Origin of the sequence: Bradyrhizobium guangdongense (assembly GCF_004114975.1) — a bacterium.
In the GTDB taxonomy this organism is placed as follows: Bacteria; Pseudomonadota; Alphaproteobacteria; order Rhizobiales; family Xanthobacteraceae; genus Bradyrhizobium; species Bradyrhizobium guangdongense.
On sequence record NZ_CP030052.1, the window covers coordinates 575,364 to 631,733 of the forward strand.

Here is a 56,370-nt window from a genome sequence, read left to right on the forward strand (position 1 = left end):
GCTACGACATCACCCGCAAGACTTCGGGCCATGTCGGCTTCGGCTCCGGCATTCACATGTGCGTTGGCCAGTTGGTAGCGCGGCTCGAAGGTGAGGTGGTGCTGTCCGCGATCGCGCGAAGGGTTGCATCGATCGAAATCTCCGGTCCCGTCGAGCGCCGCTACAACAACACGCTGCGCGGGCTAGAGAGCCTGCCGATATCCATCACCCCGGCCTGACGAGGACCTTTGATGCCAGCCATTACTTTCGTTCATTCCAACGGCAATAGCGATCACCTCGACGCCAGCGACGGGGAGAGTGCGATGCAGGCGGCAACCCGCTACGGCCTCGACGGCATCCTCGCCGAGTGCGGCGGCAACGCCATGTGCGCGACCTGCCATGTCTATGTCGACGACGCCCTGGCTGGCGCGATTGCCGGCCGTCCGCGACGACGAGGACGCGCTGCTCGATGGCACCGCCGCGGAGCGGCGGCCGACGAGCCGGCTGTCCTGCCAGATCAGGATCACGTCTGAGCTCGACGGTCTCGTGCTGCGTCTGCCGGAGCGGCAGGTCTAGGTTCCAGTTTTCGGCAACGACCGACTCGCGGGAGTGAGGGAGGACAAAGAATGAAGCACCTGGGGTGGACCATTGCGCTTGCCGCAAGCTTTTGGGTCGGCGCCGCGAACGCGGAGATTTCGGATGGCGTCGTGCGTATCGGCGTGCTCAACGACATCTCCGGCATATTCCAAGACACCAACGGCATGGGCTCGGTCGAAGCCGCACGCATGGCGGCGGAAGATTTCGCCGGCGGCGGCAAGGACGTCAAGGTTGAAATCGTCTACGCCGATCATCAGAACAAGGCGGACGTCGGCTCGGCCATTGCGCGAAAATGGCTCGATGTTGAAGGTGTCGATGCCATCGTCGACGTGCCGAACTCGGCGGTGGGCCTTTCCATCAACAATGTGCTACGCGACAGCCGGATGACGTTCCTGGCGTCCTCCACCGCGAGCGCCGACCTAACCGGCAAGGCCTGCTCGCCCAACACCATCCAATGGGTCAACGACACCTGGGCGACCGGCAACACCACGGCGGCGGCAATGATGTCGCACGGCGGCAAGGAGTGGTACTTCCTCACCGTCGATTACGCGCTCGGTAAAGGCATCGAGGCGGAAGCGCAGAAATATATCGAGGCGCATGGCGGCAAGGTGATCGGCTCCTCCAAGCATCCACTCGGCACTTCTGACTTCGCCTCCTTCCTGCTTCAGGCGCAGGGCTCGAAAGCCCAGGTGATCGGGCTTGCCAATGCAGGCGGCGACACCATCAACGCGGTGAAGCAGGCGGCTGAGTTCGGTATCCAGCAGAGCGGACAGAAGCTCGTTGCCTTCCTCCTCTTCATCAACGACGTCCACGGAATGGGATTGAAGGTCGCTCAAGGACTGCAACTCATGGAGGCTTTTTACTGGGACATGAACGACGACACCCGTGCCTTCGCCAAACGCTTTGCGGCACGCCCCGGCATGAACGGCAAAATGCCGAGCGGCAATCAAGCCGGCGTCTACGCCTCCACGCTCGCCTACCTCAACGCGGTCGCCGCTACTGGCAGCGACAACGCCAAGGACGTCGTGCCGCAGATGAAGACGTTCAAAGGCCACGATAGGCTTTTCGGCGATACCGCGATCCGTCAGGATGGCCGCGTCGTGCATCCGATGTACCTGTTCGAGGTCAAGAAGCCGGAGGAGACGAAATATCCGTACGATTATTACAAGCTTGTTTCGACGATCCCGGCAGACCAGGCGTTCCGGCCAATGGTGGAGGGCGGCTGTGCGTTGGTGAAGTAGGGAGCGCTGCCGAGTAACCAGGACATTGGCACGCTTCACGTTTTGGTGCGGCGTTTCCAGCCTGCAGGAAGTACCTGCGAACTGGCTGGTTGGTAGCGGCCGGGGTTGCGATTTCGCTGTCCGGGCTGCGCCGCGAGCCATGATCTCAAGAGCGCATATCCGTGACTCCGCCCGGTGTCCTTATCTCAAGAGTTCACCTGGCTCTGCGGTTGTTCTGGCGTGAAGACGCCGCAGCAAGCTTTAACAGAGGCAGAAACGCGCTCAATTGGCGCAGCGCGCTTCCAGCGCGTCGACAAAGGAACGGTCCCAGCGGCCCTCGCGAATGGCCTGCATCGTCGCCTCCTCCTTCTGATGTTGAGCCATCGCCTTCTCGATCACGCTTGCGGCAAGACCGGGCGGGAAGGCGAGAAGTCCATCTTGGTCCCCGACGATCACGTCTCCCGGATTGACCACCATACCGCCGACCGTGATCGGCACGTTGATCTCCCCTGGACCGTCCTTGTAGGGGCCGCGGTGGTTCACGCCGCGGGCATAAACGGGAAAAGCTCGTGCGCCGATTTCGGCCGCGTCCCGAATGGCGCCATCGAGCACCATGCCGGCGAGACCCAGCGAAGCGGCGGCGAAGGTCATGATGCCACCGACCAGAGCGTTGGTAGTGTCTCCGCCGGCATCGACCACCATGACGTCTCCGGGCCGGCAGAAATCATAGGCGCGCAGAATGGCGAGGTTGTCCCCGCCACGCGTCTTCACGGTCACCGCCGTGCCGGCCATGGGGGCGGGCGAATGGTAGGCGCGAAGACCGATGCTGCCGCAGTTGCGGTGCAGTTGATCGCTCAGCAGCGCCACCGCGATGCTCCGCAGCTTGGCGACGGTGGACGGGTCGACCTGGGGAGCGGAGGGGTTTCTGACGATTCCGGGATTGGTCATGGAGGATGCTTTCGATCAATTTCAGGTTAGTGCAGCTCGGCAACTGCACGGGCGATGCGATCCGTGCCTTCGTCGAGCGCCGCTTGCGATGTCGCGATCGAGGCACGGAAGAATGGCGACAGACCGTAGGCGGTGCCCTGGACGACGGCCACGCCGGCCGCCTCCAACAAGTACATCACGACGTCACTGTCGCTCTCGAGGCGAGTCCCGGCCGGCGTTGTCCGGCCGATCAGGCCTGCACAATTGACGTAGAGATAAAACGCTCCGTCGGGCGGCCGGCAACTCAGCCCGGGGATCGCGTTGATACGCGCGAGCGTGCGATCGCGACGCGCCCGATAAGTCGCAACGGTCTCGCCAACGAAGCTCTGGTCGCCGGTGAGCGCCGCGACCGCCGCCGCCTGGCTGATCGAGCAGGCATTGCCCGAGGCCTGCGACAGCAGCGTATTCAGCGCGCCGACGAGGTCCGCGGGGCCGGCGATCCAGCCGATGCGCCAGCCGGTCATCGCATAGGTCTTGGATACGCCGTTGATGGCGAGGACGCGCTCACGCAGCTCGGGTGCTGCGTTGAGCAGATGCGGCGTACTCTCGCCGTCGAAACGGATGTGTTCGTAGATGTCGTCGGTCATGACCAGCACATGCGGATGGCGGGCGAGAACCTCGGCAATCCCGCGATATTCCGCTGCGGAATAGCTTGCGCCGGTCGGGTTCGATGGCGAGTTGATCAACAGCCAGCGCGTCTTCTCCGAGATCGCCGCCTCCAGCTGGGCCGGCGAGATCTTGAAGCTCTGGCTTTCCGGACAGGCCACGATCTTAGGTATTCCTTCGCAGGCGAGCACCATGTCCGGATAGGACACCCAATAGGGCGCTGGGATGATCACCTCGTCGCCGGCCTCGAGGGTCGCTTCGAGCGCGCTGTAAATGGCGCTCTTGGCGCCGTTGGTGACGACGATCTCCGCGGGATCGTAGACGAGGCCGTTTTCGCGCTTCAGCTTGGCGACGATCGCCTGGCGCAGCTCCAGCGTGCCGGCAAGCACCGTGTACCGCGTCTCTCCCTTCTCCATCGCCCAGACGGCGGCAGTGCGAATATGCGCGGGCGTGTCGAAATCCGGCTCGCCGACCACAAGGCTGACGATGCTCTTGCCCTCGCGCTTGAGCGCGCTCGCCCGATCCGCAGCCGCCGTGCTGGGCGAAGGCTTGATGCGTCTGACGCGCGCGGAAATACGAGAACGGTTCATGGCAATTGACCCCGGTCTGGAGAGGTGCGACGCTAAAGACAGCCGCCGGCGCTGACCAACACGAGTTCAATCTGGCCTGATAGGCATATCTTATGGTTGGATTCCTCCTCGGCGCCCCGTTGAATGCCGCGCAGCCGGGAAGGCCGCTGCGCCGATCGATCCGAGGGACAAGGTGAATCTGAGGCGTCTTCAGTATTTCGTGAAGATCGTCGACGTCGGCAGCCTGACGCAGGCCGCCGATGTGCTCCATGTCGCGCAGCCGGCGCTCAGCCAGCAGCTCGCGACCTTGGAGGGCGAGGTCCGCCAGCAGCTCCTGGTGCGCACCAAAAGCGGCGTCGTGCCCACGGAAGCGGGCAAGGTGCTGTATCGCCACGCGCAGCTCATCTTGCGTCAATGCGAGCAGGCGCGCGCCGATATGAGCGCGGCGGCCAAGAGCATCTCCGGTGCGGTCGCCGTCGGACTTGCGCCTGGAACGGCCGCGGCCGGACTCGCGCTGCCGCTGCTGCGGACCGTGCGCGCCCGCCACCCTGGCATCCTGCTCTACCTCAACGAGACCTACGGAACGACGCTCTCGGAGCTCGTCATGAACGGCCGGATGGATCTCGCCGTGCTCTACGGCGGCAAGACGGCCGTTCATGGCCTCTCGTTCGTGCCGCTGCTGCGCGAACAGCTCTACGTGGTCGGCCCCGCCAGCATGATGGCCCCGCCGGGCGAGATCAGCGTGCCAGCGCTGGCCGACATGGATCTCTATCTCGCCCGTCCCTACAACGTCGTGCGCAAGATGGTGAACGAAGCCTTTGCGGCGATCGGTCAGGCGCCGAAGGTCGTCGCGGAAATCGAATCGGCGAGCACATTGACGGCGGTGATCGCCGACGGGCTCGGCGCGACGATCCTGCCGGAATCGATGGCCCGACAGGTGGCGGGCTCCTGCGGCGGCTGGCAGTCCCGCATCGTCGATCCGATCATCGAGGCGCCGTTGGCATTGTGCCAGTCCGATCATTTGCCGCTATCGGAGCCGGCCCAGGCCATCAAGGAAATCCTGCTCGAGCTCGTTGCTGGGCTGCCTGGCAATCTCGTCGTCGCCGAGGAGCGGGCGCAGAAAGCGTCATAGCGCTCTCTTATATGGGCAAAGCCAAACCGTCTTGGTCGGGGAAGACCGCCAGCGGTAGCGTTCGTCGGTAGGTAGCGACGCCGCGGGCGCCGACCTCGACGAACGGCCGGAGCATGGATCTCGATCGTATCAAGTCACTGATTGACGCCATGGCGGCTTCCGATCTGGCCGAGATGGAGTTCAGCCAGGGCGGCATGTCATTGCGGCTGGTGCGCCGACCGCAGCCGACCGAATCGCGGCCGGCGGTGCCAGTGGTCGCCGCCACGGCGCGCCCCCCGAGCCGTCCCGAGCCTGCGCAACCGGCACCGGTCAACGCCGCGGCGGATGGCGTCGTCGCGCCGCTGTTTGGCGTTGCCTATCTGCAGCCCGATCCTGACGCGCCGCCCTTCGTCACGGTGGCCCAGGCGATCACCGCCGGCACGACATTGTGCGTCATCGAAGCCATGAAGATGTTTCACGAGGTCCGTGCCGATCGGGACGGCGCCGTGATCGCAATTCTCGTCTCCACCGGGCAGGAGGTCGAGGCCGGGCAAGAACTGATGCGGATCAGGTAGGCACATGTTCGGCTCGGTCCTCATAGCCAACCGGGGCGAGATCGCGCTGCGCATCCAGCGTGGTTGCCGGCGGCTCGGGCTGCGCACCATCGTCGTCCATTCGGAGGCCGATCGCGATGCGCCCTACGTGCATCATGCCGACGAGGCCATCTGCATCGGGCCGGCCGCGGCAGCGCAGAGCTATCTCAACCAGACGGCGTTGCTGTTCGCCGCCGAGGTCAGCGGAGCGGAGGCGATCCATCCGGGCTACGGGTTCCTGTCCGAGAACCCTGGCTTCGCCGAGCAGGTCGAAGCTGCCGGCCTGACCTTCATCGGCCCGACGGCCGCGGTGATGCGCGTCATGGGCGACAAGGTCGCGGCCAAGCGGGCGATGCGCGCCGCCGGCGTTCCCTGCGTACCCGGTCCGGATGCGGCGCTCGGCGACGACCTCGATCTCGCGCGCGCAACCGCGCGGCAGATCGGCTACCCCGTGATCCTGAAAGCGGCGGGCGGCGGCGGTGGACGCGGCATGCGCATGGTGGAGAGCGAGGCTGGCCTCATCGATGCGATCGCCGTGACGCGGGAAGAGGCGCGGCGCGGCTTCGCCAACAGCGCGATCTACATCGAGAAATTCCTGCGCCGGCCGCGACATGTCGAGATCCAGGTGATTGCCGATACCCATGGCAATGCCGTCTGGCTCGGCAGCCGCGATTGCTCGCTGCAGCGACGGCACCAGAAGGTGCTGGAGGAGGCGCCGGCACCGGGACTGGACCAGGACGTGCTGGCGCAGATCGGCGAGCGCTGCGCGGAGGCCTGCCGGCAGCTCGAATACCGCGGCGTCGGCACGTTCGAGTTCCTCGTCGAGGATGACGCGTTCTACTTCATCGAGATGAATACGCGCCTGCAGGTCGAACACCCCGTCACCGAGATGACCGCTGGGATCGATATCGTCGAGGCGCAGATTCGTGTGGCTCAGGGCGAGGCGCTGCCGTTCGCGCAAGCCGACATCGTCTGCCGCGGTCATGCCTTCGAATGCCGGATCAACGCCGAAGATCCCGACACGTTCGTGCCGTCCCCCGGTGTGATCACCGCCTGGGAGCTCCCCGGCGGCCCCGGCGTGCGCATCGATAGCCATGCCAGCAGCGGATATCGCGTGCCGCCATATTACGACTCGCTGATCGGCAAGCTCGTCGTGCACGGCGCGAATCGCGCCGAGGCCCTGGACCGGCTGCGCATCGCCCTCGACGAAATGCGCGTGGAAGGAATCGCGACCAACCTGCCGCTGCACCGGCGGCTCGTCAGGGATGCCGCGTTCATCAGGGGCGGCGTCAGCATTCACCATCTCGAGCAGCAGTTGTGCGGGAGCGGCAAGGCATGACGACGGACCTGCCACAACTCAGCCTGCTGGGAACGACCGCGCTGCTGTTCGAAGCTCCGGGCGAGACCTCGCTGACGACGCAGTGCCGCATCTGGGCCCTGGCGCTGGAGGCGGGCCGTCTGCCCGGCGTTCGGGAGGCCGTGCCGGGCATGAACAACCTCATGATCGCTTTCGCCGAGCCGCCGCGGCACCGGGGACAAATCGAGCACAGACTGATCGAGCTGTGGCACGCCCTCGAGCCGCTTCCTGTCGCCGGGCGCTGCCTTGATCTGCCGGTGGTCTATGGCGGCGACGGCGGCCCGCACATGGCCGATGTCGTGGCCCACACCGGATTGAGCGTCGACGATATCGTCGCGATCCACAGCGCACCGACTTACACCGTCTACGCCCTCGGCAGCCATCCCGGGTACTGCTATCTCGGTGGCATGGACCAGCGCATCGCGACGCCGCGGCGCAAGGTGCCGGTGCTGCGCATCCCACGCGGCGCCGTCTCCATCGGCGGCAGTCAGACCGGCGTCTCTGCCTCCGATGGGCCGAGCGGCTGGAATACGATCGGCAGCACCGAGGTCGCATTCTTCGATGTCGAGCGCACGCCGCCAGCGCTGCTGCAGCCCGGTGACTGCATCCGCTTCAAAACCATCCGGGTGCTGCGATGATCGAGGTGCTGTCGGCCGGCGCGCTCGCCACGGTGCAAGATCTCGGCCGCACCGGCGCGCTCAACCTCGGCGTCGGGACATCGGGTGCGATGGACCCGTTGGCGCTCGCCGCTGGAAACATCCTGCTGCGCAACGAGGAGAATGCGGCAGCCCTCGAGATACCGCTGTTCCCGTTCCGCGTCCGCTTCACCCATTCGACGGTGTTCGCCGTGACCGGCGCGGATTGCGCGCCGCGGCTCGACGAGGCGCCAGTGCTACCATGGTGGGCGCACCGCGCCGATGCCGGCCAGGTCCTCTCGCTCGCCGTTCCCTCAACTGCGACCTGGCGCGCCAGCCGCGTCTACCTGTGCATCGCGGGCGGGATCGATGTTCCCTCGGTGCTCGGCTCACGCAGTACCCAGCTGCGCGGCGCCTTCGGCGGGTTAGAGGGCCGTCCGCTGCGCGACGGCGATCGGTTGCCAATTGCCGAGCCCCCCGGTCGCGCCAAGACAGGCTTCGGCATCACGCCGCCCGGCCTCGCCTTGCCATTGGAGGTGGACGGGTTGACCGCCGTGCGGGTGCTGCCGGCTGCCGAATACGATAGCTTCACGCCGTCTTCCCACGAGGCGCTATGGTCCGAGCCTTGGAAGATTACGTCACAGAGCGACCGCTACGGCTATCGTCTCGCCGGCCCCGAACTCAGGCCGCAGCGACCCATGGAGCTGCGCTCCCACGGCATTGTCCCAGGCGTGATCCAGGTCCCCCACGGCGGCCAGCCGATCATCCAGATGCGCGATGCGCAGCCATCGGGCGGCTATCCCAAGATCGGCACCGTCATCGACGCCGACCTCTGGCGCCTCGGCCAGGCTCCCATCGGCAGCCGGATTCGTTTCGTGCTGTGCAGCTGGGACGAGGCGCTGGACGCGTCGGCGGCGACCCGGCGCTGGCTGAGCAACGCCCGCCGATTGGTCGAGCTCTACTGCAACCAGGGAGCGGTGCGATGACCAACCCGCTCGACCATGTCGACCAGCTCTGCGCCTTCCTCGCGGCGACCGACATCGGCCTGCTCGAGCTGAAAGGCCCAGCCGGGGTGCTGCGCCTGCGGCATGACGGCGCCCGAGTCGAAGTCGAAATGATCGAGGCTGCGACGGCGGCGCTGTCTTCTTCCCCCACGCAGATCATTCGGGCACCGGTGCCGGGTCTCTACCTCGACCGCCATCCATTGCGCTCGCAACCATCGGTCGCCGTCGGCGACGAAGTTGCGGCCGGCACGCCGCTCGCCTTTCTCCAGATCGGACCGCTCTTGCTTCCGGTCCCGGCCCCGGAGGACGGCATGGTGGTCGAGACGTTCGCCGAGCATGGCGCGACGGTGGGATACGGCGCGCCGCTGATCGGATTGCAGCCGCACGGGAGTGACGCCGAATGAAGATCGATCTCAATGCGGATCTGGGCGAGGGCTACGGTCCCTGGTCCATGGGCGACGACGACGCTCTGCTCGGCCTCGTCTCGTCGGCCAACATCGCCTGCGGCTTTCACGCGGGCGACCCGCTGATCATGCAGCGCACCGTGGAATCGGCAAAGGCGCGGGGTGTCGATGTCGGCGCCCATGTCGGCTTCCCGGATCGCCAGGGCTTCGGCCGCCGGGCGATGCACATCGATCCTACCGAGCTCGCGGCGATGGTCACCTATCAGCTCGGCGCGCTTGCAGGGATCGTCCGCGCAGCCGGTTACCGCATGACCCACATGAGTTTCCACGGCGCCTTGGGCAACATGGTGGCCGCCAACGCCAAACTCGCCGAACCGCTGGTCCGCGCTGTCGCCGCCTTCGATCGAGAGCTCCTCATCGTATCGTCGACCAGCCGCGCCATCGAGGGGGCGGCGGCGGCCTGCGGCCTGCGCGTCGCCACCACTTTCCTCGCGGATCGCGCCTACGACGATGACGGACTGCTCGTGCCACGGGGCACGGCCGGCGCGGTCATTCACGACCCGGCGCTCGTGCTCGAACGGGTGCAGCGCCTGCTCTGCGACGGCGTCGTCATCACCGCGACCGGCCGGGCGCTGCCGATGCAGGCCACATCGATCCTGCTGCATGGCGACACCCCGGGCGCGGTCGAGTTCGCCCGGACGATCCGTGCGGCGATCGAGACCGCCGGTGGCGAGATCGCGCCGGTGTCGCACCTGATCGCCGGCGGCCCCGGGCGTGGCCCATCATAAGCGCCCCTTATCCCGCCAAAGTGATTCCATCTTGGCGGCGGAACTGCTCCGTCGGTAGCCTCTGGAGAACAGCGAGGACTCAGATGCCATTTTCCGACTACAGGACGGCTCTCGTCACCGGCGCCTCGTCAGGCATCGGCCTCGCCGTCGTCGAGCGCCTGGCGCGCGAGGGACTGCAGGTGCACGCGTTGGCGCGTAGCGCCGATCCACTGAAGGCGCTGGCAGATCGCACCGGCTGCATTCCCCATGCCGTCGACGTTCGCGATCTGCCTGCGCTTACCAAGCTCGCCGGCAGCGTCGAATTCGACGTTCTCGTCAACTGCGCCGGCGTCGACCGGCCCAAGAAATTCCTGCAGGCGGATGCCGAGGATATCGAGCTACTGCTCGGCGTGAATCTGGGGGCCGTCCTGCATCTGTGCCGCCTCGTCGTGCCCGGCATGGTGGCGCGCGACCGCGGTCACGTCGTGAACATCACTTCAATCGCCGGCGCCTATAATTTCGGCGGCAACTCGACCTACCACGCCACCAAGGCGGCGGTCAGCATGCTGTCCCGTCAGCTCCGGATCGATGCCTTCGGCAAGCGTGTTCGCATCACCGAGATCTGCCCGGGGCGGGTCGAGACCGATATCTTCGCTCACGTCCACGGCGACTCCGCCGCGACCCGCGCTGCCTTCATCGACGGATTCGAGCTGCCCAAACCGGAGGACATCGCCGACACGATCGCTTTCGCCATTGCCGCGCCAGTGGCGGTAAACATCGGCCATATCGAGATCACACCGACCCTGCAGGTGCCGGGCGGACTGTCGACGGTCCGTCCCGAGCACCCCGCCAGCCCTCCAGCCGTCACCTAGAGCGGAGGGTGCGATGAAGGGCTTCGACCTCATGGCGATCCTGCTGAACCCCGAGTTCAGCCGCATGCTCGTCCACGGGGTGAAGATGACCTTCATCATCTTCGCAGGCTCCTGGCTGCTCGCCATGAGCCTCGGTATCACCCTCCTTGCAATTCGAATGCTGCCGGGCCGGATCGCCGACGCCCTGGTCGAGGCCTACGTTGCCTATCACCGCAACGTGCCGACACTGGTGCAGCTGATGCTCTGGTATTTCGGTGTCTCCAGCCTGCTGCCCGAGCGGCTCCAGGTCTGGCTGTCCGATCAGAACGGCGAGGCAATCTTCGCGGTGATCGCGCTCGGACTGTGTCAGGCCGCATATTTCAGCGAAGACCATCGGTCGGGCTTGCGCGCCGTGCCCAAGGGCCAGTGGGAGGCCGCTCGCGCGCTGGGTCACAGCTATCTCGGCGCGATGACTTACATCCTGCTGCCGCAGGCGGTCCGAAATGCGATGCCGGCGCTGGTGAACCACACGGTGTCGCTGTTCAAGAACAGCAGTCTTGCCATGGCGATCGGCGTCACCGAGCTCACGCATGCGGTGAAGGAGGTCGAAAACCAGAGCTTCCGCGCTTTCGAGACCTACCTGATCGCGACCGTCTTCTACCTCGTGTGCTCGCTGCTCCTGATGTGGCTTGGCTATTATTTCGAGCGGCGCAGCCGCATGGCGGGAGCGCTCTGACATGACGCTCCTGTTCAACATGATAGGCATCGTCAGCGACAACTGGCTGCTGCTGCTGGTCGGCCAGTTTCCGAACGGCCCGCTCGGCGGGATCGCCGCGACCCTGATCCTGTCGATTCTTGGAATTGCGCTGGCATTCCCGCTCAGCGTGGCGATGGCGCTCGCGCGTCTATCGCCTTGGCCCGTGCTGCGCTGGCCGGCGACGGCGCTGGTCTATGTCGTGCGCGGCGTTCCGCTGCTGCTGATCATCCTCTGGGTCTATTTCCTGCTGCCGCTCCTGATCGGCGAGAGCGTTCCCGGCTTCGTGACCATGCTCGCCACCTTGGTCATCTACGAGGGGGCCTTTCTCAGTGAGATCGTGCGAGCCGGAATCACGGCATTGCCGCGAGGGCAGATGGACGCGGCGCGGGCGCTCGGCCACAGCCACCTCGGCGCGATGCGCTACGTGATCCTGCCGCAGGCGCTGTTCAACATGATCCCGAGCATCATCAGCCAGTTCGTCTCCACCATCAAAGAGACGACGTTGGGCTACATCATCAACGTGCCAGAGCTGACCTTCGCGGCGGGACAGATCAACAACCGGCTTCTGACCAAGCCGTTCGAAGTCTACTTCATACTCGCCATCATCTATTTCGTCGTCTGCTGGACTCTCACTAAGCTGGCCAGCACGCTCGAACGTCGGATTGCCGTTCGGCGCGCCAGGTCGATGGATGGTGCTGCAGCGCCGGCTTTGGCAGCCGCATCGAGGACATGATCATGTCAAACCAGGCCTCGAACAGTACGGCAACTCCGATGATTGAATTCATTGGCATCAACAAGTTCTACGGTTCGCTGCCCGCCCTCGTCGACATCAACGCGGAGGTGAAAAAGGGCGAGGTGGTCGTGGTATGTGGCCCCTCGGGCTCTGGCAAGTCGACGCTCATCCGCACCGTCAACCGGCTTGAGGAGATCCAATCCGGAGTGCTGCGCTTCGACGGACAGAATGTTCATGCGAAGATTAGCAGCTTGGCAATGAACCACCTGCGCAGCCGTATCGGCTTCGTTTTCCAGAGTTTCAATCTGTTTCCACACCTCAGCGTGCTGGACAATGTGATGCTGTCGCCTGTGAAGGTGAACGGCATCAAACGGAGCAAGGCAAGGGAGATCGCGCTTCAGTTGCTCGACCGGGTAGGCCTTTCCAGCAAGGCGCAGAACTATCCGGCGCAGCTGTCCGGCGGCCAGCAGCAGCGTGTCGCGATCGCGCGAGCGCTGGCCATGGAGCCGCCGGCGATGCTGTTCGATGAGCCGACCAGCGCGCTCGACCCGGAGATGGTCGGCGAAGTTCTGGCGGTGATGCGGGGACTTGCTCGCGATGGCATGACCATGATGTGCGTCACCCATGAGATGAATTTCGCACGCGATGTCGCTGATCGTGTCTGGTTCATGGATGCCGGGCGCCTGCTGGAATCGGCGTCGCCGAGCGCGTTCTTCGGCTCGCCGCAGCATCCGCGTGCGCAGCGCTTTTTGTCGGATCTGCGGGCACGATGACAACGCCTGCCATCATTGCAAAACAGGGAGTTCGAAATGTCGATCGGGATCGGGACTAAGACTGGAAAATGCGTGCTCCGCGCCGCCATCGTTGCCACGGGCCTGAGTTGCTTTGCCAGCGTGGCCATGGCTGATCAGCTGGCCGATATCATGCAGCGCAAAGAGCTGCGCTGCGGCACCTTCGCCGACGTACCCCCGTTTGCCGCGCCCGATCCGAAAACGCGGGAGATGGTTGGCTTTGATGTCGACCTCTGCAGAGCCATTGCCAAGCGCTGGGGCGTCGAGGCGAAGATCAGCCCGCTCTCGGTCGAGGCGCGGGTGCCCGAGGTCAAGCTCGGCCGCGTCGACATCACAGTCGCCAATCTCGCCTATACGCTGGGCCGCGCCGAGCAGATCCAGTTCTCCGACCCCTATTATCTCGCCAAGGAGATGTTGGCGGTGAAGGCTTCGGATCCAGGAACCAAGAAGGCCGACTTCAAAGGTAAACGTCTGGCTTCGACCAAGGGCTCGACCTCCGAGCTCGCGATCAAGCTGAATGAGTCGGATCCCCTCACTTTCGTCGACACCGGCTCGGCTTTCATGGCCGTCCAGCAGAACAAGGCGGTCGGAATGGTGGCCAATACCATGACCATCACCAAGCTCGTCAACGAATCGAAGTCCGCTGGCCAACCGCTGAAGATGATCGATGAGCCCATGGTCTTGCAACCGATCGGCATCGGCATGAAGAAGGACGAGCCGGCGCTGCTCGCCAAGATCAACGAGACACTGCTCGCACTCGACCAGGCAGGTGAGATCAACCAGCTCTGGGACAAGTGGCTCGGCCCGAACACCGAGTTCAAGATGACCCGCACCGACAAAGTCGTGCCGCTCGGCCAACTTAAGTTCACGCCGTTGCCGTAACCGGTGCACCGGGGCACACCTCCAAGAACCGGCCCGGACAGACTTGGTGGTTGAAACGGCGTCGGCTCCTGGACGCGGTGGGTCAATGCCTGGTCGACGTGCAATAAAACATTGGAAGAAGTCGAGAAAAAAGCGCGATGGGTTGAATCGTCATGGCGCTTTAGCTCTTTGTTTGAGCATGAGTTTTGGGAAAACCGCTTCACACTTTTCCGGATCTTGCTTTAGCGCCCGCCGAGTTCAGGTAGGTACGGCAAATAATTCGACCCTTCAGAGCCAAGAAAATCGAACATAGCCTGCGCCGGCGGCAGCAGGACCTTGTCACTGCGGCGGATCACGTACCATTGCCGCACGATTGGTAGGCCCGCGACGTCGAGCACGACGAGGCGGCCCTCGCCGAGCTCGTGCGCGACGGTGTGCGCCGAGATGAAGGCGATGCCGAGCCCGGCGATAACAGCCTGCTTGATGGTCTCGTTGCTGCTCATCTCCATGCCGATGATTGGCTCGAGATCCGATTTCTGGAACATGCCCTCCATTAGTGTTCGCGTGCCCGAGCCCGGCTCGCGAGTGAGAAAGGTCTCGTGCACAAGGTCGGTCAGACTGAGTCCTCGGTCCTTTTCCAGCCAATGTCCCCTGCGGGCGACGATGATGTGCGGATTGCGGCCGAGCTGGCGCACGTCGACGTGGACGTCGGCGGGTGGCCGGCCCATCACCGCGAAGTCGAGATCATAACCGTGCATGGCTGCGCGGATCTCATCGCGATTGCCAATCGTCAGCTTGATCTCGATCTTGGGGTAGCGCTTGGAGAACGCCGCGATCGCATGCGGCACGAAATATTTAGCGGTCGAGACCGCACCGAGATGCACCGCGCCGCCGCTCCGTCCGGCGAGCAGGTCGAGCGCGCCCTGGCAGTCCGCGATCGCGGCCTCGACCCGCTCGGCCAGCGCCAACACTTCCTTGCCCGCCGCGGTCAGCTGCATGCCGTCGCCGGTCCGCTGCACCAAGGGCAGGCCGGCGAGGTCCTGAAGTTGCCGCAGCTGCTGGGTCACGGCCGGCTGGGTCAGCCCAAGATGGCCGGAGGCCGCCGTCACGCTGCCCTTGGCCGACAGCGCCGCGAGCGAGCGCAGCTGCCTGATCGTCAGATGCCGGAGCTGTGCAGCCGCCTGTCCGGGTCAATTATAAGAAAATTCTTTGGTGCTCATTACGAATAGAAATTTTCCTTATTAATCTGTCCCTGTCAATCTCCTGGTGCTGGGACTGACCGCGACCGACCTTCAGAGGGGAGGGCATGGCTGCGGCGCCGGCCAAGGGGATGGACGCAGATGACTGGGCAACTCAGGCTGGACGATCACCTTCAACGGTATTCCGAGACCGCGCCGCATGCGCTGGCCGTGGCGGCCGCAGTCGATGCCATCGCGGCGGCGGCCATCGAAATCGCCGACCTCATCGCGTCAGGTGATCTCGCTGACGCCTCTGGCCTGACCACGGAGCGCAACAGCGACGGCGACATCCAGCGCGACCTCGATGTCCAGGCCGATGCGATCCTGCGCCGCTGCCTCAGCAAGCTGCCGATCGCGGCGCTGGCGTCGGAGGAGATGCGCGAACCCCAGATCGGCGACCGCGAGGGCCGCGTCTGCATCGCGATCGATCCGCTCGACGGATCCTCCAACATCGACATCAACATGACGGTGGGGACGATCTTCTCGATCCTGCCGGCACCCGACGACCTCTCGCTCGCCTTTCACCAGCGCGGATCAGTGCAGCTTGCGGCGGGCTTCGTCACCTACGGGCCGCAGACCTCGCTGGTGTTGACGCTCGGCGAAGGCGTCGACATCTTCACGCTCGATCACAAGGCCGGCTGCTTCCGTCTCGCCCGCAGCGGCGTGCAGATCTCCGAGGCCTGCGAGGAGTTCGCGATCAACGCCTCGAACCGTCGGCACTGGGATCCGCCGGTGCGCGCCTTCATCGACGAATGCCTCGCAGGCGTCGAAGGCCCCGCCAACCATGATTTCAACATGCGGTGGGTCGGCTCGCTGGTTGCCGAGGCCTACCGAATCCTCACCCGCGGCGGCGTCTTCCTCTACCCTTCGGACGCGCGCCCCGGCTACGGCGAGGGCCGCCTGCGCCTGACTTACGAGGCGCATCCGATGGCCATGATCATCGAGCAGGCCGGCGGCTCCGCCTCCACGGGACGCGAGCGCATCCTCGACCTCTCCGCGCAGAGCCTGCATCAGCGCGTGCCCCTGATCATGGGCTCGAGCAACGAGGTGCGGCGCGTCGAGGAGCTTCATTGCGATCCAGTGCTGGTCGCCAGCGTCTCTGCGCCGCTGTTCGCGCGGCGCGGATTCTTCCGGCTCTGAGCGAGGTGTCCCATGTCCAGGAAGCATCCGATCATCTCCATCACCGGCTCCTCCGGCGCCGGCACCACCTCGGTCAAGAAGACTTTCGAGCAGATTTTTTTCCGCGAGAAGGTCAATGCCGCCTACATCGAAGGCGACGCCTTCCACCGCTACGACCGCGCCGAGATGCGCGCGCAGATGGCGAAAGAGGCCGAGCGCGGCAACAAGCATTTCAGCCATTTCAGTCCCGAGACCAACCTGTTCGAGGAGCTGGAGCGCGCGTTCCGCGACTACGGCGAGACCGGTACGGCGGTGACGCGGCACTATGTCCACGACGCCGAGGAATCCGCGCTGCATGGCACGGCGCCCGGTACTTTCACCGACTGGAAGCAGCTGCCGGAGAACTCCGACCTGTTGTTCTACGAGGGCCTGCACGGCGCCGTCGTCACCGACAAGGTCAATGTCGCGCGCTATGCCGATCTCAAGATCGGCGTCGTGCCCGTCATCAACCTCGAATGGATTCAGAAGCTGCACCGCGACCGCAGCGCGCGCGGTTATTCGACCGAGGCGGTCACCGACACCATCCTGCGGCGGATGCCCGACTATATCCACTACATCTGCCCGCAATTCACCGAGACCGACATCAACTTCCAGCGTGTGCCGACGGTCGACACGTCCAATCCGTTCATCGCGCGCTGGATCCCGACGCCGGACGAATCGATGGTCGTGATCCGCTTCAAGAATCCACGCGGCATCGACTTCCCCTATCTGCTCTCGATGCTGCCGCAGAGCTGGATGTCGCGCGCCAATTCGATCGTCTGTCCCGGCGCGAAGCTCGATCTCGCCATGCAGCTGATTCTGACGCCGCTGATCATGCAGTTGATCGAGCGCAAGCGCAGCCTGAAGTGAACGAGGAGAGACACCGATGAATATCTCCGTCCACGCCGAAGCCGACATCACGGCAGTCGCGCATAACGATCTCGCCAACGCCGTCCGCTTCCTCGCGGTCGATGCCATCGAGACCGCGCAGTCGGGCCATCCAGGTCTGCCCATGGGTATGGCCGATGTCGCGACCGTGCTGTTCTCGCGCTTCCTGAAATTCGACTCGGCGCATCCCAATTGGCCGGACCGCGACCGCTTCGTTCTGTCGGCGGGCCACGGCTCGATGCTGCTCTATGCGCTGCTGCACCTGACCGGCGGCGACCTCAGTCTCGATGACATCAAGGCGTTCCGGCAGTGGGGCTCGAAGACGCCGGGCCATCCCGAATACGGCCACACGCCGGGAGTCGAGACCACGACGGGTCCGCTGGGGCAGGGGATTGCGACCGCGGTCGGCATGGCGCTTGCCGAGCGCATGGCCAATGCGCGGCATGGCGACGGCCTCGTCGATCACTTCACCTACGTGATCGCGGGCGACGGTTGCCTGATGGAAGGTCTCAGCCAGGAGGCGATCTCGCTCGCGGGTCATCTCGGGCTCGGCCGTTTGATCGTGCTGTTCGACGACAACGGCATCTCCATCGACGGTCCGACGTCGCTCGCGACATCGGATGATCATCTCGCGCGCTTCGCGGCCTCCGGCTGGTCGGTGCGCCGTGTCGACGGACACGATCCAGAAGCCGTGGCCCAGGCGATCGCGGAGGAGCGGGAGACCGCCAAGCCGTCGCTGATCGCGTGCCGCACCATCATTGGTTATGGGGCGCCTGATCGGCAGGGCACCGAGAAGGCGCATGGTGCGCCACTCGGCACCGAGCAGACCGCGGCGGCGCGCCGCGCGCTCGGTTGGGATTATCAGCCTTTCGTGGTGCCGATCCCGGTGCTCAAGGCGTGGCGGATGATCGGACAGCGCGGGCAGGTCGAGCGACTCGCCTGGCTCGATCGTTATGAGCGCGCAACGCCCGAGCAGCGCGATTTGTTCGTGGAAGGTAGGGCGGTTGCCCTGCCTGCTGCCTATGTGCTCGCCGCGGCGAAGTTGCGCGAGCGCTTCGCATCCGAACGGCCGAAGCTGGCGACGCGGCAGGCTTCGCAGCAGGTGCTTGACGGCATCGCCAGCACCATTCCCGGACTGGTCGGCGGCTCGGCGGATCTGACGCATTCGAACCTGACGCAGGCGAAGGCGCAGACCCCCGTTAAAGCCGGTGCGTTCGCCGGTGGCTACATCCACTACGGTATCCGCGAGCACGGGATGGCTGCAGCAATGAACGGCCTCGCGCTGCATGGCGGCTTCATTCCCTATGGCGGCACGTTCCTCGCCTTCTCCGACTACAGCCGTCCCGCGATCCGGCTCGCAGCGTTGATGCGGCTGCGGGTTATCCACGTGATGACGCACGACTCCATCGGGCTCGGTGAGGACGGCCCGACGCATCAGCCGGTCGAACACCTTGCCGCGCTGCGGGTGATCCCGAACTTGCTGGTGTTCCGTCCCGCCGACGCGGTCGAGACGCTGGAGGCTTGGGACTGCGCACTCGGCTCCGAGCATCGCCCGTCCGTGCTGTGCCTGTCGCGTCAGGCGCTGCCAACTTTCCGCAGCGATGCCCGCGGCAAGAACCGCGTCGCACGCGGCGCCTATCTCGTCGTCTCGCCCGACGGCGGCCGTGACGTGACGCTGATCGCGACCGGCTCGGAAGTCTCGATTGCGCTGGAAGCAGCCCGCCTGCTCGCGACCGAGCACATCCGCGCGGCCGTGGTGTCCGCGCCCTGCTTCGCCTTGTTCGAGGAGCAGCCGGACGATTACCGCGCCACCGTGCTCGGCACGGCGCCGCGCGTCGGCGTCGAGGCAGCGGTTGTCGGCGACTGGCATCGCTGGATCGGTGCCGACGGTGAGTTCGTCGGCATGCGCAGCTTCGGTGCCTCGGCGCCGGCGCCCGTGCTGTACCGCGAATTCGGCATCACACCGCAGAGCATCGCAGAAGCGGCCAGGCGCTCGGTCGCACGTCGGAACCAGGGAAGAACAGCATGAGCTTGCGTGTCGCCATCAACGGATTTGGCCGGATCGGTCGCAACGTGCTGCGTGCGATCGCCGAGTCCCGCCGCAACGACATCGAGGTGGTCGCGATCAACGACCTCGGTCCGGTCGAGACCAATGCGCATCTGCTGCGCTTCGACTCGGTCCACGGCCGCTTTCCCGGCGAAGTCAAGGTCGACGGCGATACGATCGACGTCGGCGGCGGCCCGATCAAGGTGACCGCGATCAAGGACCCGGCGCAGCTGCCGCATCGTGCGCTCGGTGTCGATATCGCCCTGGAATGCACCGGTCTGTTCACCTCGCGTGAGAAAGCCGCCGCACATATCCAGGCCGGTGCCAAGCGCGTGCTGGTCTCGGCGCCGGCAAGCGAGGTCGATCTCACCGTCGTGTTCGGCGTCAATCATCTCGCCCTGACCGGCGATCACATCGTGGTCTCCAACGCCTCGTGCTCGACCAACTGCCTCGCGCCGCTCGCTCAGGTGCTGGACGACGCCGTCGGGATCGAGAAGGGGTTCATGACCACGATCCACTCCTACACCGGCGACCAGCCGACGCTCGATACGTTCCACAAGGACCTCTATCGCGCCCGCGCCGCGGCGCTGAAGGCGCTGCGGCTCGAGGACATGCGGCTGCCGGTCGCCTATGTGAAGACGTTCCAGGGGCCGGCCACCGGCATCGTGGTCGAGCGCGAGCGGCTCGACAAGTTCGGCCGGCCGCTGCTCGGCGCCACCATCAAGCCGAAGCTCGGCCTCTCGGGCCGCAATTACGGCCGCGTGGTCTATGAGGCGCTGAAGGGCGGGCTCGACTTCACCAAGGACGACGAGAACATCAACTCGCAGCCCTTCATGCACTGGCGCGACCGCTTCCTCTACTGCATGGAAGGCGTCAACCGCGCGCAGGCGGCGTCGGGCGAGGTGAAGGGCACCTATCTCAACATCACGGCCGCGACCATGGAGGACATGTACGAGCGTGCGGAGTTCGCCAAGGAGCTCGGCTCGGTCGTGGTCATGATCGACCTCGTGATCGGCTACACCGCGATCCAGTCGATGGCGAAATGGGCGCGCCGCAACGACATGATCCTGCATCTGCACCGCGCCGGTCACTCGACCTATACGCGCCAGAAGAGCCATGGCGTGTCGTTCCGCGTCATCGCCAAATGGATGCGGCTCGCCGGAGTCGATCACATCCACGCCGGCACGGTCGTCGGCAAGCTCGAGGGCGATCCCAACACCACGCGCGGCTATTACGACATCTGCCGCGACGACTTCAACCCGATGAAGCTCGAGCACGGCGTGTTCTTCGACCAGAGCTGGGCGAGCCTGAATAAGCTAATGCCAGTGGCTTCCGGCGGCATCCATGCCGGCCAGATGCACCAGCTGCTCGACCTGCTCGGCGAGGACGTCGTGCTGCAGTTCGGCGGCGGGACCATCGGCCACCCCATGGGTATCCAGGCCGGGGCGACCGCCAACCGGGTGGCGCTGGAAGCGATGATCCTCGCTCGCAACGAGGGACGTGACTACGTTCACGAAGGCCCAGAGATCCTGGCCAAGGCCGCAGCGACCTGCACGCCGCTGAAGGCCGCGCTGGAGACCTGGAAAGACGTCACTTTCAACTATCAATCCACCGACACGCCGGACTTCGTGCCGACGGCGCTCGCCGCTGTCTAAAGGAGAGCAAAGATGAAACTGACCCAAGGCTGTTTCTCCTTCCTGCCCGATCTCAGCGACGAGCAGATTACCAAGCAGGTGCAATATTGCCTGAGCAAGGGTTGGGCGGTGAACATCGAGTTCACCGACGACCCGCATCCCCGCAACACCTATTGGGAGATGTGGGGTCTGCCGATGTTCGATCTCGCGGACGCTGCCGGCGTGATGATGGAGCTCGCCGAATGCCGCAGGGTGTATGGCGACCGCTACATCCGCGTCTCGGGATTCGATTCCAGCCATGGCTGGGAGTCGGTGCGCATCTCGTTCCTCGTCAACCGGCCCGCGAAGGAGGCTGAGTTCGAGCTGGTGCGCCAGGAGATGGCCGTACGCTCGGTACGTTACACCACCGTACACCGGCAACCTCGGCCGGCTTCCTCTTAGTCGCTTTCCGCTCGGAGCGACTCTTTCTCCCCGCTCCGACTCCCTGGCGGACAACTGCTTCGCCGTCATTTGCGGCGGCGAAGCCTCTTTATTCGAGGTCCAAGATGCTGGATGTGCCGCACACGACGACCATTGAGGTCAATGAGGTGCCTACTGCGTTTGACCTGCGCAAGGAGGCCGAGGCGGCGGGGATCACGGAGACCTTGCACCAGCTCGAACAAGAGTTGATCGGCTTGAAGCCCGTCAAGCAGCGGGTGCGGCAGATCGCTTCGCTCCTGTTGATTGAGCGGATCCGGCAGCGGGCCGGGCTCGTCTCCTCGGCCCCGACGCTGCACATGTCCTTCACCGGCAATCCCGGCACCGGTAAGACTACCGTCGCCCTGCGCATGGCGAAGATCTTGCACGGCCTCGGCTTCGTGCGGCGCGGACAGGTGATCTCGGTGACGCGCGACGACCTTGTCGGTCAGTATATCGGTCACACTGCGCCGAAGACCAAGGAGATCCTGAAGAAGGCGATGGGCGGCGTACTGTTCATCGACGAGGCCTATTACCTGCACCGGCCCGACAACGAGCGCGACTATGGTCAGGAAGCCATCGAGATCTTGCTGCAAGTCATGGAAAACCAGCGCGAGGATCTCGTCGTCATTCTCGCGGGTTATGGCGAACGGATGACCAGTTTCTTTGCCTCCAATCCAGGCTTCCGATCACGCATCGCCCACCACATCGAGTTTCCCGACTATTCGGAGGCGGAGCTGCTCTACATTGCCGAGCTTATGCTGAGGGAGCGCGGCTACCGCTTCTCGGCCGCGGCACGCGAGTCGTTCGAAAGATACATTGTGCTGCGCCGGACTCAGCCGTTCTTCTCCAATGCGCGCTCGGTCCGCAACGCTGTCGATCGCATCCGGTTGCGCCAGGCCGATCGGCTGGTCTCCGATCTCGACCGGATGCTCGAGATCGCTGATCTCGAAACCATCGATCCCTCCGACGTATTGGCGAGCCGCGTGTTCAGCGGCGGAGCTGGCAGCGAGCAGGCGACCGGGAGCAAATGTCCATGACCAGGGATATCGTCATTGCTCCCTCGATCCTGGCGGCGAATTTCGCGCGTCTCGGCGAGGAGGTCGCGGCGATCGACGCAGCCGGCGCTGACTGGATCCATTGCGATGTCATGGACGGGCACTTCGTGCCGAACATCAGTTTCGGTGCGGACGTGATAAAGGCGGTGAGGCCGTTCACCACGAAGACGTTTGACGTTCACCTCATGATAGCGCCCGTCGACGCTTATCTTGAAGGCTTTGCCAAAGCCGGTGCCGACATCATCACGATTCATGCGGAAGCCGGTCCACATCTCGATAGTTCGCTGCAGGCTATTCGCGCGCTCGGCAAGAAAGCGGGCGTAAGCCTGTGTCCGTCGACGCCGGAGGGTACAATCGAATATGTGCTCGATAGGTTGGATCTGGTGCTTGTCATGACCGTCAATCCGGGCTTCGGTGGCCAGGCGTTTTTGGAGTGCCAGATCCCCAAGATCAGGCGCATTCGCGCCATGATCGGCGATCGCCCGATCCGCCTTCAGGTCGATGGTGGTATCACGTGCCACAATGCTGCCGCCGTCGTGGAGGCTGGGGCCGACACGTTGGTGGCGGGTTCAGCCCTGTTTGGCGGCAATATCGCTGCCGAGTACGCCACCAATATCGCGGGCCTACGAATGGCAACTAGGGTTGGCCGGTCCCCGAGTTAGACTTCGGCATGGGTCAACAAACACGCAGGACGCGGCGGCTAGGCGCTATGCCGGAGGGACGATGGGGCCGTCGCGGTGAATTCCTCTGCCGTGCGCTTTAGTGGGAACTGCTCGGCTCGACCTCATCGTGATGAACCGCTGAACCATCACAAAGGCGTCAAGTCGAGCGCAAAAGCCATTGCGACGAGTAGAGAGAGCAGAAGGCCTGCTCCACAAAATATACCAAGAATCTTGAGAGTATCGCCGTCCTCAGCTGGTTTTCTGACCGTGCTGGAAACGACTCTTGCGATTTGCGCGATCATCCTGCAACTCCAATTGGCAATGCCAGACTGAAAGCAATTTATACTGAGAACAGCGTCATCGGGCCAGCATTGCAAGCATGAGAGGCTACTCTGCCTAGACCAAATGTCTGGCGGAGGCTTTTTTCAGATCGTTTTCGTATGCCTGCAAAAGTGCTGTTGAAGCGTCCACTGGCGCTTCGCATTGCGTAGCCTCGTCGCGGCCAGCCGATCTTATTTTAGAAACCCCGATTTCTGGCTCTTACCCAACCTTACCCAAACTCTGTGTCAAAAGCCGCTTAGCCCGTTAGAATGGCGCATAGCCTTCGCCTACCACGGCCTCTGCTAGAGGAGAGGGCGCGTGGTTTGCGGGCCAAAGAGCCCATCGGAGGGAATCATGCCAAGGACGCTAGCCGTTGTTTGCGGTCATTCGGCTCAACTTATCAAAAAAGCTCTCATTAACTCCACCGTGTGCGCCGGGGCGGCACTGGCTGCCACCCAGGCCTACGCAGAAGACATCAACTGGCGGCAATTCGAAGGCACGTCCATCGTCTGGGCCTACGATATTCACCCCTATGCTGACGCTGTTGCGGCTCAACTGCCCGAGTTCGAGAAACTCACCGGCATCAAGGTGACGCCGGAGCTTTATCCGGATGATGCCTATTGGAATAAGCTAACGATCCAGCTCAGCACGAAATCGCCAAGCTGGGATGTCGTCGGCACGGGCATCCAGCCCGCCTGGGACCTTGCCCCGGGCCAACTGCTCGAACCGCTCGATCGCTATCTAAACGATTCAAAGCTCACCTCTGCAGCCTACGACTACAAGGACTTCTTCCCAGCCTTGCGCGAAGCGCTGACATGGAAGGTCAAGGAGGGCCAGATCGAGGCCGGCAGCGGGCAGGTCTGGGCGATCCCCCATGGCTTCGAGAACATCCAGTTGTTCTACCGCAAGGATGTGCTGGACAAGCACGGTATCAAAGTCCCGAGCACCCCGCCGGAGATGTCGGCCGCTTGTGAGAAACTCAAAGCTGCCGATCCCACCATCACGCCTCTCGGCGTTCGCGGCGTAAGGTTCTGGAGCAGCATCCACACGGCTGCGATCTCGATTGCGAGGTCCTATGGCGTGCACGATTTCGTCGTCAAAGACGGCAAACTCGACACGGGCCTGGATTCGCCAGAGTCGATCGCCTTCCACAAAGACTATGTCGACATGATCAAGAAATGCGCTGCTCCCTCCTTTGCCAATGACAATTGGTACCAGGTGGTCGAAGGGATCAATTCAGGGCGGACCGCCATGGCGATCGATTCCAACATGTTCGGTTTCTGGAACGACGTCGCCGGCAAGCCCGCCTCCGGCAAGATCGCCTTTGCACCACCGTTGCGCGCACCGAACGGCAAGAACTTCGAATCCAACATCTGGATCTGGTCTCTGGCCATGAACGCCGCCTCCCAGAAGAAGGGCGCGGCCTGGCTCTTCATCCAATGGGCGACCTCCAAGCAGGTCGAGCTGAACGGTGCCGTTGCGGGCAAGCTCGTCAACTCTCCGCGCGCATCGACCTGGAGCGACAAGGCCTGGCTCGAATACGCCGCAAAGCCTGAATTCAACAACTTCGTCGAGACGTTCAAGACTGTGCAGGACCAGGCGCAACTCGCCTTTACGGCCCGCGTCGGCTTCGCCGAGGCAATGAATGCCTGGGCGGTGGCGATGCAGAAGATGGTCAATGGAGCGGATGTGAAGGCAACGCTGACCGACCTTGCCTCCGAGATCCGTTCGTCGATGTGAAGTCCCAAAGGGGGTGGTAGGCTTGCATGCCGCCCCCTTGGATTTCGATGTCAGTTGAAATGTATTCTTCAGGATTAGACGCAATCGTGACGCTGCAGTCTTCAGTGAGCCAACTCGCTTCGGCGCAAGACGGCGCGGCCAAGAGTGCCAGCCCGCCGCGCCTTGACTGGTGGAGCATCGCCGCGATCGCGCCGGCGGTCTTGATCCTTCTTGGCTTTCTGTTCCTGTTCTTCTACGGCGTATTTCAGTCCCTGACGGATCTCAAGTTCGGCCGGCCACTGGTCCACTTTATTGGCCTTACCAATTACGCCGCGTTGATCAAGACAGACGACTTCTGGAATAGCGTCCGAGCAACACTTGTCTACGCTGGTTCAGCGGTCCTTGCGGAAGCCGTGCTCGGCGTTGCCCTCGCCAAGCTCTTTGCCACCGAAGTGTTCCTGGCACGCGTGATGCGGCCGGTCATTCTGTTGCCACTCGTGCTTCCGCCCATGAGCGTTGCCTTGATGTGGACGACGATGATGGATCCGCAGAGCGGCATCCTGAACTATCTGCTGTCGCTTGTAGGAATGGGCCGGTTTGCATGGATTTCTGATCCCGCGACAGCGATGATTTCCCTCGTCCTGATCGACATATGGACTTACACCCCCTTTTTCACGCTGATCATCTTCGCCGGCCTCCAGGGCATCAATGAGGAGATCAGGGAGGCCGCGCGCGTCAATGGTGCAAAGGGCTGGGCAACCTTCCTCTACATCGAGCTGCCGTTGATCGCGCCCTACATCCTGATTGCTGCGGTCTTCCGTCTGATCGAATCTCTCAATCAATTCGACATCATTTTCGGAACGACGCAAGGCGGTCCCGGCAACAGCACCTCCGTTCTTTCCGTGCGCGCCTACATCACCGCATTCCAGAACCTCGCCTTCGGCCGGGGCGCGGCCCTCATGGTCGTCAATTGGATCATCGTCCTGGCCGGAGCGTTCCTCACGGTCAAGTTGTGGCGATACGTCCGACAACGCGTTAGCTGAAGAGACGCGACATGCGCCTAAATCGCTCAGGATCGACAAATATCGCTCTCAATCTGCTGGTTGGCATCTGCGCGCTCACTCTCGCTTTTCCGCTGATCTGGATCCTGCTGATGTCGTTGAAACAGCAGGGCGAGGTCATGGCCTGGCCGCCCAAGTTCATCTTCTCGCCGACGCTTGAGAATTTCCGGGTGCTGTTCGACGCCGCGCAGGCCGGCGCGACAAGCTATGGCACCATCAAGGTTGATTTCCTCACGCCAGTGACAAATAGCGTCGCCATCGCGCTCGGATCTGTTTTCGTCTCAATGCTCCTTGGCGTGCCCGCCGGTTACGTTCTGGCAAGGCGAGACATCCCGATGAAGGAGGACATCGCCTTCTTCATTCTTGGCTTCAGGTTCGCCCCGGCCTTGCTCGTCGTCATCCCGCTCTTCAACGTGTTCCAGACCATCGGACTCTACGACACCTATCTCGGCATGATCTGGGTCTACCAGGTCGTCACGCTGCCTATGATCGTGTGGTTGAGCCGCTCCTACATCGAGGATATTCCAAAGGACATCGAGGAGGCTGCAGCGATGGACGGGGCCAAACCTGTCAGGGTCATTCTGCATATCGTGCTGCCGCTTCTCAAGCCCGGCCTGATCGGCGCCTCCTTGCTGATCTTTCTGCTGGCCTGGCACAACTTCGCGCTCGGCTTGATCCTGAGCTCCACCAAGGCGCCGGTGACCGTCGCGCTACTCAAGCTGCTCAATCCGGGGGTGCAGTTCTATCCCGTCATGGCTGCAGGACTGGTCGTTACCATGATCATTCCGGTGATCTTGATCGTGATGGGCCAGCGCCACCTCGAACGTGGTCTCACTTTCGGGGCAGTAAAATGAATCCCAGGCCCTTGATGTTCTTTGGAACGACCAATCTCGACCTCTGCTTCAATGTCGAGCGGCTGCCAACGCCGGGTGAAAGTTTGATGGGCAAATTGAACCGCAATCCTGGAGGGAAGGGCGCCAATCAAGCCGTAGCGGCCGCACGGCTTGGACTGAAGCCCCTATTCTACACCCGTCTTGGCGGGGACGAGGCTGGCCAGTCCCTCTTGCAGTCACTGCGCGAAGCCGGAGTCCGTGCTGAGGCCATCACCATTTGTGCCGGTGAGGTCTCCGGCTCGGCCCTCGTCCTGGTGGGAGACGACGGTTCGAACATGATCGTGATCGATCCGGGCGCCAATCTGAATGTGATGCCGGCCATGGTTGAGAGCGCGGCCGCATTCATCGCGCCAGGCGCGCTCGTTGTTGCCGAAATGGGCTTGCCCATCTCCGCCCTCAACCGGCTCTTTGAAATGAAAAGCGAGAAGGGCTTCGAACTCATTTTTAATCCGGCGCCGGTCAGACCCGGGCTTTCGCCGGCGGCATGGCGACAAGTCGATTACGTGACCCCCAACCAGACCGAGGCCTTCGAGCTGACCGGGGTAGAGGTGACCGATTTCGACAGCGCCGCAGTGGCGGCGTCCAAGCTTCTGCACCTCGGACCCAAAGCCGCACTGATCACGCTGGGAGCGCAGGGCGCCTTCTATGCCGACGCGGCGCACTCGTTTGCGCTGCGTGCCTTTCCCGTCAAAGTCGTCGATACCACGGCCGCCGGGGACGCCTTCAATGGCGCTTTTGCCGCTTCGCTCGCTCAAGGCCTGCCTCTGAGGGATTCGGTCAGACGAGCACTAGCCGTTGCTGCCCTGTGCGTAACGCGCCGCGGGGCGCAGGCCTCAATGCCGCTGGCAGCAGAGGTCGATGAATTCCTCAAATCACAAACGATCTTGGAGTTGGAATGACCGAACAGTTCTCAGTCTCAGACAGAACGGTGCTCGTGACAGGGGCAGGGGGCGGCATCGGATCTGCCATTGTGAATGCGTTTCGGGCAGGAGGGGCCAACGTCGTTGCCACCGACGCCAATCTCGAAAGCCTCAGGCAGACATTGGTAGGACTTCCCCATGGCAATGGCGTGTTGCCGATGGCCATGGACGTTTCGCGCGAAGAGGACGTGGCGCGCGTGCTCGAGGAGATCGGAAAACGATTCGGCCGGCTCGACGTGCTCGTCAACAATGCCGGCGTTAAATCTGCCCAGCCGCTCCTCAGCGGGGCGGCCGACAAGATCGAACGCACAATCCAGATCAACTCGGTCGCAATCCTCCGCTGCTCGAAGCTCGCGATCGAGCGCTTCATGACAACCAAGGGCGGCCGCATCGTCAATGTCGGTTCCTCCTTGTCTTCGCAAGGCGCCGTATTCAACTATCAGGCCGGAGGGGCGGACTATTGCCTCTCCAAGGCAATCGTTCACGACATCACAAAGCTCCTTGCTTATGAATGCGCGCCGCTCAAGATCAATGTGAATGCAATCGCACCGGGGATCATCGACACCCCCATGCATGGCCGTCCGCGTGAGGAGACGGAAGCCCGCCATAGCGGCCGAATCCCATTGGGACGGGTTGGATTGCCGAACGACATTGCCGGCCTTGCCGTGTTTCTCGCAAGCCCTGCGGCCTCCTACATGACCGGCCAGATCGTTCACGTGAACGGCGGGATGCTGATGAATGGCTAAGTCCGGCACTCAGCTTCAATGGCCCGAGATCGCCGGTGTCATTTCCGATCTGGATGGCGTGGTCTACCGGGGGAACGCCGCGATCGCGGACGCCATCGAAGCCTTCAAGAGCTGGCAGCGGGCAAAACTTCCCTTCTGCTTCGTCACTAACAATTCGACCCACACGCCGGAAGATGTTGTGCGCAAGGTCGGAGGTTTCGGGCTTTCGATCTCCCCGAGGCAGGTCGTGACGAGCGCCATCACGGCCGCGGCGCTCATTCGCGCCCAATACCCGAAACTGACACGGGCCTTTGTCATCGGCGCGCCATCCCTTGCCAAAGCGATCGAGGAGGCGGGCCTCGAAGTCACCGATGCGAAGCCTGAAGTCGTGGTGATGGGGCTCGACCGCCAGATTACGCATGACAAGCTGCGAATTGCTGCTGCGGCTATCCTGGGCGGCGCCGTGTTCATAGGCACAAACCCTGATCTTCTCTTGCCGACTGCGGACGGCTTCGAACCAGGGGCAGGGGCCATGATCACGGCAGTTGCAGCCGCAACTCAAGTCCAGCCTCTGATCGTCGGCAAACCCGAGACGCACATGATCGAAGCCGCGCTTTCGCGGCTTGGAACGCCACGTCAATCCACATTGATGATCGGCGACCAGATACAGACAGATATCCAGGCCGGCAAGCGCGCCGGCCTTCCTGCCGTGCTCGTCACGACAGGCGTCCCACCTCGCAAGGACGCCGCGCTGCTGCCAGCCGACTTTACCGTGTCCAGCCTTTCAGAAATCGCCGTGAAGGCTGGTGTAGACACCGTACGGCAGAGGAGAGCGTGATGGCCAATGTTCGCCTGGAAGGCCTCAACAAGGCCTATGGCACTATCCAGATCCTGCGCAATATCGACCTCACCATCGATCACGGCGAATTCGTCGTCTTCGTCGGGCCTTCAGGGTCGGGCAAGTCGACCCTGCTGCGCATGATCGGCGGTCTCGAGCCGATTAGCGGAGGACGGCTTTTCATCGACAATGAGCTCGTCAACGACGTGGACGCGGCCGACCGCAATCTAGGCATGGTGTTCCAGAGCTACGCCCTCTATCCGCACATGACCGTCCGGGAAAACCTGGCTTTCCCCTTGCGGATGGCCAAAGCGACGAAAGCGGAGATCGGGAAGCGTGTCGCTGAGGCCGCGTCCTTATTGCAGATCGACCATTTGCTCGATCGCAAGCCACGGCAGCTCTCCGGCGGCCAGCGCCAGCGCGTGGCGATCGGGCGGGCCATCGTCCGCGAGCCCAAGGTGTTTCTGTTTGACGAGCCGCTGTCCAACCTCGACACCGAGCTGCGGGTGCAGATGCGGGTCCAGATCGCCAAGCTCCACGAGCAGCTTGGAAACACCATGATCTACGTCACTCACGATCAGGTCGAGGCCATGACCATGGCTGACAAGATCGTCGTGCTCAAGGACGGCAATATCGAGCAGGTGGGGAGCCCCCACGAGCTCTATCACTACCCGGCGTCGCGCTTCGTCGCCGGCTTCATTGGCTCGCCTAAGATGAATTTTTTGGGCGGTCATATCGAGGCCGCGCACGAGACAGGGGTGGAGGTCAGGCTTGACGCGGGCTCGACCGTCTCGGTCCCCGTTCGGCCGGATCAATTGCTGGTCGGCAAGCCGATCACGCTCGGGATCCGTCCCGATGATTTCTCGCAGCCGGCAGAAGACAAAGAGATCGCTCTCGAGCTGGACGTCGATTTCGTCGAGCACCTTGGCAGCGTCACCTACATCTACGGCAACGCGGGCAAGGAAGCCGTGGTCGCCAAAGCGCCACGGCTCGAGCCAGCCAAACGATCTGGCAAGGTCCGCCTTGCGGCTTCACCAGCCGATTGCCACCTGTTCACGGCCAACGGCAAGGCCCTGCAGCGGTTGCACGCACCGGCAAATTGGAGCTAATTTTCGGGCCTGCCGCACAGGAGGGGCGGCCGGTATGCACAACCGGGTAGAGCAGGTCAAGAACGCAGGAATCAGGCAGTTCTTCCGCAATTCCCGTTCATTCGTGCTCGGGGCAGGCATCGGCTCGGGCATGACCGCAAGGGCGGCCGAACGGGCGGGTGCAGATTTTGTCCTTGCGCTCAACGCTGGCCGTTTTCGCGCCATGGGCGGCTCCTCGCCAGCCTCGATCCTGCCCATCCGCGATAGCAACGAATTCGTCGCCGGATTCGGCCGAACCGAGATCCTGCCCAGCACCAAACTGCCGGTCTTTTTCGGCGCATGCACCTTCGATCCGCGCCTCGATCTCGATCGCTTCCTCGACCGGATCATCCGATGGGGCTTTACAGGGGTTACCAATTTCCCCTCCGTCATCCACATCGACGATTTTAGAAGGTCCTTGCTCGAGAAATCTGGCCTCGGCTACGAGCGAGAAATCGAACTTCTAACAAAAGCCCGTCAACGCGGTTTGATGACGATTGCCTATACCCGCTCCCAGGCCGAAGCGCGGCGCATGGTCGAGGCAGGCATTGAGGCGATCTGCATCAACTTCAATCTCAATCGCAGCGTCGAAAGCGGATCTGATCCATCGATCAGCCAGTCCGAGCTCGCAGCGCGGACCAGCGCCGTGACACGGGTGGCGCACTCCACCGACAAGAACGTCATCTGTCTACTCGGCGGCGGACCCATTACAAAGCCGGACGAACTCCTCGATATCTGCCGCGAAACGGGCGTCCAGGGCTTCATAGGCGGCTCTTCGCTGGACCGGGTCCCGTTGGAGATGTCGGTCCTCGAGGTCACATCCGGGTTCAAGACGATTCATCTCTTGCGCGAGAAAGTCGATCTGCTCGAGCGTCAGCTCCAATTGAGCGGGTTCAGGCACGGCGTCATTGCCCAATCCTCAGTCATGAAGCGGGTGCTCGAGACCGCCAAACGCCTGGCTGCCAATCCTAATCCTGTGCTCGTGTGGGGCGAAACGGGCTCGGGAAAACGCAGGATAGCGAATCTCGTTCACAGCTTCAGCGACCGCAAACATACAAAGGCTGCGCTCTTCCAGTGCCGCGCGGGGCCGGCAGCGGGCAACATCGGTGCATTGTTCGGCGCGGAGCGCGACGAGACCAGGAAGCGCCAACTATCGATTCTTGAAGCTGCAAACGGCACTGCCGTCCTGCTGCTGCATCTGGATCAACTGCCGCGGGATGGCCAGGAGCGTCTTGCTGATTACCTCGAGACCGGCGGTTTTGCACCCCTGAACGGGGTATCGGTCGTGCGGTCCAACGCACGGATCATTGCAACAGCGACAATTGCTCGCAGCGCCAGCCTTCAAACCGTGCTCTGTCCTCGGCTTCTTGCCCTGTTTACCGGGCTTGACATTGCCCTGCCGGCCTTGCCGGACAGGCTCGAAGACCTTCCCCAACTGGTCCAGCATTTCACGGTGGAAGCGAAGGGAGATTCAAACGCGCCGACGTTGGGAATAGAGAATTCTGCCTTCCTGGCGCTTGCCGGGCATGATTGGCCGGGAAACCTGCGAGAGTTGCGCCAAATCGTCAACCAGCTGGTGACGCTGCAACTGTCACACATTACGGCTGACGTCCTAAGGCCTTTGCTGACCGCGTCATCGGCCGTGAAACGGACAAATGTGTTCTCCGAGCGCGAGTGGATCATCGAAGGGCTGAAACGAAACAAGCTCCACCGCGGAAAAACTGCCCAGTCCCTTGGACTCTCCAGGAAGACCCTCTACAACAAGATCAAGAAGCTGCGGATCCTGGAGTAGCTCTGCTCCTCATTATTTTCGCGCTGGCGGCTTCGTGCCGCTCAGAAGCGCGAACTTCGCCACCGGCGCTCCTCGCTTCCCGGCGCTTACCAAATCGACGCCATCGCCAATCACGAACTTGAGCGCTTCTTCCGGCATCTGGACCAGGCCGGCCAGATGCGAGCCGATGCGCCGCTCGGCCATTGCGGTCTTAGAGATGTCGTCCGTCGCGAACAACACCCTGAAGTCCAAATTGGCAAACCATTCCAGACGTCGAAGCTCGATCTCCTGTCCGCTTTCAATGGGCGTCCCTGTCGTTGACCGCTCAATGAGAGACGCCGGCGGGAAGTTGATGATCCCCTTGATCCCGGCCTCTTTCAACGCATCGGCAAGATCCTCCCAGCACGCGAAGGGATCGATCATGACGATCGCGGCGTAAACACCCGCAGATCTCTCCTTTCGGAACGTGCGCAGATCCCGTAACAGACAATCGTTCCAGTCAACGACGGGCAAGGTCGCCATGACCAGCATGGAGCCTTCCGGAAGGCTCCCTAAAGCCGGCGCATAGATTGCTAGGCAATAACCCTCGCGCGTGTCCGACCTGCTTGAAATGAGCTCGCCGACTGCTCTTTGCTTCAACCGCCTCTACCCAATCTTACCCATTTAAACATCGCACTGATCTTATACGGCATTTCAGTTCGGTCTAGAGATCTGCACGACATCTAGGCACGTCAGGCTTCCGACGACGTCTCATCTATCCGCTGGCAGGCCGGCCTCGTCTGCTTCCTCCCTCGACTTACGCCGCTGTTGGAGAGCTCCAGCAGCGGTCTCTTTTTAGAATTCAATTCACAGGCATTGAACCGCGCGAGCTGTCCACCCGCCCGCCACTTGGCACTTTTTGCAATGGGTGAAACAGCGTCCCAAGGGCTGGCGGAGATGACCTTCGCCTGCTGCGCACCGCGTGCGTCTCATGGGCCCGAAAGGACGCCGGACAGAAGATGCCGGAAGAGGAGAGGGGAAGACACGCCGCAGACAGGACAGGCAACCTTGGCTAGAGCCACCGGTGCGCTCCCGAGCGCTTCGAGACATCTACCCAATATTACCCAACTCTCCCCGGCGCGGCACTTATTGAGCGTCTCGGCCGCGTTTAGACCATTCGTATCAAGCAGGATCGGAGAGGAAAGATCGTGTCGCACCATTGCACCGACGACGCGAAGTCGGCCAGGCTTGGGCGCTCGCCCAAGGTCGGAGCCGCTGGCGCCGTTGCAATCGTGGCGACGCTCGATACGAAGGGCGCAGAAGCATCTTATCTCCGAAACGTCATCGAAGGCCTGGGCCGCACGACGGTGGTCTTAGACGTCGGTACGTCCAAGGCAGGGTCGGACAAAGAGCCGACAGATGGCGGCCGCGCCGTTTCTCCCGTCGAGCTCTTGAACGACATTGCCCAATCGGCCCGCAAAATGGTCGATGATCTTCGCCAATCAGGCGCGATCAGCGCAATTGTCGGAATTGCGGGTGGCAAGGGCAGCGCCGTCTTTGGCGAAGTCGTCCGCGATTTACCATATGGCTTCCCGAAGCTCCTTGTGAGTAGCGCCAGGCCCGCACTGCTCGCCGAACTGGCCGTCCATAACGACATCATCCTCTATCCGACCCTTGTCGACCTCTTCGGGATCAACGCCTTCACCCAACGCGTGCTGGACAATGCCGGCCGCGCCGTGGCCGCCATGCAATATGAGCCATCCCGTCAGAGGAGACGGAAGAAAATCGTCGCCATCACGGCCTTCGGAGTTACGACGCCGGCGGCCAATCAATGCGTAAGACGTCTTGGAGAGGCCGGCCTCGATGCGATCGTTTTCCCCGCTAACGGGGCCGGCGGGCGCAAGATGGAACAGCTAATCGCGGCCGGTGAGTTTGACGCTGTAATCGATCTGACCACAACCGAGCTTGCTGACGAAATCGTCGGTGGCACCGCCAGCGCCGGACCGGATCGGCTCAAGGCAGCCGCGGATCGATCAATCCCGCAGGTCGTCGCGCCAGGCGCAGTCGACATGGTCAATTTTGGTCCACCATCCAGCGTCCCCGATCAGTTTCGCTGCCGCCAGTTCTACTCCCATACTCGCTACACCACGCTCATGCGCACAACTCCGTCCGAAAACGCAAGCATCGGCCGGCTTACGGCCGAGCGGCTGTCGCGGGCCGAAGCGCCAGCCATCGTGCTCTGGCCGGCGAAAGGCGTCTCCGACTACGACCGCGACGGCGGCGTGTTCCGTGATTGCAATGCCGACCGCGCTTGGCTGGACGCGGTCAAGAACAATCTGCCGCCCAAAATCACGGTGCGCGAATTGAACTGTCACATCAACGATCCCGAATTTGCCGAGGCGGCCGCGAGTTGGATCCTCGAGCAATTGGCGCAGGAAGGCTGACTGCGATGCGGATGTTTGAGCGAAGCGAAATCCTAGCGAAGATCGCAAGCCAGGTGGCCGAGCGCAGAGCGGTTCTTGCCGCAGGCAGCAGCTGCGGCCTGGTGGCCAAATGCGCTGTCCTCGGGGGCGCGGACATGCTGGTGGTCTACTCTACCGGGCTGTCGCGCCTGATGGGGCTTCCGACCAGCCGGATCGGAGACTCCAACGCGCGCACGCTCGAGCTTGCCGCAGAAATCCGCAACGTTGTCTCTTCCATCCCCGTGATCGGCGGCGTTGAGGCCTGGGATCCCGTTCGGCTCGATCTCGATGCGTTGCTCGACAAATTCTGGGCGGCCGGCTTCTCAGGCGTGATCAACTATCCCACCATCTCGACCATGGGCGACAAATGGCGCGACCGCCGCGGCCGCGTCGGGCTCGGCTTCGAACGCGAAGTCGAGATGATCGCATCTGCGCGCAAGAAGAACATCTTCTCGCTCGCCTATGTCGCAAACCCGGACGATGCCAAGGCGATGGCAAGCGCCGGGGCCGACTGCATCATCCCTCATGTCGGCGCCACACGGGGCGGGCTCGTTGGCCATGAGGAAGGGCGGTCGGTCAAAGACGCGATCAATCGCATCAACGACATCAACGCCGCGGCCAGGAGCGGGCGCTCCGACGTTGTCCTGCTCTGCCATGGTGGTGCGATCGCAGAGCCCGCGGATACGGCCGAGGTGTACCGGTCGACGCAATGCGTCGGATTTGTCGGCGCCTCCTCCATCGAACGAATTCCGATCGAACGGGCAGTAAAGGCGGCAGCCGAGGAATTCAAAGCCGTCCCGCTTCCCCAACATCACTGACCTCAGTTCCAAGAAATCGCAGCGAGGCTGGAATGGACACACCGATGGGCCAATCAAGCAAGGGCATGACCGTGGCGATCGCCCGAAGCGCAAGGGCGGATCACGAATGGGCAACCGACGTTCTCGTAGTCGGGAGTGGTGCAGCCGGGCTCTCGGCCGCCCTCTATGCGGCAAAAGCAGGACTGCGCGTCACTGTCTGCGAAAAATCCGCCCGGCTCGGCGGCACGACAGCTCTTTCCAATGGTATGATCTGGGTTCCTTGCTCACCCCAGGCGCGCTCAGCGAAGATCGACGACTCGCTTGCGAAGGCAAGGACCTACCTGCAGCACGAACTTGGCACCTATTACCGGGCAGGCTTCATCGATGCTTATCTCGAGGACGGCCCAGCTGCACTTGCCGCCCTTGAGGACGGGACAGAGGTCAACTTCACGCTGGCCTCGGCGCCCGATTATCATTCGAGCCAGATCGGCGGCGTCGACAAGGGCCGGGCACTGAGCCCGGCTCCCTATGATGGGCGCCTTCTCGGAGCCGATTTCGATCTGATCGGCGATCCCATCCGGGTTGTGCTTGGTGGAATGATGATCTCATCCAGCGAGGTCAGAAGCTTCCTCAATCCCTTCCAATCCTTTGCCGCCCTCAGACACGTCTTGCGGCGTGTCGGTCGCTACGCGCGTGACCGGCTGGGCCACAGGCGCGGGACAGAGCTCAGCGGAGGGAACGCCCTGATCGCGCGCCTGGTCGTCAGTCTGCGCAAGCACGGCGTCGAGATATGGCCTGGCTCCCCGCTGATAGAGCTGATCAGGGAAGATGGGCGTGTCACCGGAGCCGTCGTCAAGCGGAACGGTTCCGACCTTCGCGTGCGCGCCTCGCATGGCGTCATCCTCGCAACGGGCGGATTTGCTCGCAGCGCAGAGTTAAGAGCCAGCCTCAGCGGTCCCCACCAGCACGATGACACGCTGGCCCATGTGGACGTTGTGGGCGATGGCATTTCCCTGGCGTCCAGGCTTGGAGCTGCGATTGACAACAATGTCGCCTCTGCCGGCTTTTGGACTCCCGTCTCAATTCTCAAGAGCGGCAGCTCCTCCCAAGTGGTCCCCTATGGCTGGCTCGATCGCGGCCGTCCCGGCGTCATCGCAGTGGGGCCGGATGCCAAGCGTTTCGTCAACGAATCCAATTCGTATCACGACATTTGCCTGGCGATGTTCACCAGCGGCTATCCGGCAGATAAGCGATTTTACTTCATCTGCGACCTGGAGTTCGTACGGTTGAGAGGTATGGGACATCTGCTGCCCTGGCCCTGGACCTTGAGGATCGGAAAATATGCGCGCCTTGGGTACATCAAGGTCGGCCGGACAATTCCTGAACTTGCCAAACAGCTGGGGCTAGATCCGGCTGCGCTTGAAAAGACCGTCGAAGAGCACAACACGCACGCTGCTGAGGGGCGCGATCCGCTGTTCAAACGCGGTGAATCCGCCTTTAATCGCACGCTCGGCGATCCGGCCGTGAGCAAGAAAAACCCAAATCTCGGACCCATCAAGACAGGCCCGTTTATCGCGCTTCCAATCGTTCCGGCAACGCTCGGCACGGCCACCGGCCTGGCAACCGACACTTGCGGCCAGGTCCTAGACGGGCAGGAAAGATCCATCGCGGGCCTTTACGCTTGCGGCAACGACATGACATCCCCGATGCGCGGCATCTATCCAGGAGCAGGCATCACCATCGGGCCTGCGATTGTGTTCGCGTACCGGGCTGTCAACGCCATCCTATCGGCGACGCAGCAAAAGACAAAGGCTGCCGCTTCTGGAGCTTGACATCGTTTGCATGGGGCGAGCGCGTGATCGACGAAGCATTGGCTTTCGCCAGGAGCGGCTGGCTCGAAGGCGGCTCATCCAAGGGGTTTGATTTTTGATGCGCCGCTCGCGCCATGCCAAGATCGTCGCAACCATCGGCCCGGCAACCGTCGAGCTCGACCAACTCCGTGCTCTCGATCTTGCAGGTGCCGATACATTCCGCCTGAACTTCAGTCATGGCACCAAAGACGATCACGCGCGCGCCTTTACCGCCATTCGCGCGCTCGAGCGCGAATTCGGCCGACCCATCGGCGTGCTACAAGATCTGCAAGGCCCGAAGCTGCGCATCGGTTCGCTTGAAGAGGGTGAGCTCACGCTGCAGGCCGGCGAAACGGTCCGCTTTGTTCTGGACGGAGCAAGAGGCGGAAAGCAGGCGATCCCTCTGCCACATCCGGAGATCTTTGTAGCTGCGTATCCAGGTCAAAATCTGCTCATCGATGACGGCCGTGTTCGCCTAAGCCTCGAAAAGCCAGGCGATGGCGACATGATAGCGCGCGTCATTGTCGGTGGAACGATCCGCGATCAAAAAGGCGTAAACGTGCCGGGAGCGTTGCTTGATATCTACCCCCTGACCAAGAAGGATCGTGACGATCTCGTCTTCGGCCTAGAGCTGGGCGTCGACTGGGTTGCCTTGTCCTTTGTTCAGAAGCCTTCAGACCTGATTGAGGCACGAGCTCTAATCGGTGAGGCAGCCGGCCTCGTCGCCAAAATCGAAACGCCAATGGCGCTTGATCACATCGATGATATCATCAAATTGTCCGACGCCCTCATGGTCGCCCGCGGCGATCTTGGGGTCGAGATTCCCCCGGAAAACGTGCCTGGCCGACAAAAAGAGCTCATTCGTGCTTGCCGAATGGCCGCAAAGCCCGTGATCGTCGCAACCCAAATGCTTGATTCCATGGTGGCAGCGCCGACGCCGACGCGCGCGGAAGCCTCCGATGTTGCGACCGCCATCTATGATGGAGCCGATGCTGTGATGCTATCAGCCGAAACGGCAAACGGCGCTTATCCGGCCGAAGCCGTCGCCATGATGGATCGTATCATCCGGAGTACGGAGCAACATCGTCTCTATCGCTCCTTGATCAGGGCTGCGCAAGTCGACGAAGAGATTACCCCTCCACACGCTGTCGCAGCGGCAGGCGCAGATCTTGCCGCCACGATCGAGGCCAAAGCCATCATCGGCTTCACGGCGAGCGGGACGACCGCAGCCCGCATTTCGCGCAAACGACCACCGATCCCCGTTCTTGCTCTGACGCCAGACGACATTGTGGCGCGACGCATGTGCCTGTTGTGGGGCGTCCATAGTGTCGTGGCCAGCGATCCCTCCGGCCATGAAGAAATAACCCGGATCGCGGCCGTGGCAGCGCAACGGGAAGGCTATGTGCGGTCCGGCGACTTGGCCGTCGTGGTCTTTGGCCTCCCATTCGGACAAATAGGCGCGACAAACAACGTACGCGTTGCTGTCTGCTAGAACAGTCCGTTCGCCCTGAAACGTCTGTCGAGCCATCTTGATGTCGATCCGGACTGCGGCGAGGCTCTACGCATGGTCGTGCACGAGATGCTCCAAGCCCGGCTGCAACTCCGGCCAGGAGCTTACATTGCCTGACGACCACGAGGCAGCTCTGCGCGGATGGGCGGTTTCGGTCGAAACCGCACAGCCTTTTTAGTCGAATGCCGCTTGCAGCGAGCAGACGGGCTGTATCGCTGGCATGAGGGCCTCAGCGGCAGGCATCTGCGTGCCGCCCGCGGCCTGTTGAACTGGTCCGTCAAGGAAGTGGCCCAGCGGGTGTGCGTCTCCACGGCGATCATCTGGCGGATCGAGGAGTACAGCGACACACCAATGTCCGACGCGCAGAGGGAAAGCTTGAGAAAGACCTTTGTCGATGCAGGAATCAAAGTTACCCTTCCGGTCGTAGGCAAGCCCCGGTGTTCAGCCGCGATGACGCTCCATCGGCAAATCGAGATGGCTATCAATCGTTATCTTTTTTGCAGCGCAGGAGGGCAGCGCCGGTCTCAAGAATCAACAAAATTGAGCTTCCGGCAGCTTCTCCTCGTGTGAAAGTGCTACTCAGGTGCCCCATGCTGGCAAGTCTCGGTCTTATCCTCCTCTGCCAATTGATCGGAGAGGCCATTACGCGCGGGTTCGGCCTGCTGCTGCCTGGTCCGGTCGTCGGGCTCCTGCTGCTGTTGATTTTGCTGCTCGTCCGTGACCGTTTCGCAATCATCGCTCAAGGACCGCTGCGAAACGGCGGCGTTGAGACTGCCAGCAGGGGGCTGCTCAACAATCTGTCTCTCCTGTTTGTCCCGGCCGGCGTGGGTGTCGTGGAAAAACTCGATCTCATTTATGCTCATGGGATAGCAATTGTGTTGATTCTTGCCCTTTCCGTCGTAGTGACCCTTCTCGCGACCGTGCTAACGTTTCGCCTGGTCAGCCGGCTGTTCGGTCATGAGGCGCCATGAAGGACCATGCATTCTCGCTCTGGGTCTATCTGTCGCAATCGCCTCTGCTTTGGCTGACGATCACCTTACTGGTTTATGCAGTCTCGGAAGCGCTGTCGCTTGCCCTCCACCGACATCCGCTCGCCAATCCTGTTCTCCACGCGGTCTGGATCATCGGCGTGTTTCTGTTCGTGACCAGCACGCCATATCCGGTCTATTTTAGCGGAGCGCAGTTCGTACATTTCTTGCTCGGCCCAGCCACAGTCGCGCTCGCTATCCCGCTCTACGAGAACCGCAGGATCGTCCTTGCCTCGATCGTGCCAATGCTGGCAGCCCTCGTTGTGGGCTCGGTCACAGCGGCCGCGTCGATTGTGCTGCTTGCGAAAGCTGCAGGCTTGCCGCGCGATGTTGTACTGTCCCTTGCGCCTAAGTCCGTGACAGCCGCGGTCGCAATGGGGATCAGCGAAACACTGCACGCCGACCCTTCTCTGACCGCCGTCGCGGTGATCCTCACGGGGATCATGGGAGCGATCATTGTCACGCCATTGATGAATTGGAGTGGTATCATTGATTTTCGTGCGCGTGGTTTTGCCGCGGGCATCGCCGCGCACGGCATTGGTACCGCGCGAGCGTTTCAGGTGGACGAGGTTGCGGGCGTGTTCTCGGGGATTGCGATGAGCCTGAACGCGCTGGTTACGTCTTTGCTCGTCCCTCTCGCAGTCACACAATTGTTGCGATAAGCCACCGCGCATGGCCGTTCTGACGAGGCCCATCCTCACTTTTTCGGATAGCCAAACCATCGCGGCAACGAGCGATACTTACTGGGAGGAAAGGCTAGCTTCGCCTCCGAGCTGGGCGACGATCCAATCGGCAAAAGCGCGCACCGCCGAGCGTTGCCGGCTGGCGCGCGGATAAATTAGCCTGTGACCGACGTATCGAATATCGGTTGCGCGGCCGGCCAATGGAGCAACCAGTCGTCCGCTAGCCAATTCGCGCTCCGCTAGAAGCGTTGATTCCAAGGCTACTCCCAGTCCTTCGGCGGCGGTTGCAATCGCCAGGAAACTTCGATCGAATCTCATGCCGTGAATCGCTGGAGCTTCCAATCCATTGGCGGCGAACCACTGATGCCATTGAACTTGCTTCACGTCTGAACGGATCAATGTCTGATCCAGGAGGTCGATCGGCTTCTTGATTGATTTTGCAAGCTTCCGGGAGCATAGGGGAGTGACTGTTTCCTCTGGCAGAGGAACAATCTCGACGCCCTCCGCCCTCGGCGGACCGTAAACGATGTCGACATCGAAATCATCGTTACTGAAACGCGCATAGTCTGTGCTGGCAGCCAAGCGAACTTCTAGCTTCGGATGGGCTGCAAGAAACTGCGCCAGTCGTGGCGTTAGCCATTGCGCTGCAAAGCTCGGAGCGGAGTGAACCCGCACCAACTGCGGACCACGAGCAGCGACTTCCTCCAAGCCGCGGCGGAGCTGATCGAATGCAGCGCCGGTATGTCGCATCAGGTTCTCGCCGGCCGGCGTGAGCCGCACCGCGCGTGCACTGCGCTCGAAGAGAACGGTCCGGAGCGTGTCCTCCAGCTTACGGATTGCATGACTGACTGCACTTGGCGTCAGGTGAAGCTCATTCGCCGCATCGCGAAACGATCCGGTGCGGGCCGCCGCCTCAAAGGCGCGAATTGCCGATATCGGAACATTCGAGAGCATCGCATAAGTGAACCAGATTCATCGACCCATGACAACTGTGCGCTTGTCGGCGCGGAGAGCGAGGGTCATTCCTAGCATTGTCAAGGAAAACAATTTGCGGGAGGAACTGATGCTGCTCAGCGGGAAGACAGCCATCATTTCGGGCGCGGCCTCGCCGCGGGGGATCGGGCTCGCCACCGCCCGGCGGTTTGCCTCCGAGGGCGCTCGGGTCGCAATCCTCGATATCGATGCCGGAGCCGCGGCAGGGGCAGCAGCCACTCTTGGCAAGGAACACCTCGGTTTGCGCTGCGACGTCGCTGACAAATCGTCCTGCGAGCGGGCAGTTGCAAGCGCGGTCGAGGCATTCGGTGGTATCGATATACTGATCAACAATGCCGGCATTACCCAGCCGGTGAAGCTCCTGGACATATCAGCCGCCGATTGGGATCGCATTCAAGACGTCAATCTCAAAGGCGTTCTCTTCCTCTCCCAGGCCGTGATCCCGCATATGCGTGCGCGGAAGTCCGGATCGATCGCATGCATGTCGTCGGTGTCGGCCCAGCGTGGCGGCGGAATTTTTGGGGGACCACACTATTCGGCAGCGAAAGCCGGCGTTCTTGGTTTAGCCAAGGCCATGGCTCGCGAGTTCGGTCCTGACAACATCCGCGTCAACTGCGTCACGCCTGGCCTGATCGGCACCGATATCACGGCCGGCAAGCTGACTGATGAAATGCGTGCGAAAATTCTGGAAGGCATTCCACTCAATCGTCTCGGCACCGCAGAAGATGTCGCCGGCATCTACACTTTTCTGGCCTCCGATCTCTCCGCGTACGTCACTGGTGCCGTGATCGACGTCAATGGCGGCATGCTCATCCACTGAGCCAGCAAGAGAAGGTCCAGATCGATGGAAGCGCCGACCAAAACGTTGACCAACACGCCCAAGCTGGCGGACCGCGCCTATAACATTCGCCGCAATGCGCTGCGCATGGGGGAAGTTCAGGGCCAAGGCTATATCGCTCAGGCGCTCGATATCTCCGACGTTCTCGCCGTGGCTTACTTTCACGCGATGCGCTATCGGCCGGAGGATCCGACCTGGGAGGAACGCGATCGCTTCCTGCTCTCAAACGGGCACTACGCTATTGCGCTTTATGCGGCTTTGATAGAAGCGGGGATCGTCCCCGAGGAAGAGCTTGAGACCTATGGCAGTGACGAGAGCCGCTTGCCAATGTCGGGCATGGCCTCCTACACGCCCGGAATGGAAATGTCGGGTGGCTCGCTCGGCCTCGGGCTCAGCATTGCTGTCGGCATGGGCCTTGGCCTCAAACGCAAAAGGTCCGAGGCGCGGGTATACACCTTGTTCTCCGACGGCGAGCTCGACGAGGGCTCCGTGTGGGAGGCCATCCAGTCGGCGGCCCACTACAAGCTGGACAACCTGATCGGCATTGTCGATGTCAACAACCAGCAGGCCGACGGTCCCTCGACGCAAGTCATGGCCTTCGAACCCTTGGTCGACAAGCTCCAGGCATTCGGCTGGTTCGTACAACGTATCGATGGCAATGATCTCGATGCCGTGCTCGCAGCATTCGACCGTGCAAAGTCGCATCCCGAGCCGAAGCCGCGAATGATCGTCGCCGACACCCTCATGGGGAAGGGCGTTCCTTTCCTCGAGCAGCGCGAGAAGAACCATTTCATTCGCGTCGAGCAGCACGAATGGCAACTTGCCCTTGCCGCGCTGGAAGCCGGGAGGCAGGCATGAAGACCGTCAGATCAGCACCGCAAGCGGGCAAGCCGCGCCTAACCACCTCTGCCATGATCGCCTCGATTGCGGCCGAGGGCCAAAAGACGAAGCCAGCGCCGTTCGGACATGCACTCGTCGAACTGGCACGGAGCCGGCCAGAGGTGGTCGGCATGACCGCCGATCTCGGCAAATACACCGACCTGCACATCTTCGCCAAGGAATTTCCAGACCGCTATTACCAGATGGGCATGGCCGAGCAACTTTTGTTCGGAGCAGCCTCCGGACTCGCCGCAGAGGGCTTCATGCCCTTTGCGACGACATATGCCGTGTTCGCATCGCGGCGCGCCTACGATTTCATTCATCAGACCATTGCGGAGGAAGACCGCAACGTGAAAATCGTCTGCGCCTTGCCCGGCCTGACCTCGGGCTATGGCCCAAGTCATCAAGCCGCCGAGGATCTCGCGTTGTTTCGGGCCATGCCAAATATGACGGTGATCGACCCCTGCGATGCCAGTGAAATCGAGCAGGTGGTGCCAGCCATAGCCGCGCATCAAGGTCCAGTCTACATGCGCCTGCTGCGCGGCCAGGTGCCTGTCGTTCTGGATGAATACGACTATAAGTTCGAGCTTGGAAAGGCCAAGCTGATCCGTGATGGCAAGGACGTCCTGATCATCTCGTCCGGCATCATGACCATGCGGGCACTCGAGGCCGTCCAAGCTTTGAAGGATGACCGCGTGGATGCAGCGGTGCTGCATGTTCCAACCATCAAGCCCCTCGACGCAGAGACTATCCTGCGTGAGGCCAGCAAGCCGGCACGGCTTGTCGTCGTTGCCGAAAATCACACGACCATTGGTGGCCTCGGCGAAGCAATTGCCGCACTCCTCTTGCGTTCTGGGGCACATCCGCCTTTCCGCCAGATCGCATTGCCGGACGAATTTCTCGACGCCGGCGCGCTTCCAACGCTGCACGACCGTTACGGGATTTCCACCGCAGAGGTCGCAAGGCAAATCAAACAGTGGCTTTAGCGCCGCTGGGCTGAGGTCCAACAAGCTGTACTCAACGTTGCCCGCCGCACCTTGCAGCGGCGAACGCTGGCTTTTGCCCAAATGCCGGCACTCAAGACGCGGGCACACGAATGAGCGGAACGGCTGCGCCGCCTGCGCTGAGATCGCCACCGCTAGGTAAATAGAACGAGGAGGAAGACATGAGCGTATCGAAACGCAGAGATATCAGCCGGCGTTCCCTGTTGAAAGCTGCAACGGCCGTACCTCTCTGCGCAATTCTCACTCGACCGGCATCTGCGGCCGAATTCGTTTATAAATTTGCAACCGGCCAGGATCCGACGCATCCGGTGAACGTCCGCGCGCAGGAAGCCATCCAACGCATTCTAGAGGCTACCAGTGGCCGGCTCGAGATCAGGCTGTTTCCGGCCAACCAGCTCGGGTCCGACACCGAGCTCATGACCCAGGTCCGCAGCGGCGGCGTCGAATTCTTTAATCAGTCCTCTTCGATCCTCGCCACCCTGGTCCCAAGTGCGGGCCTGGTGAACACCGGCTTCGCGTTTACTGACTACGATAGCGTTTGGAAAGCTATGGACGGAGATCTCGGAACCTACATCCGGACGCAGATTGCCAAAACTCCGATCATGGCGGTTTCCAAAGCGTGGGATAACGGCTTTCGTCAGGTGACTTCTTCCGGACGTGAGATCCGCAGCCCTGACGATCTAAAGAATTTCCAGATCCGCGTCCCCCCGGCGCCGCTTTTGACCTCGCTTTTCAAGGCGCTTGGAGCCGGCCCGACGCCTATTAACTTCAACGAGGTCTACTCCGCGTTACAGACCAAAGTCGTGGACGGCCAGGAGAATCCGTTGCCGATCATTGCAACCGCCCGCCTCTACGAAGTGCAAAGCACGTGCAGCCTGACCGGGCACGTTTGGGACGGATACTGGATCCTCGCCAACAAGCGCGCATTCGAGCGCTTACCGAAGGATGTTCAGGAGGTCGTGACCCGCGAACTAGATCGCTCCGCCGTCGATCAGCGGGCTGATATCGCAAAGCTCAGCCAGTCCTTGCGCACCGATCTGTCGGCCAAAGGTCTCAAATTTATCGAAGTCGATCGCGCCGCCTTCCGACAAGCCTTGTCCAAGACTAGCTTCTACTCCGACTGGAAGGGCAAATTCGGCGAGGAGGCGTGGTCGCAGCTCGAAAAAGCGGCGGGTCAGCTGTCATGAGCAGCGTGAGCCACGCTCCACATGCTGATGACGGTGGAGCGACCGCCTCGACTGAACGGGGTCCCCGACATTGGGCGGTAACAGCGAACACGATGTTGGGCCACCTCGTCGCGGTCCCAGCCGCGCTACTCGTCCTGGCCGAAGTCGCAATCCTGGCCGCAGGAATCGTAGGCAGATACGTATTCCGCTCCCCCATCGTCTGGTCCGACGAACTCGCCGGTATTCTCTTCCTTTGGCTTGCCATGCTCGGCTCCGTCATTGCTTTCCAGCGCGGCGAGCACATGCGTATGACAGCCATCGTCGGCGTGCTCAGTGCCCAGGTGCGTGCGTTTTTGGACGTGGTGGCGGCCGCAGCCTCGCTGGCGTTTCTTTTGCTCGTCGTTTGGCCGGCCTATGAATTTGCCGCCGACGAGGCCTTCGTCACCACGCCGGCGCTGGAGATCATCAACACTTGGCGTGCGGCGGCGCTACCGATCGGAATTGGGCTGATGCTGATCGCCGCGGCCCTCCGGCTCTGCCGAATTGCCAATCTACGCAGCTTGTTGGCCTCTCTAGCGATCGTCGCCGGTCTCATCCTTGCGTTCGTGCTGCTCGCGCCGGTTTTTAAGCCGCTCGGCAATCTGAACCTTCTGATCTTCTTCGTCTTTGTTGTCGGTGCGATGGTCTTTGCCGCCGTTCCGATTGCCTTTGCATTCGGTCTCGCCACCGTGGGTTATCTCACGCTTACGACGAGCACGCCGGACGTAGTGATGATCGGGCGGATGGATGAAGGGATGAGCCATCTGATCCTGCTCGCCGTGCCTCTTTTCGTCTTCCTGGGCCTGCTGATCGAGATGACGGGCATGGCTCGCGCAATGGTCGGTTTCCTCGCAAGTCTCCTCGGCCACGTCCGCGGCGGGCTGCACTACGTCCTGGTCGGGGCTATGTATCTGGTCTCCGGTATCTCAGGGTCCAAGGCGGCAGATATGGCGGCCGTGGCCCCTGTGCTGTTTCCCGAGATGCGGCAGCGTGGCGCCAAACCCGGCGACCTCGTTGCGTTGCTGGCCGCCACGGGGGCGCAAACCGAAACGATTCCGCCGTCGCTGGTTCTGATCACGATCGGCTCGGTGACGGGCGTGTCGATCTCCGCGCTATTCACCGGCGGATTGCTCCCGGGCGTGGTGCTCGCAGTTATGCTCGGGGCGATCGTGTGGTGGCGCTACCGGCGCGAGGACCTCTCTCACGTCAAAAGGGCGACTGGGCGGGAGATCGGCCGAGCCTTTGTCATTGCTCTTCCTGCGATCGCCTTGCCTTTCGTGATCCGGACCGCCGTCGTCGAAGGCGTTGCAACGGCAACGGAGGTCTCGACCATCGGCATCTTGTACTCGGCCTGCGCCGGTCTCCTCATTTACCGCCAGTTCGACTGGCGACGCATCTATCCTATGCTGGTCGAGACGGCCTCCCTGTCGGGCGCGATTCTGCTCATCATCGGCGCCGCGACAGGAATGGCCTGGGCGCTGACCCAGTCGGGATTTTCAGCCTCGCTTGCCAAGTTCATGACCAGCCTTCCCGGCGGTGTCCCCGTCTTCCTAGCGGTGACGATCGTAACTTTCGTGATTCTAGGCAGCGTGCTGGAGGGGATCCCAGCCATCGTCTTGTTCGGTCCGCTCCTGTTCCCGATCGCGCGGCAGGTTGGGGTCCACGATGTCCATTACGCAATGGTCGTGGTTCTCGCGATGGGCATCGGCCTGTTCGCACCGCCGTTTGGGGTCGGCTACTACGCGGCCTGCGCTATCAGCCGCATTAACCCGGACGACGGTATGAGACCAATCGTGGGATACATGATTGCGCTGCTCATTGGCACGCTGATCGTCGCCGCGGTGCCCTGGCTGTCTATCGGCTTCCTGAAATAAGACTATCCGGTCCCGTGACCGGACCGCGATCGGCTGCCACCTTAAGTGACGCGAGCGGATAGAACTTGCTGGCACCGGCAGCAGTTTATAACGCTGGCGAAGCGAAGCGCCCCGATCAGCGTGTGAACTGGTTCATATGCGCGGCGTGCAGCCTTGGATAACCAACAGAGCGAAGCAGGCTCCGGCTCGGCTGAGGCGGTACGTCAGCCGTTCGTCTTCTGATGAACGCTTGGCCCGCGCTTTGCAGGTGATTCATTGCGCCTAAAGCAGCAAAGTAGGCTGCCATGACGTGGATAGAAGCTTGTGGCTATCTGGCCTCTTCGCTCGTCCTCGTGACATTCTGCATGCACACCATGCTGACTCTGCGGGCCGTCGCCATCTGCAGCAATCTCGCATTCATCGTCTATGCCACTGGCGCCGGTATCTACCCTGTGCTGATTCTGCACTTTATTTTGCTTCCACTAAACGCTGCCTACTTCGTCCGCATGGTCTTGGTACTACGCCGCGCCAAGCTCGCCGCTAATACAGATCTTTCTCCGAACTGGCTTCAGCCGTTCATGCACACACAGCGGATCAAGGCTGGAGAGACAATCTTCGAGAAAGGGGATCACGCCGATGCACTCTATCTCATCGGATCAGGACAAGTCGAGCTTCCCGAAATAGACAAGCTCTTGTATCCAGGAGAGGTTTTTGGTGAGGTTGGGCTGTTCGCCGTGGATCGACGCCGCCGCACGCAATCTGCTCGAGCGGCCAGCGATTTGGAGCTTTTCTGGATCAAGGCCGACGCATTAAAGAGGATTTGCGAACGGAACCCTGGCCTCTCGCTGTACTTTCTTCGTCCTGTAGCCACTCGGCTTAGCTCAAATGCTTCCGAGCGAACAGAGCCCCGGCAAGCCCCGTCCGCGCGTTGCGCTGGGGACATTAGATGAACCGCATACGCTCTCGCTGACACCGCGGTGGCGGGCGTTGCGTAGCTTCTTTGATCTCTACGCTTTGTGGTGAGCGATATTGTAATCTCCCGGCATGCATTTGTGCCGCTGAATATGCCAAGTATCTGAGCGGTAAATTGGATGCGCTTCTTTCCACTGGGCCAGCCCTGTCTGGCCGTTCATAACGCAGCCCTGGAAAGTAAGCGTGCTGTCGAATGCAGAGCTCGTCACGATCTTATCAACGCAATCGGCGGATGCAAATTGGCAAAGCACGGCAACCATCGTCACGAACAAATCGTCCTCGAAATGAAACTCTTCAAAAACAAACTATGGACCTATGGACTGCAATTACCACAAGAGCTGCTCTCGTGCTAGCTGATGGTGGCTTTTTGACCAGCTCATAAAGCAAAGACGGGAAGCGGAGTCAGCAAATCGGCCAACTGGTGGAGGAGCATCGAATATCCAGGCTCAAAGTCTTTTGGGTACGTATGCATCCCTGGGGCTGATAATCGATCGGAATGCAGCGACACTTCCAGCTCCATCCTCCTCCTTGTTGATTGTCTCCTTGGTTTGAGATTTGATGCGAAATCATTTCAGATGAGGTCCTATGAGCGTCAAGGCCGTGATGGCAACAATCCTGCAGCACGAGCTCGCCTCCCGTGGCGTGAACTCACTCACGCGTTCTGATTACGAGGCGGTTATTGAGCAGCTGATCAAAAAGCTGACAGAGCTAGAGTTTGAGCTCCGCTCGCGATCAACTAACGGCTCGCAAGGAGTTCCGACCTAACCAATCACTCAACTCGCGTCGTAGCCGGACGAGTAATTGCCCAACTTCCGTTCGCGGCTCCGCGACATAGGCCGTCCTGGTGGGCGACGATCACGGCACTTCAACTGGCGGCACCGCCATGCTGACCAAAACAAAACATAACATCACCTCGCGCCCTGCCATTTACGTTAACTGCAGCCGAGATTTGCGGAGGAGCCGCCGCCGGGCCATCTCGTGCCTGTCAGCTATCGCTACTGCACCTGGGGCAGGGCAATTTCAAGTAGCTGACGCCGGGGCCGGTGGCCATAATCCTCGGCAAGCCAGCGGCCCCACTTGTCTTAGCTCCTGTTTTGAACTGTTCATGCTCGTATGTATCCGCCCCAGGCGCGCCGTCGCGAAATGCTAAGACCGCGAGCTGCCGCCAACTCATCTGCGGCCTGCACCAGCTAGTTGCTCTGTGCCAAGTGCCGCGTGCCGACCGGAAACGAGTTTCCAACCTTAACCGAATTTAGGCAGATGTAGAGGCACCCCTTCGCAGGGCACATCGAGCTCTTCAACCTGGCCCTTGCCGACCTCTGTCACGCGCAACTTCTTGCCTTCAATCGTGAAGGCGCAATTTGTCGGTTGCGGCCCATCCAGCATGAGCCGGTCCACGACGTTGCCGCCGCGGTCGAGCACAGTGACGTTCTTCTGATTATAGACTGTGCAATAGAGCCGGCCGTCGGTGCCAAAAGCCATCCCGTCGGGCCCCTTGAAGTCAGGATTGGAGTCGGGCTGCAGCACATTGCCGAAAACAACACGTTCAGGCATTGGCTTGCCGAGTACGTCATAGCGGTAGATTTCGCCTGTGAACGATGCGTTGGCATAGAGATGGTCGTCGGGCCCGAAAGCAATCCCGTTGGTGAATCGGATCTTGCGATCGAGGACGCGAAGGACCTTCATGGCCGCGGGATCGATTTCGTAGACGCGGCCGTCCCAATCAAGGTCCATATAGCCCTCGACGAAGGCCTGCCCGTTGATGAAATCCTCAGCCGCCATGCCTGAATCAGTCATGTAGAGTAGTCCGTTGGGGCCGAAGCAGAGGTCATTCGGAAATAGAAAGCGATCGGCGCCTTCGCCCTGCATGCGCCGGATCTCGTTTCCGGCTTGGTCGATGCAAATCAGCGCCCGCAGGCCCGCTTCCGCGATCCAGATGCGGCCGTGGCCGTCCGTCGTCAGTCCGTTCGGGCGGCCGCCCGTCGCGCGAACCACTCTGCGATTGCCTCGCTGATCGAGCCGCGTGATGCACAACGTCGATGCGGACATCTCCGTGACATACATCGATCCGTCGGGGAGGCAGATTGGCCCCTCGGGCGCTCCGATTCCGCTAGCAAAAAGTCTCGATGCCATGCTTTTCCCCCTGCATCCCGTTGTTGGGTTTGCGAACTCTTGCGCTTAGGCGATGACCGAGCCTGTGGCCGGATCGATCAGCACCATCCGATTGAGGTCGATGGCGAGCTGGATTCGCTCGCCATGGCTCTGAACATCATGTGCTTGCAGCTCCGCGACTGCGTCTACTCCGCCGATCTTGATGGTCGTGAAGGTACGAGTACCTGTAGGCTGGATGAGATCGGCGACCGCTGAATAGGGCACCACCCCATCGCGCAATGGTCCGTCGCCGGCTCGGCCGAAATGCTGAGGCCGAATGCCGACAATGACCTCACGTCCCGCCACGCTAGAAAGGGCAGTGGCCTTCGCAGGCGGCACAGTCAGGGACTCTCCGGAACCGAAAACGACAGAAAGCCCGCCATTCATCGCCGTCAGGGTTGCCGGTATGAGATTGATCGAAGGAGAGCCGAGGAAGCCCGCCACGAAGCCCGTTCGCGGCCGCTCGAACAGTTCGAGTGGAGCTCCCTGCTGCTCTATTTTTCCATCGCGTAGCAGCACGATACGATCCGCCAGCGTCATCGCCTCGACCTGATCGTGTGTAACGTAGATCATTGTGGTGGTGATCTCGTGATGCAGACGCTTGATCTCGGTTCGCATTTCGTCACGCAATTGGGCGTCCAGATTCGAGAGCGGCTCGTCAAACAAGAAAAGATCCGCCTTGCGAACGATGGCCCGTCCGATCGCGACGCGTTGACGCTGTCCACCGGAGAGCTGACGTGGATAACGCTGGAGGAGATTGCCGATGCCGAGCATCTCGGCGGCTTCGCTGACCCGCTTCCTGATCTCGATTTCTGGCGTCTTGCGGGCGCGCAGGCCGAACGCGATATTCTCATTGACGGTTAAATAGGGATAGAGTGCGTAGTTCTGAAAGACCATCGCAATGTTGCGTTCGCGCGGACGCAGATCGTTGACGATAGCGCCGCCAATCGCGATCGTGCCGTCGTCCGGATCTTCGAGACCGGCGATCGTCCGCAAAAGCGTGCTCTTGCCGCAGCCTGACGGACCCACGAGCACAGCGAATTCGCCATCGCTGATGGTTAAGTCTAGTCCCCGAACGGCATGCACGTTACCGTAGTATTTGTGCACTCCGGTCAACTTGACGTCGGCCACTCTAATCTCCTCAACCTTTGACGGCGCCGAGCGAGATGCCGCGCACGAGATAGCGCTGCATTACCGTAACTGCGACGAAGATCGGCAAAGTCCCCAGGACGGACATCGCCGCGATTTTGGCCCAGAAGTTCGACTGGCCACCGAAATAGTGCGTCAGCATGACCGGAAAAGTGATCACTTCGGTACGCGTGAGCACCAGCGCGAAGAGGAAGTCGTTCCAGGCGAACACGAAAGTAAAGACCGAAGTCGCCATGAGCCCCGGGCGCACCATCGGGAAGACGACTTTCCAGATGACCTGCCATCGGTTCAGTCCGTCGACGAGGGCGCTTTCCTCCAGCTCGAGCGGAACATCAACGATATAACCCCGCATCATCCAGATGACATAGGGCAGATTGAACGCGGTATAGAGCACGATCAGGCCGAAGTAGCCGTCAACCAAACCGAAATAGACGTAGATGAGGAAGATCGGGAAGACGACCGCAATCGGCGGGATCATGCGCTGGGAAATGATCCACATCGCAAGGTTCTCGCCACCCGTGCCGAAGCGGGCGAGGCTGTAGGCGCATAGGGTACCAAGAATGATGGCAATGGCGGAGCTAACGCCGGCGACGATCAGGCTGTTCAGGATGGCCATGACGTCACCATCCTTGAATAGGACATAATAATTCGAGAACTGGATCTGCCCAGGCATCCACAATGGCGGCACGTGATAGATCTCGTCCGGCGTCTTGAACGAAATCATAAACAGCCAATAAACCGGAAATAGAAACAGCAAAGTGACGACGCCGGCGCCGATATAGCGTAGCACCAGAACGCGCCCCTTCCTGGTGGGCAGCTTCATCAGCCTCATCGCGCAATCTCCATGCGCTTGAGGACAAGCGTGGTAATGAGAGTGAGCAGCGCAATCACCAGGAAGGAGATCGCGGCGGTGTAGCTGGTTTCGAATTGCGAGAAGCCCTGCACATAGGTGTAGAGTGAAATCGTCTCGGTCATCGAGCCCGGCCCGCCTTCGGTGAGGGCCCAGATGATGTCGAAGATGCGCACGAGGTCGAGGCCGCGGATAAGGCATGCAACAGCTATCACGGGCGCGATCGCCGGCAGAATGATCGCGCGAAGCACGCGCAGATACGATGCCCCATCGATCTCAGCAGCCTCCAGTTGAGACTGATCGACATTGGACAACGCAGCGAGCAGCAGCAGAAACATGAACGGCGACCACTGCCAAACTTCGCAGATGATGATCGCCGGATAGACGTAAGCAGGGTTGACGGTCCACAGGATCCGGATCGGTTCGCCGGCGAAAAAGCTGAGTATCTCACCGATGGGACCAAAGCGGACGTCGAACAACAGGCGCCAGGTCGCACCAGCAACAATCGGAGAGATCACCGTCGGCAGCACCAAGAGCGCGACGAAGAGCTGGCGCCCGGGCATGCGGTCGATGAAGAGCTGCGCCATCAGGAAGCCGATCAGTAGCTCGAGAGGCAGGGCGATTGCTGTGATGATCGCGGTGTGGCCGAGCGATGCCCACAAACGGGTATCTCTGAACAACTCCGCATAGTTCAGCAAGCCGGCGAAAGACGTATCATTGTCCGTCATCGTGATGCGCTGGAAGCTCACGATCAACGAGTAGATGAGGGGAAAGAGGCCGACGAGGAGAAGAACCAATATTGCGGGCGCAACGATGAGATAGGGTAGGCGGTCCTCGAGCACACGCCCGAGCCGGCTCGGGCGGCGATGTTCAGTGCCATTAAAGCTTAAAGAGAACGTCATCATCAATCCAGGAATCGCGCCGCACGGGAGGCGGTGCCTCCCGCGCGCCCTCCAAGCCAACTATTGCGGATAAGCGCCTGGTTTTGCTGCCCAGACCTTATAAACCGCCTTCTGGTTTTCAATGCCCACCTTCTCGGTGATGGCATCAAACTGCTGCGCCATGCGGTCGAGAATGGTCTTCGGATCTTCGCCGGCCCAGAGGCTCGAAATGGCCTTGGTCATCGCCTCGTCGTACTTGTCCTGCTGCAGCAGGGAGAGATCGAGCAGGCCCTTCTCGCCAGATGTCTTGATCGTGTCGAGATAGGCAGGAGCATCAGGCCAGAGCGCACGGTATTTCTCGCTCGCGTAGTGCGACAGGCGGAAGGGATCGCGGAGCGTATAGGGGAGCTGCACGCGCTCAAGGCTGGTCTTCTTGCTGTTCAGCCATTGGATGAAGAGATAAGCGGCCTCCTTGTTCTTGCTCGTGGCCGAGACGGACAGGTCGAAACCGACGCCAAGCTCCGGGCGACCGAGGGGCGTGAGCGCATACCCGACCTTGCCGGCGACTTGCGATTTGGGTACCCATTTCAGCGCTTCCTCGCCCGAGCCGTAGCCGGCGGCCCAACGCCCATAAGGGGGCCAGGAGATCGTCATGGCGGTGGTGCCCTGGAGGAACGCGGCCAAGTTGTCGACGAAATTCCATTGCTCCACGCCTGGTGGCATGAACTTGTTCTCGGCCAACATCTGCTTGAAGACCTTCAGGCCGACATCGCTGTTCACCGTCGATTTCATCGTATCGGCATTGAAGAACTTGCCGCCCTCCATGCGGAAACGTTCCTGGAACATGTATTGCGGATAAGGCGCAGTTCGGAAGAAGCCGGCGCCATAGACCTTGGGCGCCATCTTGTCAGTGATGAACTGTCCGATGTCGTCAAGCTGCTTCCAATCCTTGGGCGGAGCGAGCTCGTAGCCGAACTTGGCCTTGAACCCCTCCTTCATCTTCGGATCCTCGAAAATGTCTTTGCGGTAGTAGAGCAGCATCACATCGCCGTCGTCCGGGAAGCCGAAGATCTTGCCGTCATACTGCATCTGGTTGTCGCGATAGGCTGCGGCGATGTCCTGCAACTCGTCGCGATAGCCGAACTTGTCGACATATTTGTCCAGGGGCTCGAGCGCTCCGGCCCGGGCCAGGTCGGGCATCCAGGATGGAATGACGTTCAGTGCGTCATAGGCCCCGGCGCCCGACTTGAAATCCTGCATGATCTTGGTGAACATCTGGTCGGTCGGCACCTCGACCACCTTCACCTTGATGCCAGTGAGCTTCTCCCATTTCGGACCCGAATAGTTGAGCGGGTCGAGCGATTGAAGGCCCGCCTCCCAGACGATACTGATCGTCGTGCCCGCATATTTCTTTGCTGCTTCGACAGCAATGTCGGCGGCATCCTTATCAGCGGCAGGAGCCGATACACCTGTGAGCGCAAGGATAGCGGCCACGCCCAACAATGTCCTGAACTTCATGCCTTCCTCCTCTTCATTTGAGCAATCCTAAGCCGCCAAGGTGGCCCCGGAGCTTTTGCCTCGGCGCGTCGACCGGTTACCCATGCTGGACGTCGACTGCCGCACCGTCGGAGGGCTGTCGAACGAACAGATGAGTGTCTTCTGGGGATGGCCATCCGCGCTCAGGCCGCGCTGCCCGATAGGCACGAACGCGATTTCGCCTTGGTAAAACACGCCTTCCCCCCAAAAGCTCTCGATGTATTTGCTTTTGGCGTCACTCTGCTGTGAGGCGGAAGCGGCCGGCAAATGAGAACTTTGCAACCACCGATGAGCCACATTCACCTGTCAGCAGTCTCTGCTGCGGCCCGCTCAAGCCTCAAAGCTGAAGAAAATCCGGTCAAAGCACGGCGGACCATTGGCCAAGCCAGTTGCGCCCTTGCGAGCCTTTGCTGAACTACGAATACGTTTCTTCAGGGATGGGAAGTACCTTGCCGAATATGGTTAGTTAGTTTGCGAGCGGCATCGCCTATTTTAAGGCGTAACTCGCTATCGACAGGGATTCTTTTGCAAGTGCAATCGCTTGGCGCCCTTTTACGCCATGGTCTTACTTGGCCTGAATATTGCTCAGGGTATGAGAGTTCGACAAAAAGATCATACCAGGGGAGTGGCGCCGCATGGGGCAGGTCACGTCACGAAGTGGCCTCTTGAAAGGCCTTAAGTTGAGAACTGTCTTGTTGCTGGCAGGGCTGACGCTGACCAACATTGCAGCCTGGGGCTGGGCCGTTGCGCTGTTCGCCGGTCAGCCGTCGGTAATGGCAACCGCGCTGCTCGCTTGGGTGTTCGGTCTGCGCCATGCCGTGGATGCCGATCATATTGCGGCAATCGACAATGTCGTGCGGAAGCTGATGCATGCCGGCCGCGCCTCCGAAACTGCAGGTCTCTACTTTGCGCTCGGCCATTCCACGATCGTTCTCGCTTCAATGATCCTGCTTGCCGCCGGCGTCATGACCCTCGGCGGAGAGGGTTTGCTCAAAAACTTGGGCGGCCTTCTCGGAACCTCGGTTTCAGCCGTCTTCCTGCTCGGCGTGGCCGCCGTCAACTTTGCGATCTTCGCAAACTTGTGGCGCACAATGCGTGCAGCGCAGGCCAGCGGCGTCTACGGTGCACAATTACTCGATGCGCCCCTAGCCGGAAGCGGTCTTCTTTCGCATTTGCTCGGCCCGATCTTCCGAATTGTGACGCAAAGCTGGCACATGTATCCGCTCGGATTCCTGTTCGGATTAAGTTTCGACACGGCGACCGAAATTGGCCTGCTCTCCCTCTCTGCCTCTGAGACTGCGCGCGGCCTGTCGCTCTGGCAGGCCATAGTCTTTCCTGCACTTTTCGCTGCCGGAATGTCCCTGGTTGATACCTTGGATTCAGCATTTATGGCCAGCGCTTATCGCTGGGCT

55 protein-coding genes and 3 pseudogenes (2 of these 58 running past the window's edge) are annotated in these 56,370 nt (G+C 61.6%); 46 read left to right on the top strand and 12 right to left on the bottom strand.

The genetic code is table 11. The annotated features are described in order from the left end of the window. The 3 genes and pseudogenes from X265_RS38335 to X265_RS38345 all read left to right on the top strand — a co-directional run. Positions 1–218 carry the final stretch of a cytochrome P450 gene (locus tag X265_RS38335; protein ID WP_128930121.1) on the top strand. The gene continues 1,006 nt to the left of window position 1, outside the view, so 218 of the gene's 1,224 nt are visible here — the last part of the coding sequence; the start codon falls outside the window, past its left edge; the stop codon is at positions 216–218. 12 nt (positions 219–230) lie between these two features. Next, positions 231–555, top strand: a pseudogene (locus tag X265_RS38340) (2Fe-2S iron-sulfur cluster-binding protein). A 50-nt stretch (positions 556–605) separates the two neighbouring features. Further along, positions 606–1,817 carry an ABC transporter substrate-binding protein gene (locus X265_RS38345; RefSeq protein ID WP_128930122.1) on the top strand — a complete coding sequence of 404 codons (1,212 nt, stop codon included), beginning with the start codon at positions 606–608 and terminating at the stop codon, positions 1,815–1,817. A 261-nt stretch (positions 1,818–2,078) separates the two neighbouring features. Here the strand turns inward: X265_RS38345 and X265_RS38350 are convergent, their stop codons facing one another. Together X265_RS38350 and X265_RS38355 are read right to left on the bottom strand one after the other, a co-directional pair. After that, entirely contained in the window at positions 2,079–2,744 is a 666-nt protein-coding gene (locus X265_RS38350; protein ID WP_128930123.1) for an RraA family protein, read from the bottom strand. 26 nt (positions 2,745–2,770) lie between these two features. After that, positions 2,771–3,979, bottom strand: a complete 1,209-nt coding sequence (locus X265_RS38355) for an aspartate transaminase (protein WP_128955156.1) — start codon at positions 3,977–3,979, stop codon at positions 2,771–2,773. A 172-nt stretch (positions 3,980–4,151) separates the two neighbouring features. Here X265_RS38355 and nac point away from each other — a divergent pair, with 172 nt between their 5' ends. The 12 genes from nac (at position 4,152) to X265_RS38415 (ending at position 13,843) form a co-directional block, all read left to right on the top strand. After that, positions 4,152–5,090: a nitrogen assimilation transcriptional regulator NAC gene (nac, locus tag X265_RS38360; RefSeq protein WP_128930125.1), complete on the top strand. Its 939-nt coding sequence runs from the start codon at positions 4,152–4,154 to the stop codon at positions 5,088–5,090. A 113-nt stretch (positions 5,091–5,203) separates the two neighbouring features. After that, a complete protein-coding gene (locus X265_RS38365) occupies positions 5,204–5,644 on the top strand; it encodes an acetyl-CoA carboxylase biotin carboxyl carrier protein (protein WP_128930126.1) in 441 nt (146 codons plus the stop codon). A gap of 4 nt (positions 5,645–5,648) precedes the next feature. After that, positions 5,649–7,001 (top strand): acetyl-CoA carboxylase biotin carboxylase subunit, encoded by a 1,353-nt coding sequence (accC, locus tag X265_RS38370; protein ID WP_128930127.1) that lies wholly within the window; start codon positions 5,649–5,651, stop codon positions 6,999–7,001. Next, complete coding sequence (pxpB, locus tag X265_RS38375; RefSeq protein ID WP_128930128.1) at positions 6,998–7,657, top strand: 5-oxoprolinase subunit PxpB; 660 nt, start codon at positions 6,998–7,000, stop codon at positions 7,655–7,657. The genes accC and pxpB overlap by 4 nt, the downstream gene beginning before the upstream one ends. Next, positions 7,654–8,640, top strand: coding sequence for a 5-oxoprolinase subunit C family protein (locus X265_RS38380; protein ID WP_128930129.1), 987 nt, complete (start codon positions 7,654–7,656; stop codon positions 8,638–8,640). The genes pxpB and X265_RS38380 overlap by 4 nt, the downstream gene beginning before the upstream one ends. Next, on the top strand, positions 8,637–9,062 hold the full coding sequence (locus tag X265_RS38385) for an acetyl-CoA carboxylase biotin carboxyl carrier protein (protein WP_128930130.1): 426 nt from the start codon (positions 8,637–8,639) through the stop codon (positions 9,060–9,062). Before X265_RS38380 ends, X265_RS38385 begins: the two co-directional genes overlap by 4 nt. Further along, positions 9,059–9,850 carry a LamB/YcsF family protein gene (locus X265_RS38390; RefSeq protein WP_128930131.1) on the top strand — a complete coding sequence of 264 codons (792 nt, stop codon included), beginning with the start codon at positions 9,059–9,061 and terminating at the stop codon, positions 9,848–9,850. Before X265_RS38385 ends, X265_RS38390 begins: the two co-directional genes overlap by 4 nt. Positions 9,851–9,933: 83 nt before the next feature. Continuing rightward, positions 9,934–10,701 carry an SDR family oxidoreductase gene (locus X265_RS38395; RefSeq protein ID WP_128930132.1) on the top strand — a complete coding sequence of 256 codons (768 nt, stop codon included), beginning with the start codon at positions 9,934–9,936 and terminating at the stop codon, positions 10,699–10,701. Positions 10,702–10,714: 13 nt separating this feature from the next. Next, on the top strand, positions 10,715–11,416 hold the full coding sequence (locus tag X265_RS38400; RefSeq protein WP_128930133.1) for an amino acid ABC transporter permease: 702 nt from the start codon (positions 10,715–10,717) through the stop codon (positions 11,414–11,416). 1 nt (position 11,417) lies between these two features. Further along, positions 11,418–12,170 carry an amino acid ABC transporter permease gene (locus X265_RS38405; RefSeq protein WP_128930134.1) on the top strand — a complete coding sequence of 251 codons (753 nt, stop codon included), beginning with the start codon at positions 11,418–11,420 and terminating at the stop codon, positions 12,168–12,170. A 38-nt stretch (positions 12,171–12,208) separates the two neighbouring features. Further along, a complete protein-coding gene (locus tag X265_RS38410) occupies positions 12,209–12,943 on the top strand; it encodes an amino acid ABC transporter ATP-binding protein (RefSeq protein WP_128930135.1) in 735 nt (244 codons plus the stop codon). Between the two features lie 126 nt (positions 12,944–13,069). Beyond that, the gene (locus X265_RS38415; RefSeq protein WP_232995647.1) at positions 13,070–13,843 is read left to right on the top strand and encodes an ABC transporter substrate-binding protein; all 774 of its coding nucleotides are present in this window, start codon (positions 13,070–13,072) and stop codon (positions 13,841–13,843) included. Positions 13,844–14,064: 221 nt separating this feature from the next. Here X265_RS38415 and X265_RS38420 read toward each other — a convergent pair whose 3' ends face one another. Beyond that, positions 14,065–14,982: a LysR family transcriptional regulator gene (locus tag X265_RS38420; protein WP_232995648.1), complete on the bottom strand. Its 918-nt coding sequence runs from the start codon at positions 14,980–14,982 to the stop codon at positions 14,065–14,067. Between the two features lie 180 nt (positions 14,983–15,162). On the opposite strand from X265_RS38420, the gene X265_RS38425 reads away from it, so the two are divergent. The 8 genes and pseudogenes from X265_RS38425 (at position 15,163) to rpe (ending at position 22,963) form a co-directional block, all read left to right on the top strand. Then, the gene (locus tag X265_RS38425) at positions 15,163–16,200 is read left to right on the top strand and encodes a class 1 fructose-bisphosphatase (protein ID WP_128955157.1); all 1,038 of its coding nucleotides are present in this window, start codon (positions 15,163–15,165) and stop codon (positions 16,198–16,200) included. 12 nt (positions 16,201–16,212) lie between these two features. Next, positions 16,213–17,088 carry a phosphoribulokinase gene (locus X265_RS38430; protein WP_100233973.1) on the top strand — a complete coding sequence of 292 codons (876 nt, stop codon included), beginning with the start codon at positions 16,213–16,215 and terminating at the stop codon, positions 17,086–17,088. A gap of 16 nt (positions 17,089–17,104) precedes the next feature. Beyond that, positions 17,105–19,135 (top strand): transketolase, encoded by a 2,031-nt coding sequence (gene tkt, locus X265_RS38435; RefSeq protein WP_128955158.1) that lies wholly within the window; start codon positions 17,105–17,107, stop codon positions 19,133–19,135. Next, a pseudogene (locus X265_RS41800) lies at positions 19,132–19,731 on the top strand (type I glyceraldehyde-3-phosphate dehydrogenase); the annotation flags it as partial. The gene tkt and the pseudogene X265_RS41800, both read left to right, overlap by 4 nt. Positions 19,732–19,740: 9 nt before the next feature. Further along, a pseudogene (locus tag X265_RS41805) lies at positions 19,741–20,808 on the top strand (ribulose-bisphosphate carboxylase large subunit); the annotation flags it as partial. A 12-nt stretch (positions 20,809–20,820) separates the two neighbouring features. Continuing rightward, the gene (locus X265_RS38445) at positions 20,821–21,228 is read left to right on the top strand and encodes a ribulose bisphosphate carboxylase small subunit (protein ID WP_128969534.1); all 408 of its coding nucleotides are present in this window, start codon (positions 20,821–20,823) and stop codon (positions 21,226–21,228) included. A gap of 104 nt (positions 21,229–21,332) precedes the next feature. After that, on the top strand, positions 21,333–22,283 hold the full coding sequence (gene cbbX / locus X265_RS38450) for a CbbX protein (protein ID WP_128955160.1): 951 nt from the start codon (positions 21,333–21,335) through the stop codon (positions 22,281–22,283). Further along, positions 22,280–22,963 (top strand): ribulose-phosphate 3-epimerase, encoded by a 684-nt coding sequence (rpe, locus tag X265_RS38455; RefSeq protein ID WP_128929480.1) that lies wholly within the window; start codon positions 22,280–22,282, stop codon positions 22,961–22,963. The genes cbbX and rpe overlap by 4 nt, the downstream gene beginning before the upstream one ends. A gap of 146 nt (positions 22,964–23,109) precedes the next feature. Here the strand turns inward: rpe and X265_RS40925 are convergent, their stop codons facing one another. Then, positions 23,110–23,265 carry a hypothetical protein gene (locus tag X265_RS40925; RefSeq protein ID WP_164933596.1) on the bottom strand — a complete coding sequence of 52 codons (156 nt, stop codon included), beginning with the start codon at positions 23,263–23,265 and terminating at the stop codon, positions 23,110–23,112. 373 nt (positions 23,266–23,638) lie between these two features. Here X265_RS40925 and X265_RS38460 point away from each other — a divergent pair, with 373 nt between their 5' ends. The 8 genes from X265_RS38460 (at position 23,639) to X265_RS38495 (ending at position 32,359) form a co-directional block, all read left to right on the top strand. Beyond that, the gene (locus X265_RS38460; protein ID WP_128929481.1) at positions 23,639–25,024 is read left to right on the top strand and encodes an ABC transporter substrate-binding protein; all 1,386 of its coding nucleotides are present in this window, start codon (positions 23,639–23,641) and stop codon (positions 25,022–25,024) included. Positions 25,025–25,110: 86 nt separating this feature from the next. Next, positions 25,111–26,046, top strand: coding sequence for a carbohydrate ABC transporter permease (locus X265_RS38465; protein WP_232995562.1), 936 nt, complete (start codon positions 25,111–25,113; stop codon positions 26,044–26,046). A gap of 11 nt (positions 26,047–26,057) precedes the next feature. After that, the gene (locus tag X265_RS38470) at positions 26,058–26,918 is read left to right on the top strand and encodes a carbohydrate ABC transporter permease (protein WP_128929482.1); all 861 of its coding nucleotides are present in this window, start codon (positions 26,058–26,060) and stop codon (positions 26,916–26,918) included. Next, positions 26,915–27,856: a ribokinase gene (locus tag X265_RS38475; RefSeq protein WP_128929483.1), complete on the top strand. Its 942-nt coding sequence runs from the start codon at positions 26,915–26,917 to the stop codon at positions 27,854–27,856. Before X265_RS38470 ends, X265_RS38475 begins: the two co-directional genes overlap by 4 nt. Beyond that, positions 27,853–28,623, top strand: coding sequence for an SDR family NAD(P)-dependent oxidoreductase (locus X265_RS38480; RefSeq protein ID WP_128929484.1), 771 nt, complete (start codon positions 27,853–27,855; stop codon positions 28,621–28,623). The genes X265_RS38475 and X265_RS38480 overlap by 4 nt, the downstream gene beginning before the upstream one ends. Next, positions 28,616–29,440 (top strand): HAD-IIA family hydrolase, encoded by an 825-nt coding sequence (locus X265_RS38485; RefSeq protein ID WP_128955161.1) that lies wholly within the window; start codon positions 28,616–28,618, stop codon positions 29,438–29,440. The genes X265_RS38480 and X265_RS38485 overlap by 8 nt, the downstream gene beginning before the upstream one ends. Further along, a complete protein-coding gene (locus X265_RS38490) occupies positions 29,440–30,549 on the top strand; it encodes an ABC transporter ATP-binding protein (RefSeq protein WP_128929486.1) in 1,110 nt (369 codons plus the stop codon). Before X265_RS38485 ends, X265_RS38490 begins: the two co-directional genes overlap by 1 nt. Before the next feature lie 34 nt (positions 30,550–30,583). Continuing rightward, positions 30,584–32,359 (top strand): phosphoenolpyruvate hydrolase family protein, encoded by a 1,776-nt coding sequence (locus tag X265_RS38495; RefSeq protein ID WP_128929487.1) that lies wholly within the window; start codon positions 30,584–30,586, stop codon positions 32,357–32,359. A gap of 12 nt (positions 32,360–32,371) precedes the next feature. Here the strand turns inward: X265_RS38495 and X265_RS38500 are convergent, their stop codons facing one another. Then, complete coding sequence (locus X265_RS38500) at positions 32,372–32,869, bottom strand: hypothetical protein (RefSeq protein WP_232995564.1); 498 nt, start codon at positions 32,867–32,869, stop codon at positions 32,372–32,374. Between the two features lie 656 nt (positions 32,870–33,525). On the opposite strand from X265_RS38500, the gene X265_RS38505 reads away from it, so the two are divergent. From X265_RS38505 to X265_RS38535, 7 genes are all read left to right on the top strand, one after another. Continuing rightward, on the top strand, positions 33,526–34,761 hold the full coding sequence (locus X265_RS38505; RefSeq protein ID WP_232995565.1) for a Tm-1-like ATP-binding domain-containing protein: 1,236 nt from the start codon (positions 33,526–33,528) through the stop codon (positions 34,759–34,761). 11 nt (positions 34,762–34,772) lie between these two features. Then, positions 34,773–35,597, top strand: coding sequence for a phosphoenolpyruvate hydrolase family protein (locus X265_RS38510; RefSeq protein ID WP_232995566.1), 825 nt, complete (start codon positions 34,773–34,775; stop codon positions 35,595–35,597). 32 nt (positions 35,598–35,629) lie between these two features. Beyond that, entirely contained in the window at positions 35,630–37,408 is a 1,779-nt protein-coding gene (locus X265_RS38515; protein WP_232995567.1) for an FAD-dependent oxidoreductase, read from the top strand. Positions 37,409–37,505: 97 nt separating this feature from the next. Then, positions 37,506–38,918 carry a pyruvate kinase gene (pyk, locus tag X265_RS38520; RefSeq protein ID WP_128929489.1) on the top strand — a complete coding sequence of 471 codons (1,413 nt, stop codon included), beginning with the start codon at positions 37,506–37,508 and terminating at the stop codon, positions 38,916–38,918. A 159-nt stretch (positions 38,919–39,077) separates the two neighbouring features. Then, complete coding sequence (locus tag X265_RS38525; RefSeq protein WP_128969535.1) at positions 39,078–39,506, top strand: helix-turn-helix domain-containing protein; 429 nt, start codon at positions 39,078–39,080, stop codon at positions 39,504–39,506. A 20-nt stretch (positions 39,507–39,526) separates the two neighbouring features. After that, positions 39,527–39,907 carry a CidA/LrgA family protein gene (locus tag X265_RS38530; RefSeq protein ID WP_128929491.1) on the top strand — a complete coding sequence of 127 codons (381 nt, stop codon included), beginning with the start codon at positions 39,527–39,529 and terminating at the stop codon, positions 39,905–39,907. Next, the gene (locus X265_RS38535; protein ID WP_128929492.1) at positions 39,904–40,626 is read left to right on the top strand and encodes an LrgB family protein; all 723 of its coding nucleotides are present in this window, start codon (positions 39,904–39,906) and stop codon (positions 40,624–40,626) included. The genes X265_RS38530 and X265_RS38535 overlap by 4 nt, the downstream gene beginning before the upstream one ends. 78 nt (positions 40,627–40,704) lie before the next feature. Here the strand turns inward: X265_RS38535 and X265_RS38540 are convergent, their stop codons facing one another. After that, positions 40,705–41,601, bottom strand: a complete 897-nt coding sequence (locus tag X265_RS38540) for a LysR substrate-binding domain-containing protein (protein ID WP_128929493.1) — start codon at positions 41,599–41,601, stop codon at positions 40,705–40,707. Between the two features lie 109 nt (positions 41,602–41,710). On the opposite strand from X265_RS38540, the gene X265_RS38545 reads away from it, so the two are divergent. The 6 genes from X265_RS38545 to X265_RS38570 all read left to right on the top strand — a co-directional run bounded on the left by X265_RS38545 (position 41,711) and on the right by X265_RS38570 (position 48,369). Further along, positions 41,711–42,460, top strand: coding sequence for an SDR family NAD(P)-dependent oxidoreductase (locus X265_RS38545; protein ID WP_128955190.1), 750 nt, complete (start codon positions 41,711–41,713; stop codon positions 42,458–42,460). A gap of 24 nt (positions 42,461–42,484) precedes the next feature. Then, positions 42,485–43,336 (top strand): transketolase, encoded by an 852-nt coding sequence (locus X265_RS38550; RefSeq protein WP_128929495.1) that lies wholly within the window; start codon positions 42,485–42,487, stop codon positions 43,334–43,336. Next, a complete protein-coding gene (locus X265_RS38555) occupies positions 43,333–44,343 on the top strand; it encodes a transketolase family protein (protein ID WP_188637396.1) in 1,011 nt (336 codons plus the stop codon). The genes X265_RS38550 and X265_RS38555 overlap by 4 nt, the downstream gene beginning before the upstream one ends. A gap of 179 nt (positions 44,344–44,522) precedes the next feature. Further along, entirely contained in the window at positions 44,523–45,548 is a 1,026-nt protein-coding gene (locus X265_RS38560; RefSeq protein ID WP_128929497.1) for a TRAP transporter substrate-binding protein, read from the top strand. Beyond that, positions 45,545–47,440 carry a TRAP transporter large permease gene (locus X265_RS38565; RefSeq protein WP_128929498.1) on the top strand — a complete coding sequence of 632 codons (1,896 nt, stop codon included), beginning with the start codon at positions 45,545–45,547 and terminating at the stop codon, positions 47,438–47,440. Before X265_RS38560 ends, X265_RS38565 begins: the two co-directional genes overlap by 4 nt. Before the next feature lie 344 nt (positions 47,441–47,784). Further along, positions 47,785–48,369 carry a cyclic nucleotide-binding domain-containing protein gene (locus X265_RS38570; protein ID WP_237864935.1) on the top strand — a complete coding sequence of 195 codons (585 nt, stop codon included), beginning with the start codon at positions 47,785–47,787 and terminating at the stop codon, positions 48,367–48,369. Positions 48,370–48,426: 57 nt separating this feature from the next. Here X265_RS38570 and X265_RS38575 read toward each other — a convergent pair whose 3' ends face one another. Further along, entirely contained in the window at positions 48,427–48,657 is a 231-nt protein-coding gene (locus X265_RS38575) for a hypothetical protein (protein ID WP_128929500.1), read from the bottom strand. A gap of 319 nt (positions 48,658–48,976) precedes the next feature. Here X265_RS38575 and X265_RS38580 point away from each other — a divergent pair, with 319 nt between their 5' ends. Then, the gene (locus tag X265_RS38580) at positions 48,977–49,156 is read left to right on the top strand and encodes a hypothetical protein (RefSeq protein ID WP_128929501.1); all 180 of its coding nucleotides are present in this window, start codon (positions 48,977–48,979) and stop codon (positions 49,154–49,156) included. A gap of 477 nt (positions 49,157–49,633) precedes the next feature. On the opposite strand, the gene X265_RS38585 is transcribed toward X265_RS38580, so the two are convergent. The 5 genes from X265_RS38585 to X265_RS38605 form a co-directional block, all read right to left on the bottom strand. After that, positions 49,634–50,260 (bottom strand): SMP-30/gluconolactonase/LRE family protein, encoded by a 627-nt coding sequence (locus X265_RS38585; protein ID WP_347338575.1) that lies wholly within the window; start codon positions 50,258–50,260, stop codon positions 49,634–49,636. A 309-nt stretch (positions 50,261–50,569) separates the two neighbouring features. Beyond that, positions 50,570–51,673, bottom strand: coding sequence for an ABC transporter ATP-binding protein (locus X265_RS38590; protein ID WP_128929503.1), 1,104 nt, complete (start codon positions 51,671–51,673; stop codon positions 50,570–50,572). Positions 51,674–51,683: 10 nt separating this feature from the next. Beyond that, positions 51,684–52,514 carry a carbohydrate ABC transporter permease gene (locus X265_RS38595; protein ID WP_164939082.1) on the bottom strand — a complete coding sequence of 277 codons (831 nt, stop codon included), beginning with the start codon at positions 52,512–52,514 and terminating at the stop codon, positions 51,684–51,686. 5 nt (positions 52,515–52,519) lie between these two features. Then, positions 52,520–53,446, bottom strand: coding sequence for a carbohydrate ABC transporter permease (locus X265_RS38600; protein WP_128969536.1), 927 nt, complete (start codon positions 53,444–53,446; stop codon positions 52,520–52,522). A gap of 57 nt (positions 53,447–53,503) precedes the next feature. Further along, complete coding sequence (locus tag X265_RS38605; RefSeq protein WP_128955162.1) at positions 53,504–54,940, bottom strand: ABC transporter substrate-binding protein; 1,437 nt, start codon at positions 54,938–54,940, stop codon at positions 53,504–53,506. Positions 54,941–55,593: 653 nt separating this feature from the next. Here X265_RS38605 and X265_RS38610 point away from each other — a divergent pair. Beyond that, positions 55,594–56,370 carry the 5' portion of a HoxN/HupN/NixA family nickel/cobalt transporter gene (locus tag X265_RS38610; protein WP_128929507.1) on the top strand. 291 nt of this gene lie beyond the right edge of the window, so only the first 777 of its 1,068 coding nucleotides appear in the window; the start codon lies at positions 55,594–55,596; the stop codon falls past the right edge of the window.

Coding starts and splice junctions, on each gene's coding strand:
- X265_RS38540 (WP_128929493.1), bottom strand. CDS start 41,601: ATGCTCTCGAATGTTCCGATATCGGCAATTCGCGCCTTTGAGGCGGCG.
- X265_RS40925 (WP_164933596.1), bottom strand. CDS start 23,265: ATGATCGCGCAAATCGCAAGAGTCGTTTCCAGCACGGTCAGAAAACCA.
- X265_RS38425 (WP_128955157.1), top strand. CDS start 15,163: ATGACTGGGCAACTCAGGCTGGACGATCACCTTCAACGGTATTCCGAG.
- X265_RS38430 (WP_100233973.1), top strand. CDS start 16,213: ATGTCCAGGAAGCATCCGATCATCTCCATCACCGGCTCCTCCGGCGCC.
- X265_RS38595 (WP_164939082.1), bottom strand. CDS start 52,514: ATGAAGCTGCCCACCAGGAAGGGGCGCGTTCTGGTGCTACGCTATATC.
- pyk (WP_128929489.1), top strand. CDS start 37,506: ATGCGCCGCTCGCGCCATGCCAAGATCGTCGCAACCATCGGCCCGGCA.
- X265_RS38470 (WP_128929482.1), top strand. CDS start 26,058: ATGCGCCTAAATCGCTCAGGATCGACAAATATCGCTCTCAATCTGCTG.
- accC (WP_128930127.1), top strand. CDS start 5,649: ATGTTCGGCTCGGTCCTCATAGCCAACCGGGGCGAGATCGCGCTGCGC.
- X265_RS38495 (WP_128929487.1), top strand. CDS start 30,584: ATGCACAACCGGGTAGAGCAGGTCAAGAACGCAGGAATCAGGCAGTTC.
- X265_RS38535 (WP_128929492.1), top strand. CDS start 39,904: ATGAAGGACCATGCATTCTCGCTCTGGGTCTATCTGTCGCAATCGCCT.
- X265_RS38565 (WP_128929498.1), top strand. CDS start 45,545: ATGAGCAGCGTGAGCCACGCTCCACATGCTGATGACGGTGGAGCGACC.
- X265_RS38555 (WP_188637396.1), top strand. CDS start 43,333: ATGAAGACCGTCAGATCAGCACCGCAAGCGGGCAAGCCGCGCCTAACC.
- X265_RS38395 (WP_128930132.1), top strand. CDS start 9,934: ATGCCATTTTCCGACTACAGGACGGCTCTCGTCACCGGCGCCTCGTCA.
- X265_RS38570 (WP_237864935.1), top strand. CDS start 47,785: ATGCACACCATGCTGACTCTGCGGGCCGTCGCCATCTGCAGCAATCTC.
- X265_RS38485 (WP_128955161.1), top strand. CDS start 28,616: ATGGCTAAGTCCGGCACTCAGCTTCAATGGCCCGAGATCGCCGGTGTC.
- X265_RS38480 (WP_128929484.1), top strand. CDS start 27,853: ATGACCGAACAGTTCTCAGTCTCAGACAGAACGGTGCTCGTGACAGGG.
- X265_RS38400 (WP_128930133.1), top strand. CDS start 10,715: ATGAAGGGCTTCGACCTCATGGCGATCCTGCTGAACCCCGAGTTCAGC.
- X265_RS38510 (WP_232995566.1), top strand. CDS start 34,773: ATGTTTGAGCGAAGCGAAATCCTAGCGAAGATCGCAAGCCAGGTGGCC.
- X265_RS38600 (WP_128969536.1), bottom strand. CDS start 53,446: ATGATGACGTTCTCTTTAAGCTTTAATGGCACTGAACATCGCCGCCCG.
- X265_RS38525 (WP_128969535.1), top strand. CDS start 39,078: ATGGGCGGTTTCGGTCGAAACCGCACAGCCTTTTTAGTCGAATGCCGC.
- X265_RS38410 (WP_128930135.1), top strand. CDS start 12,209: ATGATTGAATTCATTGGCATCAACAAGTTCTACGGTTCGCTGCCCGCC.
- X265_RS38500 (WP_232995564.1), bottom strand. CDS start 32,869: ATGCTGGTCATGGCGACCTTGCCCGTCGTTGACTGGAACGATTGTCTG.
- X265_RS38445 (WP_128969534.1), top strand. CDS start 20,821: ATGAAACTGACCCAAGGCTGTTTCTCCTTCCTGCCCGATCTCAGCGAC.
- X265_RS38545 (WP_128955190.1), top strand. CDS start 41,711: ATGCTGCTCAGCGGGAAGACAGCCATCATTTCGGGCGCGGCCTCGCCG.
- X265_RS38390 (WP_128930131.1), top strand. CDS start 9,059: ATGAAGATCGATCTCAATGCGGATCTGGGCGAGGGCTACGGTCCCTGG.
- X265_RS38380 (WP_128930129.1), top strand. CDS start 7,654: ATGATCGAGGTGCTGTCGGCCGGCGCGCTCGCCACGGTGCAAGATCTC.
- X265_RS38605 (WP_128955162.1), bottom strand. CDS start 54,940: ATGAAGTTCAGGACATTGTTGGGCGTGGCCGCTATCCTTGCGCTCACA.
- X265_RS38460 (WP_128929481.1), top strand. CDS start 23,639: ATGCCAAGGACGCTAGCCGTTGTTTGCGGTCATTCGGCTCAACTTATC.
- X265_RS38580 (WP_128929501.1), top strand. CDS start 48,977: ATGAGCGTCAAGGCCGTGATGGCAACAATCCTGCAGCACGAGCTCGCC.
- X265_RS38350 (WP_128930123.1), bottom strand. CDS start 2,744: ATGACCAATCCCGGAATCGTCAGAAACCCCTCCGCTCCCCAGGTCGAC.
- rpe (WP_128929480.1), top strand. CDS start 22,280: ATGACCAGGGATATCGTCATTGCTCCCTCGATCCTGGCGGCGAATTTC.
- tkt (WP_128955158.1), top strand. CDS start 17,105: ATGAATATCTCCGTCCACGCCGAAGCCGACATCACGGCAGTCGCGCAT.
- X265_RS38405 (WP_128930134.1), top strand. CDS start 11,418: ATGACGCTCCTGTTCAACATGATAGGCATCGTCAGCGACAACTGGCTG.
- X265_RS38560 (WP_128929497.1), top strand. CDS start 44,523: ATGAGCGTATCGAAACGCAGAGATATCAGCCGGCGTTCCCTGTTGAAA.
- X265_RS38515 (WP_232995567.1), top strand. CDS start 35,630: ATGGACACACCGATGGGCCAATCAAGCAAGGGCATGACCGTGGCGATC.
- X265_RS38345 (WP_128930122.1), top strand. CDS start 606: ATGAAGCACCTGGGGTGGACCATTGCGCTTGCCGCAAGCTTTTGGGTC.
- X265_RS38550 (WP_128929495.1), top strand. CDS start 42,485: ATGGAAGCGCCGACCAAAACGTTGACCAACACGCCCAAGCTGGCGGAC.
- pxpB (WP_128930128.1), top strand. CDS start 6,998: ATGACGACGGACCTGCCACAACTCAGCCTGCTGGGAACGACCGCGCTG.
- X265_RS38490 (WP_128929486.1), top strand. CDS start 29,440: ATGGCCAATGTTCGCCTGGAAGGCCTCAACAAGGCCTATGGCACTATC.
- cbbX (WP_128955160.1), top strand. CDS start 21,333: ATGCTGGATGTGCCGCACACGACGACCATTGAGGTCAATGAGGTGCCT.
- X265_RS38530 (WP_128929491.1), top strand. CDS start 39,527: ATGCTGGCAAGTCTCGGTCTTATCCTCCTCTGCCAATTGATCGGAGAG.
- X265_RS38365 (WP_128930126.1), top strand. CDS start 5,204: ATGGATCTCGATCGTATCAAGTCACTGATTGACGCCATGGCGGCTTCC.
- X265_RS38585 (WP_347338575.1), bottom strand. CDS start 50,260: ATGCAGGGCGAAGGCGCCGATCGCTTTCTATTTCCGAATGACCTCTGC.
- X265_RS38355 (WP_128955156.1), bottom strand. CDS start 3,979: ATGAACCGTTCTCGTATTTCCGCGCGCGTCAGACGCATCAAGCCTTCG.
- X265_RS38385 (WP_128930130.1), top strand. CDS start 8,637: ATGACCAACCCGCTCGACCATGTCGACCAGCTCTGCGCCTTCCTCGCG.
- X265_RS38415 (WP_232995647.1), top strand. CDS start 13,070: ATGGCTGATCAGCTGGCCGATATCATGCAGCGCAAAGAGCTGCGCTGC.
- X265_RS38475 (WP_128929483.1), top strand. CDS start 26,915: ATGAATCCCAGGCCCTTGATGTTCTTTGGAACGACCAATCTCGACCTC.